Origin of the sequence: Streptomyces sp. NPDC090106 (assembly GCF_044747265.1) — a bacterium.
Taxonomy (GTDB): domain Bacteria; phylum Actinomycetota; class Actinomycetes; order Streptomycetales; family Streptomycetaceae; genus Streptomyces.
Genome location: NZ_JBIVDS010000006.1, coordinates 401,920 through 459,590 on the forward strand (window position 1 = coordinate 401,920; position 57,671 = coordinate 459,590).

Genomic DNA, 57,671 nt, shown 5'->3' on the forward strand with positions numbered 1-57,671 from the left:
GGTCGCGCTCGCCGCGATGCCCGCCCAGTGGGCCGCGCCGAACAGCACCGGATGCCCGCGCACCCCGTCGTACGCCGCCGAGGCGAGCGAGGTCTCGTCCGTGTAGGCGGCCAGCACGCGCGCGTACGCCGGCGCCCCGATCCCGGGCTGGTCGACGAGCGAGACCAGCGCCGCCCGGGCCCCCGTACCGGAGAGCGAGTCGAGACCCGCTCGAAGGGAGGAGCCCATGCCGTCCGCCCAGCCGGGGTTGACCACGACCACGCAGCCCTCCAGCGCGGCCCGCTCCCGTACGGCGTCGGCGGCGGCCCCCAGGACCACGTGCACCCGTGAGCAGCCCGCCGCCCGCAGGGCGCCCACCGCGTGCTCCACGAGCGGCCTGCCGCGGTGTTCCAGCAGCGCCTTGGGGCGTCCTCCGAGCCGGCGGCCCCCGCCCGCGGCGAGGAGGAGCCCGGTGACCTGCTCTGTGCTGTGCGTCATGGCTCCTGCATACCGGACGCGTGCGCGAGGGGCCGGTTTCCATCGGCTGAATTTCGGTCGGCACGGTGGCGCGCGGTGGCGCGGCGGGGGTTTACTGACCCGCGTCCCCGCGCGTCCGACCGACGTCCGCGGGGGCGTACGACGGCGCGCACGGGGGGAGAGCTGTGTTGCGGAGCTTGGGGCAGAGGCGGCCAGTGACCGGCAGCGACGAGGACCCGAGAGTGGCGGGACTGCGGGCCGCCGTGTCCAGGCTGCGCCGTGAACTCGCCGCGCATCCGGCGGAGTTCCCCGACCGGGTCATCGCCGAGGACGAACTGGCGTCCCTGGCCGCGATGACCCTCGACGGCACCCCCGAAGTCCCGCGCCTGCGCCGCTCGTTACTGCTCATCGCGGGCGCGATCGGCTCGGTGAGCGCGCTGTCCCGCGGCCTGACGGACGTACGGGACGCGGTCGACCGGTTCAGCGAGCCGGGCCGGGGCTGAGGCTCAGCGGGCGCGGGCCGTCACGCGGGGTTCTGTGTGGCGAGGGCCTCGGAGAGTTCCTGCGCGATCTGCTGGAGCACCGGCACGATCTTGTCCGTGGCCGCCTCGGTCACCCGGCCCGCCGGGCCGGAGATGGAGATGGCGGCGGCGGTGGGGGAGTCCGGTACGGACACCGCGAGGCAGCGGACGCCGATCTCCTGCTCGTTGTCGTCGACCGCGTACCCGAGCCGGCGCACGTCCTCCAGGGCGGCGAGGAAGCCGTCCGGGGTGGTGATCGTCCGCTCCGTCGCCGCGGGCATGCCGGTGCGCGAGAGCAGGGCGCGGATCTCGGCGTCCGGGGTGTTCGCGAGGAGGGCCTTGCCGACGCCCGTGGAGTGCGGCAGCACGCGCCGGCCGACCTCGGTGAACATCCGCATCGAGTGCTTGGACGGCACCTGCGCGACATAGACGATCTCGTCGCCGTCCAGGAGTGCCATGTTCGCCGTCTCGCCGGTCTCCTCGACCAGCCGGGCGAGGTAAGGGCGGGCCCAGGTGCCCAGCAGCCGGGACGCGGACTCGCCGAGGCGGATCAGGCGGGGGCCGAGGGCGTAGCGCCGGTTGGGCTGCTGACGGACGTAACCGCAGACGACCAGGGTGCGCATCAGGCGGTGGATCGTCGGCAGCGGCAGCCCGCTGCTCGCGGACAGTTCGCTGAGGCCGACCTCGCCGCCCGCGTCCGCCATCCGCTCCAGCAGATCGAAGGCGCGCTCTAGGGACTGGACCCCGCCGCCGGACTTGGCGGAGTCGGTGGTGCTGGCGCGGGACGTCGGCACGGCGCGTTCCTTTCGGGACCTGGCGGGAAGGGCAGAAGCCTACCCGGCGGTCGGTCGACTCCCCGGTGGTGCGTAGCTACGTTCTGCCTGTCGGAATTCTAATTCCGTCTAGTGGAAACGTCCAGAGTGTGGGCGTGAGGGGTTCCGCGAGGAAGTGTGCCCTTGACGGCGCGGGAGCGGGAGTGAAGACTCCTTCAACAGAAAGTTGAATTCCGTTACGCGGAAGTAAACCGGCCGGAGTCGGCCGGTGACGGAAGTGGAGCGGTGACGGAGAGGGGTCCGGGTGTCCGACGCTGAACTGGTGCTGCGCTCGACGCGCGTCATCACGCCGGAAGGGACGCGCGCCGCCGCGATCGCCGTCTCCGGCGGCACGATCACCGCCGTCCTGCCGTACGACGCGCCCGTCCCGGCGGGCGCCCGCCTCGAGGACGTCGGCGACCACGTCGTCCTGCCCGGCCTCGTCGACACCCACGTGCACGTCAACGACCCCGGCCGCACCGAGTGGGAGGGCTTCTGGACCGCCACGCGCGCGGCGGCGGCCGGCGGCATCACGACCCTCGTCGACATGCCCCTCAACTCCCTCCCGCCGACCACCACGGTCGACAACCTCCGCACCAAGCGGGACGTCGCCGCGGACAAGGCGCACATCGACGTCGGCTTCTGGGGCGGCGCCCTGCCCGACAACGTCAAGGACCTGCGCCCGCTGCACGAGTCCGGCGTCTTCGGCTTCAAGGCCTTCCTGTCCCCGTCCGGCGTCGACGAGTTCCCGCACCTCGGGCAGGACCAACTCGCCCAGTCTCTCGCCGAGATCGCCTCCTTCGGCGGCCTCCTCATCGTGCACGCCGAGGACCCGCACCACCTGGAGGCCGCCCCGCAGCAGGGCGGCCCCAAGTACGCCGACTTCCTCGCCTCCCGGCCGCGCGACGCCGAGGACACGGCCATCGCCCAGCTCATCGCCCAGGCCAAACGGCTGGACGCGCGCGTGCACGTGCTCCATCTGTCCTCCTCCGACGCGCTGCCGCTGATCGCCGCCGCCAAGGCCGAGGGCGTCCGCGTCACCGTCGAGACCTGCCCGCACTATCTGACCCTGACCGCCGAGGAAGTCCCCGACGGCGCCAGCGAGTTCAAGTGCTGCCCGCCGATCCGCGAGGCCGCCAACCAGGACCTGCTGTGGCAGGCCCTCGCGGACGGCACCATCGACTGCGTGGTCACCGACCACTCGCCGTCGACCGCCGACCTCAAGACGGACGACTTCGCCACCGCGTGGGGCGGCATCTCCGGCCTCCAGCTCAGCCTCGCCGCGGTGTGGACCGAGGCCCGCAGGCGCGGCCACGGCCTGGAGGACGTCGTCCGCTGGATGTCCGCGCGGACCTCCGAACTCGTCGGACTCACCCGCAAGGGCGCCATCGAGGCGGGCCGGGACGCCGACTTCGCGATCCTCGCCCCCGACGAGACCTTCCGCGTCGACCCGGCCGGACTCCAGCACCGCAACCGGGTCACCGCGTACGCGGGCAAGACCCTCCACGGCGTCGTGAAGTCCACCTGGCTGCGCGGCGAACGCATCGTCGCGGACGGCGAGTTCACCGACCCGAAGGGCCAACTGCTGACCCGCACCCCCTGATCCAGACCTCCGCACCCGCAGCGGCCGACTCCAGAAAGGCACTTATCCCGTGACGGCGCAGCCCGAACTCCCGCAGGCTCGTTTCACCGGCGACGCGAACCCGTACGGCGGAGGTGATCCGTACGCCGACTACCGCACCGCCGACCTCCCCTTCACCCGGTACGCCGACCTCGCCGCCCGGCAGCTCGGCGCCGGAGTCGTCGCCGCCAACGACGAGTTCTTCGCCCAGCGCGAGAACCTGCTGATCCCCGAGCGCGCCGAGTTCGACCCCGAGCACTTCGGCCACAAGGGCAAGATCATGGACGGCTGGGAGACCAGGCGCCGCCGCGGCACCTCCGCCGGCCACCCCTGGCCGACGGCCGACGACCACGACTGGGCGCTGATCCGCCTCGGCGCGCCCGGAGTGATCCGCGGGATCGTCGTCGACACCGCCCACTTCCGCGGCAACTACCCGCAGGCGGTCTCGATCGAGGCCACGTCGGTGCCGGGCTCCCCGTCCCCCGAGGAACTCCTCGGCGACGACGTGAAGTGGACGGTCCTCGTCCCGCGCACGGCGGTCGGCGGCCACGCGGCCAACGGCTTCGAGATCTCCGTCGAGCAGCGCTTCACCCACCTGCGGATCAACCAGCACCCCGACGGCGGCATCGCCCGGCTGCGCGTGCACGGCGAGGTCGTCCCGGACCCGCAGTGGCTCTCCGTCCTCGGCACCTTCGACGTGGTCGCCCTGGAGAACGGCGGCCGGGCCGAGGACGCCTCCAACCTCTTCTACTCCCCGGCGTCCAACACCATCCAGCCGGGCCGCTCCCGCAAGATGGACGACGGCTGGGAGACCCGCCGCCGCCGCGACCAGGGCAACGACTGGATCGGCTACCGCCTGGTGTCCCAGGCGCAGATCCGCGCCATCGAGATCGACACGGCCTATCTGAAGGGCAACAGCGCCGGCTGGGCCTCCGTGTCCGTACGCGACGGCGAGAACGGCGACTGGCACGAGATCCTCCCGCGCACCCGCCTCCAGCCCGACACCAACCACCGCTTCGTCCTGCCGACCCCGGCCGTCGGCACCCACGCGCGCGTGGACATCTACCCCGACGGCGGCATCTCCCGGCTGCGCCTGTTCGGCTCCCTGACGGAGTCCGGCGCGGCGGCGCTCACCGCCCGCCACCAGGAGCTGGGCGGCTGACCCGCCCGCCCGCGCGCGGGGGCGCACCGGGGCCCGACAGCCCAGGTGCGCCCCACGCGCGGGTCAGGCCGCGTGGCCCCCGTCCACCGCGAACTCCGCGCCGGTGACGTAGCCGGCGCCCGCGAGATGGGCCACCGCCGACGCGACCTCCTCGGCCGTCCCGAACCGCCCCAGCGCGGTCAGCGCCGCCTGCGGGGCCGCGTACGGGCCGTCCGCCGGGTTCATGTCCGTGTCGGTGGGCCCCGGGTGCACGATGTTCGCCGTGATCCCGCGCGGCCCCAGCTCCCGCGCGAGGGCCTTGGTCAGGCCGACGAGCGCCGACTCGCTCATCGCGTGGAGCGTGCCCCCGGGACCCGGCACCCGCTGGGTCATGCACGTCCCGACGGTGATGATCCGCCCGCCCGCGCCCCTCCGCGAGGCCGCCGCCCGGGACGCCAGGAACACGCCGCGCACGTTCACCGCGCGCACCCGGTCGACGTCCCCGGGCGACAGCTCCTCCAGCGGGCCCGGCACCCCCACCCCCACGTCGTTCACGAGCACGTCCAGCCCGCCCAGCGCCCGCGCCGGACCACCTCCGTGGCCGCCTCCTCCCCGCTCGGACAGGTCACGGCCACGTCCGCGCCGGCACGGGCGAGCCGCAGGGCCGTCGCGGCGCCGATGCCGCGGCTGCCGCCGGTCACCAGGGCCGCCTTGCCGTTCAGTGTCGTCGTCATGGCTCCGTCCCAGCGGCGCGCGGGCCCGGCCGCCGGCGGCGAACGGACACCGAGGCCGGCGCGCGACACAGGGACCGGGACCGGACCGATGAATTGCGGGCGCCGCCGGGGTCTGCACTGATGACAACGGACCAGGGCTCCACTCACCGGAAAGCAGGCACCCGTCATGGGCAAGCTCGTCTCCCAGATCTTCGTCAGCCTCGACGGCGTCTACCAGGCCCCCGGCGGCCCGGAGGAGGACCCCGGCGGGGGCTTCGACCAGGGCGGCTGGACCGTCCCCTACTTCTCGGCGGAGGAGGGCGGCCGGTTCATCGACGAGGTCTTCGGCGCCGTCGGCGCGTTCCTGCTCGGCCGGCACACCTACGACATCTTCGCCGGGTACTGGCCCAAGGTCACCGACCCCGGCAACCCCGTCGCGGTCAAGCTCAACTCCCTTCCCAAGTACGTCCCCTCGTCGACCCTCACCGACCCCGCGTGGGCCCACACGACCGTGCTCGGCGGCGACCTGGCCAAGGAGGTCACCGACCTGAAGGAGAGCGTCGACGGCGAGCTCCAGGTCCACGGCAGCGGCGCCCTGCTGCGTTCGCTGCTCGCCCTCGACCTCGTCGACACGATCCACCTGTTCACCTTCCCCGTCCTGCTCGGCGCGGGCCGCCGTCTCTTCGCCGAGGGCGGCCTGCCCACCGCCTTCACCCGCCGCTCCGGCCTCGTCACCTCCCAGGGCGTCTCCATCCAGACGTACGACTGGGCGGGCCGACCCGCGTACGGCTCCTTCTAGGCCGAAGAAACGCCTGGTCCGCGCCCGGACCGGGCCGGTACGGTGATCGCTCCCCGTGCGAGCCGCCGCCGTCTCCACGTCACCCTCGGAGACCGGGAGAGCCGCCCGTATGTCCTCGATCGCCGTACGGGGCGCCCTCGCGCCCCGCCGCACCTGGTCGACCGACCTGCCCGTCCTGCTCGTCGCCGTCGTCTGGGGCGCGAGCTATCTCGCCGCGAAGGACATCACCACCGCCCGCACCGTCATCGCGGTGCTCGTGCTGCGCTTCGCGCTCGCGCTGCCCGTCCTCGTCGTCACCGGCCGCCGGGCCCTCGCCGCCCTGACCGCCGCCCAGTGGCGCGGCGCCGGACTGCTCGGGCTGATCCTGAGCGGGATCTTCCTGCTGGAGACGTACGGCGTCGTCCACACCTCGGCGACGAACGCCGGCCTGATCATCAGCCTCACGATGGTCTTCACGCCGCTCGCCGAGTCCGCCGTCACCCGCACCCGCCTCTCGCGGGCGTTCCTCGGTGCCGCGGCCCTGTCCGTGCTCGGGGTCGTCCTGCTCACCCAGGGCGCCGGCTTCACCCGGCCCTCCCTCGGCGACCTGCTGATGCTGCTCGCCGCCGTCGCCCGGACCGTGCACGTCCTCGTCATGGCCCGCGTGAGGTCGCTGCGGGACGCCGCCGCGCTGCCCGTGACCACCGTCCAGCTCGGCACGGCCGTCCTGGTGTTCGCCCTCCTCGCCACCGGCGCCGAGGCCACCCCGTGGGAGACGGCCGAGGCCTTCGGGGCACGGGAGTGGGCCGGACTGCTCTTCCTGTCCGCGTTCTGCACGCTGTTCGCGTTCTTCGTGCAGATGTGGGCCGTCCGCCGGACCTCCCCCTCCCGGGTCAGCCTGCTCCTGGGCACCGAGCCCCTGTGGGCCGCCCTCGCGGGGATCGCGCTCGGCGGCGAACGGCTCGGCGCGATCGGCCTGGCGGGCGGCGCGCTGGTTCTCGTGGGGACCGCGTGGGGGCGCCGGGCGGCAGGTTAACTCCGCGAAAATTCATCGGACGCGACGGGAAAATCACCGGAGTTGTCATTGACATGCCACTGTCTACGCGCGTCATCATGGAGCCATGAGATTCCCCCCACGCATCACCCGCATCGGCGCGGCGGCCGCCGTCCTCTCCGCCCTCCTGGTGGGCGGAACGGTCGCGGCCACTCCGGCCTCCGCCGCCGTCGGCAGCATCTGCTACAGCGACCTGCCCTCGCAGGCGTACGACACGCTGGAGCTGATCGAGGCCGGCGGGCCGTACCCGTACTCGCAGGACGGCAGCGTCTTCCAGAACCGCGAAGGCATCCTGCCGAGCCAGTCCACCGGCTACTACCACGAGTACACGGTCATCACGCCCGGCTCGTCCACGCGCGGTGCGCGCCGCGTCGTGACGGGTCAGGACTACGAGGAGGACTACTACACCTCCGACCACTACGCGTCGTTCGACCTGATCGACTACGACTGCTGAGTCGAGGTCCCTCAGGCCGCTTCCCCACCGACGCCCCGAGGAACGGTGAGACCGGCCGGAAGCCGGGCCCGCGTTCGGCCCGGCTTCCGGCTCCCGTGCGACACAGCTGAACACGCAGTACGCACACGCTCGCCCCGCGGACCCCCCACCCCCCCCACAGGCCGCGGGGCGAGCCATGTCACCGCCCTCGCCCCCTCAGCCCGGCTTGCGGCTCTCCGCCGCCGCGAACAGGGCGATCGCCAGGACCACCAGCGCGAGGCTCGCGTAGAGCTCGTGGCCGTCGAGGAAGCCCACCCGCTGCACCAGCCCCCAGTGCCAGTCGGTGAACACGCCGGCCAGACCGACCACGCCCTGCACCAGTGCGAGAAAGCCGATCAGTTCGAGGAAATGCTTCATGGGGCAAGGGTCACCCGGCGCGGCGGACCTCCGCGTCGGCCAGGGGTCGGTGCCCGGGCGACGGAAGTCCCCGCGCGCGGGGCCGGGGTGCGCCGAAAGTCGCCGGGGCCGCGACTTTGGTCGGTGATCGGGCCCGTACGCGGCCACGGGGCGCTTGCCGTGCGTAGATTTGTCGACCGTGAGTGGTGACAAACAGGCTGTGGTGAGCCCGGCCTTCACGGAAGCGCGCTGGCTGCTTCCCTCCGCCGTGCTCAAGGACCTCGACCCGGACGCCGAACGCCCCGGGCGGCGGCCCCGGCGCACCGCCCGGGACTGGGTCGTCGACTTCTGCTGCTTCGCCGTCGCCGTCTTCATCGGCATCGTCGGCGCGGAGTCGGTGTCCGACAACCCCCACGTCTCCCAGACCGTCGCCGAACTCGACCAGCTCATCGGCGCCGTCGCCTGCGCCGCGGTCTGGCTGCGGCGCCGCTGGCCGCTCGGGCTCGCCGTCGCGACCGTGCCCGTCGGGGTCTTCTCCGACACCGCGGGCGGCGCCTGCATGATCGCCCTGTTCACGCTCGCCGTGCACCGGCCCTTCCGGTACGTGGCCTGGGTGGGCGGCGCGAGCATCGCCCTGACCCCGCTCGGCTTCTGGCTGCGCCCCGACCCCGACCTGCCCTATCTCGCCGAGGTCCTGATCGGTGTCCTGATGACCGCCGTGGTGATCGCCTGGGGCATGGTCGTACGGTCCAAGCGGCAGCTCATGCTGAGCCTGCGGGACCGCGCCCGGCGCGCCGAGACCGAGGCCCGGCTCCGCGCCGAACAGGCGCAGCGGCTGGCCCGCGAGGCCATCGCCCGCGAGATGCACGACGTGCTCGCCCACCGGCTGACCCTCCTCAGCGTGCACGCGGGCGCCCTGGAGTTCCGGCCCGACGCACCCCGGGCCGAGGTCGTCCGGGCCGCCGGCGTCATCCGGGAGAGCGCCCACGAGGCCCTCCAGGACCTGCGCGAGATCATCGGCGTCCTGCGGGCCGGCGACGACCACGACGCGGGCCGACCCCAGCCGACCCTGGTCGCCCTCGACGCGCTCGTCGCCGAGTCCCGAGAGGCCGGGATGAAGGTCACCCTCGCGAGCCGTGTCACCGACCCGGCCGCCGTCCCCGCCTCCGTCGGCCGCACCGCCTACCGCATCGCCCAGGAGGGCCTGACCAACGCCCGCAAGCACGCGCCCGGCACCGAGGTCACCGTCACCGTCGAGGGCGCCCCGGGCGACGGCCTCACCGTCACCGTCCGCAACCCCGCCCCCGACGGCGAGGTGACCCCCGTACCCGGCTCGGGACAGGGACTGATCGGCCTCACCGAACGGGCCACCCTGGCCGGGGGACGACTGGAGCACGGCCCCGCGACGGCCGGCGGCTTCGAGGTCCGGGCCTGGCTGCCCTGGGGCTGACCGCCCGGCCCTCGCTAACGTGGTTGCCGCGCACGGCCGTTGAGGCCGTGACGGACGCGCGCGACGAGGGAGACGTGGTGACGGCACCGTACGACCTGACCGCGCTGCTCTGGGAGGTGCGGCAGACCACCGGAGGCGTGGTCGAGACGCACGACCTCGGCCGGCTGTCCGCCCTGGTCCTGGACCGGCTCGGCTGCACGACGGCGGCCCAGGCCTACGACCGGCTGTACGCGGACTGGGCGGCACTCCCCGCCGGCGGAACGGCCTCCGGCATGCGGGCCGGACAAGTGCTCGCCGTTCTGCCGATGCTCCGCCTCGGCCAGCCCCTCGTCGACCGGGCCCGCGAGGAGGAACTCCTGCGCGCGGCACGGGAACACGGCCCGGCCGACGAACGCTGGCAGGCCGACGTCCTCGCCGTGAACGGCCTGTTCGGGGTCCAGCACCTCAGAGAACCCCACGAGATGGAGGAGGCCGTCCGCCGCATCGAGGACGCCCTCGCGGCGCACCCCGACGGCCCGGTCCGGGACCAGCTGCTCATCACCCGCGCCGCCGTCCGCGCCCAGCTGGCCCAACTGGGCGGTGGCCAGGACGACTTCGACGCCGCCGTCGCCGAACTGGCCCGGCTCGCCGAACGGCCCGGCCAGGACGAGGAGACCCGCCGCATGATGGCGGGCCAGGTCGCCCTCTTCCGGGTCCACCAGGCGATGCGCCGCCACGACGAACCGATGCTCGCCGACCAGATCCGGGTCCTGGAGGACACACTCGCCCACCTGCCCGACGGCCACATGGACCGACTGGCCTTCGAGGCCGACATCGAAGCCGCACGTGGGTACTTGACGGTTCTGCGGGCCCGGCGCACCGGACGCCTGGAGCCCGTCCCCGAGGGCGACCGGGACGTCGTACCTGCGGCCGAGGTACGACGGCGGATCGCCGAACTGCCCCTGAACGTCCAGGCCGACAAGCTCGGGGAGGCCGCCTTCGCCCAGGGTGTGCGGGCCATGATCGCCCGGGACCACCAGGGGTTCCTGGAGTCGCTGGAACTGCGCGAGGCCGCCCTCGACCTCCTCGAACCCGACGACGACCGCTGGATCCGCACCACGGGCTCCCTCGGCGTCGGCCACTGCGCGCTGGCCGACGCCGGCATCGCGCCCCCGCACCTGCGCGGTCCCCATCTGGACCAGGGCGTCTCCTGGCTGCGCCACACCCTGCGCCTGACCGGCGGACCCCACCACCCGCTGTGGGGCAACACGGCGATGTCCCTGGCCCGCGGCCACCGCGCCCGCGGCGACCTCGACGCGCGCGTCCGCCGCGCCCACCACGACGAGGCCCGCCGCCTCGGCCTGGAGTCGCTGCGGGCCGCCGCCTGGACCGTCCTGCTCCAGTCCGGCACCGGGCACGCCGCCGAGACCGCCCGGCGCGCGGGCGAGCAGGCCGCCGAGGTGGCCCGCTGGTGCCTGGCCGACGGGGCCACCGCCGACGCGGTGCGCGCCCTCGACGCGGGACGCGGCCTGGTGCTGCACGCGGCGACCGTCGCGACCACGGTGCCCGCCCTGCTCGGCGGCCTGGGCCGCGCCGACCTCGCCGACGAGTGGCGTGCCGCGGGCGGCGCGGTCCCCGCACCGGACGAGGAGGCCCTGCTCACCGGCCTGCCCACGACGGCCGGCGGCCCCACCAGCCGGTTGCGCCGCCGCGTCCTGGAAGCCCTCGCCGCGTCCCCCGCGCGCGCACGCCTCCTCGACACGCCCGCCCCCGACGCCATCGGCCAGGCCCTACGCGCCCTCGGCGCCACCGCCCTCGTCTACCTCGTCCCCGGCGAGGAGTCCGGCCCCGGAGCCGCACTCGTCGTCACCGCCGACGCCGCCGTCCGCACCGTCGCCCTGCCCGGACTCGCCCTCGACGCACCCGAGCTGACCGCCTACCGCGCCGCGGGCGCCGCGGGACGCGACGCCGGAGGCCCGCCCACCGCCGTCCCGCCGCCCCGCCCGGCCACCGACGGCGCCGCCCTCGCGAGACTGTGCGACTGGGCCGGTACGACGGTCATGGGGCCGCTTCTCGCCACGCTCCCGCGCGGGTTCGGCCGGGTGCCGTCCGTCGTGCTGGTGCCGATGGCGGACCTCGGCGTCGTGCCCTGGCACGCGGCCCGCGTCCGGCGGCGGCACGCCTGCCAGGACGCCGCGATCTCCTACACGCCCTCGGCCCGGCTGCTCTGCGAGATCGCCTCCCGCCCCGCCACCGGCCCCCGCCAGGCCCTCGTCGTCGGCGACCCGACCCGCGACCTGCACCACGCGGGCGTGGAGGCCGCCGCCATCCACGGCGCGTTCCACGCCGACGGCGAACTCCTCGGCCCCGGCGAGGCCACCCCCGCCGCCGTCACCGGCTGGCTGGCACGGCAGCGCGGCGGCCTGCTGCACCTCGCCTGCCACGGCGAGGTCCGGACCGGCGGACGGCACAGCGCCCAACTCCTGCTGTCCGGCGGCACGTTGGCCGCAGAGGAGCTGACCGAGGGTGCCGACCGCTACGACGGCCTGGACCTGGTGGTGCTCGCGGCCTGCCGGACGAACGTCTCCGGGCGCGGCCACGACGAGGCGTACAGCCTGGCCACCGCGTTCCTCGTCGCGGGCGCCCGCTCGGTCGTCGGCTCGCTGTGGCCGGTGCCCGACGAGGCGACCTCGCTGCTGATGTACCTGACCCACCACCATCTCGTCCGGGACGGACTGACGCCCGGACAGGCCCTGCGCAGAGCCCAGCTGTGGATGCTCGACGACCACCGCCGCCCGCCGCCCGGGATGCCGGCCGAGCTCCGGGAACGGGTGGCGCGGATCAGGGCCGACGACCTGACGTCCTGGGCCGGGTTCACCCACCTCGGCCGGTGAACCGGCTCAGGTCACCTCGGTGCGCACCGCGACCTGGACGGTGCCCCAGCGGCCCACGGAGGGGCCGGTGCGGCCGATGTCCCGGGCGGTGGCGGGGGCGGTGAGACGCAAGGGGGCCAGGGCGGAGACCCTGTCGCGGGTGGTGCCGGGGCCGGTGGGCCAGGCGGGGAGCCCGAAGGGCGCCGGGTTCAGCTCGTGCTCCGTCACGATCAGCTTCAGCCAGTCCCGGGCGGACGCCCCGCGCACCAGGGCCCGTCCGGGCGGCAGCCGCAGCCACACGGGCGCGCCGCCCCGCGCGGTCCCGGACCGGCCCGGACCGACGAACTCGCCCTCGCAGAGCTCCGGCGAGCAGGCGTAGCCGTCCGTCAGATCCAGCAGCACGCACCACAACCGGCGCCCCGAGTCGTTGTGCAGGCGCACCGTCACCTGGGGTTCACGGCCGTCCCGCGTGTACCCGCACACCACCTCGCCGTCCGGGGTGCGCCGCAGAGCGCCCACCCCGGTCGGCTCGACGCTCACCCGGACCCGGGACGACAACCACGGGTCGGGGTTGGAGAGCTGGAGGAGGCGATGCCAACGCGCCAGGTGCACCAGGCAGTCGACGACCCGGGCGGCATCGGCGGCCGACCGCAGCGGCAGCTCGGGCACCGGATGCCCCGCCCCGCCCGACACCCTGGCCCGGTCGGCGCCCACGTCGACCCGCAGCAGAGGCCCGTCGCCGTCCCCGTCGGCCGGCGCGAGACCGGCCACTCCCGCCACCGCCTCCCGCAGCGCTTGAACGGCCCCCGGCTCACCGGTGACCGCCACGGCCGTCGGGGCGAAGGCGAGGGCGGAGGGCGTCACCTCGAACACCGACTCCCGCTCCACCGGCGTCGGTTGCCAGTCCACCGGCTCCACCAGCGCCGACTCGGCCCGCAGCCGCCGCACGGCGACCGTGCGCGGGGCGCCTTCGCCGAGCACGGTGAACTCGGCGCCCGGCGCCCGCAGCCCGTGCGCCTTCCCGCAGTCGACCTCCCAGCCCGCCCGCGTGTGCCGCAGCAGGAACGCGGAGTCCGTACGGTCGTCACCGCCCAGGAAGCGGGCGGAGCCGGTGCCGTGGAGTTCGGGACGCTGCCGCGGGGCGAGGGCGCCGTGCGCGGACGCGTGCAGCTTGCCGCAGGTCGTCGTGGGACCCAGCCGGTCCAGGGCGTTCAGCAGCGCGTGGCTGAAGTCCCCGCGCACCAGCCCCTCGACGTCGCTCTCGTGGGCGCGTTCGTCCGGACGGCACGCGGCGAGCAGCGTGTGACGCCGAGGCCCGGGCCGCACCGCGCGCGTGCCCGCCTCCGGACACCACCAGGGCCGCCACTCCGTGCCGCGGACGCCCTCGCGGGTCGCGCCGCCCGCGTGGCAGCAGTCCAGGACGGCGACGACATGTGTCCCGCGCGCCGCGATCCCATCGAGCAGCGCGCCGAGTTCGCCGTCCCGGAGCAGGGGCTGCCCGCCCGGGAGAGGGCTGTCGTGGCACACCAGCGCCTCCGACCAGCCGGACGCCGAGCGCGGATCGCCGTCAGGGCGCCGGGTGCCGTGACCGCAGAACCAGAACAACGCCGTGTCACCCGCCCCCGCGCGCCCCAAGTGCCCCCGCAGCCCCTCCAGTACGGCCTCCCGGGTGGCCTGACCGTCGTACAGGGTCCGTACGTCGACCGGAGGGACGGAGCGGGAGCGGAGCCAACGCCGCACGGCCCGGATGTCGTTGACGCAGCCGCGCAGGGCTCCTCGCGGGTAGTCGTCGATGCCCACGAGAAGCGCGTACACGGTCCGCATCCCCGGATCATGCCAGTGCCTGCGGGTACCGGCTGGGCGATTCCCGGGCGTGTGCGGGTCGTTCCCGTGTTCTGCCCGGATTCTTCGCAGTGAACGGAGTTGACTGGAGTGAACGGATCGGCTGATGTATGAGCGGCCGTGGCACCACCAGCACCGAAGGGAACAGCAGCGTGAGTTTCGGGGGACCTGGAAATCCGTACCAGCCGCAGTGGCCGCCCAACGGGGGACCGTATCCGCCCCAGCAGCCACCGCCACCGGGCAACGGGCCGTACGTACCGCCCCAGCCGAACCCGTACCCGGATCCGTACCCGAATCCCTATCCGTACGTCCCGCCGCAGCCCCGGCCCGCGGGGCTGTTCGCCACGTTCCGGCACGGTGAATGGCCGCCCCTGCGGGTCCTGTTGCGCGGCGGACGGGACCGGATCGCCCCGACCACCTGGGCGTTGCTGCTGCTGCCCTGCTTCTGGATGGTGGTCTACCCGCTGATGATCACCTATGTGTTCGCCCGTTCGGCCCGCAGCCGGGCGCACCGCGTCTTCCCGCCGCGTCTGCGGCGCCGCTACGACGACCCGGCCGTCGTCCGCATCCAGAAGGCGCGGGCCTGGAGCGCGCTCGCCATGTCCGGACTGCTCCTCGCCGTGTACGGCAAGCCGGAGGACATCGGCCAGGCCCAGGAGCAGTTCACGATGCGGCTCTTCGTCACCCCCGTGCTGCTCCTGCTGAGCACACCCGTGGTGATCTGGCTGCTGTACCGCTGGGCCTCCTCCGACCTGCGCACCCACATGCGCCGCCATGTGCGCGCCGCCGTGCGGTCGACGCTGTGGTTCCTCGGCGCGGTGGCCGCGGTGGGGCTCACCGGCTGGGGCGCCATCGCCTTCGGCCAGGACCCGGCCGCGCCGACACCGGAGTCCGCGGCCGACCTGCCCTGGCTCTCGCTGGCGTTCATCGCGCCCTTCCTGTGGCTGCTGTGCTTCCTGGCCTTCGCCGTCGGCCCCGCCGTCCGCACCGGGTTCAACACCGCCGAGGTGCACGGGGCGCTGCCCGCGCTGCTCACCTGCGTCCTGGTGTGGGAGTTCGCGCTGCTCAGCCTCCCCCTCGGCATGCCGCCGGGCCCGCCCGCCGTCTCCGTCCTGGCCTTCCTCGGCGGCCCCCTCTCGGTGACGGCCGTGGCCTGGTGGGAGATGCGGCGGCTGCGCGACCGGTTCGGGGTACGGCTACGGGGCTGAGGGCGGGCTTCGCGGACGCCGGGGCGCCGAACCGTGATTACGTGTGGCCCATGACCGCGATCAGAGTGCTCCTCGTCGACGACGACCCGCTGGTCCGGGCCGGCCTGTCCCTGATGATCGGCGGGGCCGACGGCATCGAGATCGTCGGCGAGGCGGCCGACGGCGCGGACGTGGACGCGCTCGTCGACCGCGCCCGCCCCGACGTCGTCCTGATGGACATCCGGATGCCCGGCACGGACGGCCTGACCGCCACAGAACGGCTGCGCGCCCTGCCCGAGGCCCCGCAGGTCGTCGTGCTGACCACCTTCCACGCGGACGACCAGGTCCTGCGCGCCCTGCGCGCGGGCGCCGCCGGGTTCGTCCTCAAGGACACGCCGCCCGCCGAGATCGTCGACGCGGTGCGGCGCGTCGCGGCCGGCGACCCCGTCCTGTCGCCCACCGTCACCCGCCAGTTGATGCGGCACGCGGCCGGTACCGCCGCCGACACCCGCCGGACGCGCGCCCGCGCGCGCGTCGCCGGTCTCAACGACCGCGAACGCGAGGTGGCCGTCACGGTCGGCCGGGGCCTGTCCAACGCGGAGATCTCCGCCGAGCTGTTCATGAGCGTCGCCACCGTCAAGACCCATGTCTCCCGCATCCTCGCCAAGCTCGGCCTCAACAACCGGGTGCAGATCGCCCTGCTCGCCCACGACGCCGGACTTCTGGACGACGAGGACGGGCACTAGTCGCCGCCGCCGTCCGTTGGAAGGGGCGGGGGACGGGGGAGAGGTGTCGTATGACTGCCGTGGTGGATCTGGACGAGTACGGCGAGGGGTTCCGCGAGGACCCGCATCCCGTGTACGCGCTCCTGCGCGAGCGCGGGCCGGTGCACCGGGTGCGGCTGCCGCGGCCCGACGCGCATCACGAGAGCTGGCTCGTCGTCGGTCATGAGGAGGCGCGCGCGGCGCTCGCCGATCCGCGGCTCACCAAGGACGGCCGCACGATCGGCATGACCTTCCTCGACGAGGAGCTGATCGGCCGTCATCTGCTGGTGACCGACCCGCCGCAGCACACCCGGCTGCGCTCCCTGGTCTCACGGGCCTTCACCATGCGGCGGGTGGAGGAGCTGCGGCCCAGGATCCAGCGGATCACCGACGACCTCCTCGACGCGATGCTCCCGCACGGCCGCGCCGACCTCGTCGGGTCCCTGGCCTGTCCGCTGCCCCTGACGGTCATCTGCGAACTCCTGGGCGTCCCCGAGATGGACCGGACGGAGTTCCGGAAGATCTCCGGCGAGGCCGTCGCCCCCACCAGCGCCGAGAGCGAGTACGACGCGTTCGTACGGCTCGCCGAGTACCTCACGGAGCTGATCGAGGACAAGCGGTGCGCGGGCCCGGGCGACGACCTCCTCGGCGACCTCATCCGCACCACCGCCGAGGACGGCGACCGGCTCTCCCCGCAGGAACTGCGCGGCATGGCCTTCCTCCTGCTGATCGCCGGCCACGAGACCACGGTCAACCTCATCGCCAACGGCGTCCTCGCCCTGCTCACCCACCCCGGCCAGCTGGCCGCCCTGCGCGCCGACATGAGCCTGGTCGACGGCGCCGTCGAGGAGACGCTGCGCTGGGAGGGACCGGTGGAGAACGCCACGTTCCGCTTCGCCGCCGAGCCCCTGGAGATCGCCGGCACGTCCATCGCGCGCGGCGACGCCGTCCTCATCGGCCTCACCGCCGCCGACCGGGACATCGCCCGCTACCCGGCCCCCGACCGCTTCGACATCCGCCGCGACACCCGGGGCCACCTCGCCTTCGGCCATGGCATCCACTACTGCCTGGGCGCGCCCCTGGCCCGCCTGGAGGGCCGCATCGCCCTGCGCACACTGCTGGAACGGGCCCCGGACCTCGCCCTGGACGGACCCCACGGGCCGTGGCTGCCGGGGATGCTGATGCGGGGGATGCGGCGCCTGCCGGTGCGCTGGTGAGCGCGGCTGCGGGGAGCGGCCGGCGGGGTGCTCAGCCGGGCAGCTCCGCCAGGTGCACCGGGCGTCTGTCGCGCCGGGACACCTCGCAGGCCTCCGCGATCCGCAGCGCCTGGAGGGCCTCGCGGCCGTCGCACGGGTTGGGGCGCTCGCCCCGGACGACCTCGACGAACGTGGTGAGCTCGTTCTCGTAGGCGGGCCCGAAGCGTTCCAGGAAGCCCATCCACGGCTTGTCCGCGGCGGGTGGTCCGGTGGGCTCGGTGGAGGCGATGGGGGTGCGGTCGTCCAGGCCGACCACGACCTGGTCCAGCTCCCCGGCCAGCTCCATGCGGACGTCGTACCCGGCGCCGTTCAGCCGCGTCGCCGTCGCCGTGGCCAGCGTGCCGTCGTCCAGGGTGAGGACCGCGGCGGCCGTGTCGACGTCGCCCGCCTGACGGAACATGGCGGGACCGGCGTCGGACCCGGCGGCGTACACGTCGACCACCTCGCGCCCGGTCACCCAGCGCAGCATGTCGAAGTCGTGGATCAGGGTGTCGCGGTACAGGCCACCGGAGACCGGCAGCCACTCCGGGGGCGGTGGCGCCTGGTCGGAGGTGAGCGCCCGGACGGTGTGCAGCCGACCGAGCCGGCCCGACCGCACGGCCTCGCGGGCGCCCGCGTACCCGGCGTCGAAGCGGCGCTGGAACCCCATCTGAAGGACCGTGCCCGCCGTCTCCACCTCCTCGATGGCCTGGAGGGTGCCCGGCAGGTCGAGGGCGATCGGCTTCTCGCAGAACACCGGCAGCCCCGAGCGCGCGGCCCGGCCGATCAGCTCCGCGTGCGCCGAGGTGGCGGTGGTGATCACCACCGCGTCCACGCCCCACCGGAAGATCTCGTCCACCCCCGGCGCCGCCGTCTCCCCGAGCCGGTGGGCCAGGTCCTGGGCCCGTGAGAAGTTCGCGTCCGTGAGGATCAAGGACCCCACGTCGCGATGGCGGCTCAATGTGTTCGCGTGGATGGTGCCGATGCGGCCCGTACCGATGACCCCGATGCGCATGTGAACAAAGTGTGGCCGTGGGCGCCCCGCTGTCAATGCGTATGTCCGGACAATCTGACTACACAACTTCCCGTCAACCGGTCGCCGGGCTACGCTCGGGCCGTGCCGAAACCAGAAGTGGACCCGACCGTCACACTCGACCTCAGCGTGGACCGGAGCAGCCCGGTGCCCCTGTACTTCCAGCTCTCCCAGCAGCTGGAGGCCGCGATCGAGCACGGAAGCCTCACACCCGGCAGCCTCCTGGGCAACGAGATCGAGCTCGCCGCCCGACTCGGCCTGTCCCGGCCCACCGTCCGCCAGGCCATCCAGTCGCTCGTCGACAAGGGCCTCCTCGTGCGCCGCCGCGGTGTCGGCACCCAGGTCGTGCACAGCCAGGTCAAGCGCCCCCTGGAGCTCAGCAGCCTCTACGACGACCTGGAGGCCGCGGGGCAGCGCCCGGCCACCAAGGTCATCGTCAACACCGTCGTCCCCGCGACCGCCGAGGTCGCGGCGGCGCTCGGCGTGGCCGAGGACAGCGACGTGCACCGCGTCGAACGCCTCCGCCTCGCGCACGGCGAGCCCATGGCGTACCTGTGCAACTACCTCCCGCAGGGACTGCTCGACCTGGACACCGGGCAGCTGGAGGCCACCGGCCTGTACCGGATGATGCGCACCGCCGGGATCACCCTGCACAGCGCCCGCCAGTCCATCGGCGCCCGCGCCGCCACCGCCGCCGAGGCCGAGCGGCTCGCCGAGAAGGAGGGCGCCCCGCTGCTCACCATGCAGCGCGTCACCTTCGACGACACCGGCCGCGCGGTCGAGTTCGGCACGCACACCTACCGGCCGACGCGCTACTCGTTCGAGTTCCAGTTGCTCGTCCGCCCCTGACGGCCGCTCGTGCCGCGCTCGACGCCCGCTCCGGCGCGGCTTCGGCCTGCCGTCGGCCGGACCGGCACCGGGGTGGATTGGTCGCAATGTCAGGACAATGTGCCCGACGGGCGCGCGCCCCTTGTGTTTCCCCGTACAGCACCCGTACGGACGGTGAGGCAGAATCGAGCCCGATGAGCACCTACCGTGACTTCAGCGCCCCCATCGGCTCCCGCCGGGCCCCGGTCCTGCGTACCGTCGGCACCCGTGAGCGCCGCTCGCACCTGACCGCACCCCGGGTGCCGACGGTCGGCATCGACATCGGCGGCACCAAGGTCATGGCGGGCGTCGTCGACGCCGACGGCAACATCCTGGAGAAGCTCCGCACGGAGACCCCGGACAAGTCCAAGAGCCCCAAGGTCGTCGAGGACACCATCGTCGAACTGGTCCTGGACCTCTCCGACCGGCACGACGTGCACGCGGTGGGCATCGGCGCGGCCGGCTGGGTCGACGCCGACCGCAACCGGGTCCTGTTCGCCCCCCACCTGTCCTGGCGCAACGAACCGCTGCGCGACCGCATCAGCAGCCGCCTGTCCGTCCCCGTGCTCGTCGACAACGACGCCAACACCGCCGCCTGGGCGGAGTGGCGCTTCGGCGCCGGACGCGACGAGGACCACCTGGTCATGATCACCCTGGGCACCGGCATCGGCGGCGCCATACTGGAGGACGGCCAGGTCAAGCGCGGCAAGTACGGCGTCGCCGGCGAGTTCGGCCATATGCAGGTCGTGCCCGGCGGCCACCGCTGCCCGTGCGGCAACCGCGGCTGCTGGGAGCAGTACAGCTCCGGCAACGCGCTGGTCCGCGAGGCCAAGGAACTGGCGGCGGCCGACTCCCCGGTGGCGTACGGGATCATCGAGCACGTCAAGGGGCAGATCGGCGACATCACCGGCCCGATGATCACGGAGCTGGCCCGTGACGGCGACGCGATGTGCATCGAACTGCTCCAGGACATCGGCCAGTGGCTCGGCGTCGGCATCGCCAACCTCGCCGCCGCCCTCGACCCGTCCTGCTTCGTCATCGGCGGCGGCGTCTCGGCCGCCGACGAACTGCTGATCGCCCCCGCGCGCGACGCCTTCAAACGCCAGCTCACCGGCCGCGGCTACCGCCCCGAGGCCCGCATCACCCGCGCCCAGCTCGGCCCCGAGGCCGGCATGGTCGGCGCCGCCGACCTGGCCCGCCTCGTCGCCCGCCGCTTCCGCCGCGCCAACCGCCGCCGCGTCGAGCGCCACGAGCGCTACCAGCGCTTCACCGAGGCCCGCCGCACCTACCGGGAGTCCCCGTGACGGCATCGCTGCCGCGCCAGGCGACGGCCTCCCCGGACGAGCCGCCGCGCCCGCCCGAGGACCGCCGCCACCGCAACCGCCGCCGGGCCCTCACCCTGCTGATCATCGTGCTGCTCATCGGCGTCCCGGCCGGCTATCTGGTGATCTCCGCCAACCAGAGCCGCGACAGCGGCAAGGACAAGGAGGAGAAGTACTCGGCGACCGGCCTCAGCGAGGGCTGGCCCTCCAAGGTGCAGCGCCGTCTCTACCAGGTGCCCGTCCCGCACCCCGCCGACCAGGTCGCCTACTACGAGACCAACAACTGGCGCACCAGCCGCCTCTACGTCCAGTTCCGCACCACCTCCGCGGGCCTGGACGCCTTCCTCGCGGGCGTCGGCGTCGGCCGCGACGACCTGGTCGCCGACGACATCACGATCAGCGCCCGCGACCAGAAGGTCACCGGCTGGAGGTTCACCGGCCCCGGCTCCTGGTCCGGCCTCGTCCACCAGCAGAAGGACCCGGCACCCACCCAGGACATCGTCGTGAACACCGCGGACCCGAACTACCCGATGGTGTACGTCGTCTCCCGCACGGTTCCGTAGGCCCGCCCCCGCGCGCAGTCCCGTGAACACCCGGCCCCGGCCGGTCGCCGGGGCCGATTGTCAGAGCCCGCCCGTAGAGTCGTAGACGTTCGATCCGGCACACGGGACGGGAGGGGGCAGGACGTATGGACGGCAGCGCCGACGGCACCGCATCCGTCTCCGCGCGCCTCGCGGCGGTCTTCCTGCCCGCGCCGCTGCCCCGCGAGGGCCGGATCGCCTTCTGGTCCCCGGACGGCGAACCCCTCCCGGACGACTCCCCGGACCTCACCGAGCTGACCGTCGTACGACGGCACGGCGCCGGTGTCCGCCGCCGCACCGCCCCCGCGCGCACCCTGGCCGTCGCCGACGCCCTGCCCCTGCTCGTCCGGGCCCGCCGCGACCCCGCCGCCCATCCCGCCACCGCCTGCTGGGGCGCGACCGCCCTGCACGCCCTGCGGCTCGTCGCGCGCGGCCGGCTCCTGCCCGGACTGACTCCCACCGGCCACGACGCCTGGCGCGCCGGCCCTCTGGACCAGGAGGACATCGCCCACCTGCGCGCCATCGCCGCCGCCCTGCCCCCCGAGGGCCACGCGGTGCCGCTGCCCGGCCCGGGCCCGCTGCGGCTGCCCACCCCTGAGTCGCTCATGCGCTCCTTCCTCGACGCCGTCGCCGACACCCTCCCGCGCACGCCCGCCGCCCCCCTCGCCTCGGGCCGTCCCTTCGCCGACCGCAGGCCCCAGCGGCTGCCCGGCGCCCAGGACTGGGCCGCCGAGGTCGCCGCCGGGATGGACGCGGGCGTACGGATCTCGCTCCGCCTCGACCTGTCCGCCTACGAGCTGTTCGACTCCGGCGACCCGGTGCGCAGCGCCGGTGCGGCGATCGTCCAGGTGCACAGCCTCGCCGACCCCACCCTCGTCGCCGACGCCGCCGCCCTCTGGTCCGGCGAGGCCGACACCGTGTTCGGCCCCCGCGCGCGCGTGGACGCCGCCCTGGCGGTGCGCCGGGCCGCCCGGGTGTGGCCGCCCCTGGACCGGCTCGGCGAGCAGGACGTGCCCGACGTGCTCGCCCTGACCGAGGGCGAGCTCGGCGACCTCCTCGGGGTCGCCGCGACCCGCCTCGCGGCGGCCGGCGTCGCCGTCCACTGGCCGCGGGACCTCGCCCAGGACCTCACCGCCGCCGCGATCGTCCGGCCCGCGCCCGGCTCGGCGACCGACGGCACGGGCTTCTTCGAGAGCGAGGAACTCCTCCAGTTCCGCTGGCAGTTGGCCCTCGGCGGCGACCTCCTCAGCGAGGCCGAGATGGACACCCTCGCCGAGGCCCACCGGCCCGTCGTCCGGCTGCGGGACCGCTGGGTGCTGGTCGACCCGGCGCTCGTCCGCAAGGCCCGCAAACGCGAACTGGGCCTGCTCGACCCGGTCGACGCCCTGTCCGCCGCGCTCACCGGCACCGCCGAGGTCGACGGCGAGACGGTCGAGGCGGTGCCCGTCGGCGCGCTGGCCGCCCTGCGCGACCGCCTCACGACAGGGGTACGCCCGGCCGAGCCGCCCCCCGGTCTGCGCGCCACCCTGCGCGACTACCAGCTCAGGGGCCTGGCCTGGCTGGACCTCATGACCTCCCTCGGCCTCGGCGGCTGCCTCGCCGACGACATGGGCCTCGGCAAGACGATCACGCTCATCGCCCTGCACCTCCAGCGCGACCGGCCCGCACCGACCCTCGTGGTCTGCCCCGCCTCGCTGCTCGGCAACTGGCAGCGGGAGATCGCCAGGTTCGCCCCCGGCGTCCCCGTCCGCCGCTACCACGGCGCCGACCGCACCCTGGACGGCCTCGACGGCGGCTTCGTCCTGACCACGTACGGCACCATGCGGTCGGCCGCGCCCCTCCTCGCCCAGCAGACCTGGGGCATGGTCGTCGCCGACGAGGCACAGCACGTCAAGAACCCCTACTCGGCGACCGCGAAGGCCCTGCGCACGATCCCGTCGCCCGCGCGCGTGGCCCTCACCGGCACCCCCGTCGAGAACAACCTCTCCGAACTGTGGGCCCTGCTCGACTGGACCACCCCCGGCCTCCTCGGCCCCCTCAAGTCCTTCCGCGCCCGGCACGCGCGTGCCGTGGAGAACGGTGAGGACCAGGAGGCGGTGGAGCGGCTGGCCCGCCTGGTGCGCCCCTTCCTCCTGCGCCGCAAGAAGTCCGACCCCGGCATCGTCCCCGAACTGCCGCCCAAGACCGAGACCGACCACCCCGTCCCGCTCACCCGCGAACAGGCCTCGCTCTACGAGGCGGTCGTCCGCGAGTCGATGCACGTCATCGAGACGGCCGACGGGATCGCCCGCCGGGGCCTGGTGCTGAAACTGCTCGGCGCGCTCAAGCAGATCTGCGACCACCCCGCGCTGTACCTGAAGGAGGACGCCGGGACGGGAGCCGACCGGCTGGCGCTGCGCTCCGGCAAACTCGCCCTGCTGGACGAGCTGTTGGACACCGTGCTGGCCGAGGACGGCTCCGCGCTCGTCTTCACGCAGTACGTCGGCATGGCCAGACTCATCACCTCCCACCTTCAGGCCCGCGCTGTCCCGGTGGACCTGCTGCACGGCGGCACACCGATCCCGGAGCGGGAACGCATGGTGGACCGTTTCCAGGACGGCGCCACCCCGGTCCTGGTGCTGTCCCTCAAGGCCGCGGGCACCGGTCTGAACCTCACCCGCGCGGGCCATGTCGTCCACTTCGACCGCTGGTGGAACCCGGCCGTCGAGGAGCAGGCCACCGACCGCGCCTACCGCATCGGGCAGACGCAGCCCGTCCAGGTCCACCGCCTCATCACCGAGGGCACGGTGGAGGACCGCATCGCCGAGATGCTCGCATCCAAGCGGGCGCTGGCCGACGCGATCCTCGGCTCCGGCGAGTCCGCCCTCACCGAACTGAGCGACCGCGACCTCTCCGCCCTCGTCTCCCTGCGGAGGCCGTCATGACGCCGCCCCGCCCGGCCGACGAGGCCCGCAAGGCGCTGCGCGAGGCGCTGGAACGCCGGGCCGCCGAGCAGGCGAGGTCCACCGGGGACGGAACAGCCCCGGCCCCCGCGGAGGCCCGCCCCGGCGACGCCGCCCGCGCCGCTCTGCGCCGAGCGGTCGCGGAACGACGAGAAGCCACCCGCCCCCCGACCCCGCAACGCCCCCACCCCGACGCGACACCGGGGGAGGGGGACCCGACGGAGCGTCCGGACGACCCGCGACACCCGAAGGACCCCTCCGAACGGGGCGCCGCCGGTGGAACCCCAGCCGCGCCGCCCTCGGCCGTCCTGGACCCAACCGCCGCCGGGGAGTCGGCTGCCGCGGAGGCGACGGGCCCGGCTGGGGCGTCCACCGCTGCGGGGGAATCGGCTGCCGCCGAGTCGGCTGGCGCTGCTGGGCGCCCTGTCGTCGGAAGGTCCGCTGCCGCGCGGGAGTCGGCCGCCACCTGGGGCACCCCCGGCCCTGAGTCGGGCGGCGCTGCCGGAAGGGCCGCTGTCGGTAAGTCTGCTGACGCCGATGCGGCTGGCGCCGATGTGGCCGGCGTCGATGCGGCCGGCGCCGCCGGGAAGTCCGCCGTCGTCGGCAGGGCGGCTGACGCCGGGGTGGCTTCCGCTGCCGGGGTATCCGCCGCCGGGATTCCCACCGGCACGCGGGAGTTGGCTTCGGCCGACGAGCCGGCCGATACCGAGTCGGCCGACGCTGCCGGCGAACCCGGTGACGCTGAGGCGGGCACCACCCCTGGGCGGTCCACCGCCGGGATGTCCGCTGCCGCGCGGGAGTTGGCCGCCACCTGGGGCACCCTCGGCCCTGAGTCGGGCGGCGCTGCCGGAAAGTCCGCCACCGGCAAGCCCGCCGACGCCGAGGCAGCGGCCGTTGCCCTGCGAACCGCAGCCGGGATGTCCGCTACCGCGCGGGAGTCGGCCGCCACCTGGGATGCCCCGGACCCCGAGCCAACCGGTGCTGCTGGGAAGCCCGCCGAGGCCGCCGAGCCCGCCGAGGCTGCTGAGCCTGCCGACGCCGACAAGTCCGCCGACCCCGAGTCGGCCACGGCCGCCGTGGAGTCTGCCGCCGGAACGCCCACCGCCGCCGAGCAGCCCACCGGCGCCGAGGCGGCTACCGCCACAGGCGCGCCCGCCGTCACCGGCAAGCCCGCCGACCGTGTGCGTGAGGCCCTGCGGGCCGCTCGTGCCCAGGCGAGGCCGGCACGGGAGGGCGGGGCGGTCCAGGGGGCCGGGGAGGCAGGGCGCGGCGGCGGGGGAGAGCGCAGGCGGTCGCGCCGTCCGGACCCCTCGCCCCGAGGCCGCCCGCAGGGGCGAGCCGCCGACGAACGGGCGCGTGACGTACGGGAGTTCCTCGCCACCGCCTTCGTCATGCCCCGCGACGAGGACGCCTCCGCGGACGAGGCCGTTCCCGGTCCGGCCGCCCCGGCCCCTGCCCTGGCGCCTGAGCCCGCCTCTGAATCCGACCCGTCGCCCGACCGGGGCACGGCCCCCGTCACCCCTCGCCCCTCCATGGCCGCTCCCGGCCGGGACGGCGAACTGCGGCGTACCTTCCCCGCGTTCGCGCCCTCCGCCGCGCCGGAAGGCGGCTTCGCCGAGACCTGGTGGGGCAACGCGTGGGTGGACGCGCTGGAAGAGGGCGCGCTCGATCCCAAGCGGCTGGCCCGCGGGCGCGGTTACGCGGAGCAGGGGCATGTCGACGCCATCACCGTGACGCCGGGGCTGGTGCTCGCCTACGTACAGGGCAGCCGCCCGCGCCCCTACCGCGTACAGGTCCGGCTGCGGACGTTCGACGACGAGACGTGGGCCCGGTTCCTGGACCTAGCCGCCGAGCGCCCCGGCCGTATCGCGGCCCTCCTCGACAAGGAGATGCCCCAGTCGCTCGCCGAGAACGGCGGGGTGCGCCTGCTGCCAGGCCCCGGCGATCTCGCCCCGCAGTGCAGCTGCCCCGACCACGGCCACCCCTGCAAGCACGCCGCGGCCCTCTGCTACCAGACGGCCAGGCTGCTCGACGCGGACCCCTTCGTGCTGCTCCTGCTGCGCGGCCGGGGCGAACGCCAACTGCTCGACGCGCTCTCCCGGTTGAGCGCCGCCCGCGCGGCCCGCGCCGCCCGCGAGCACACCCCGGCGGCCCTGCCCGGCGTCCGCGCCACGGAGGCCCTCGCCCCCCGGCGGCTCCCGCCCCTGCCCGCACCGTCACCCGTCCCCGCGCACCCCGAGCAGCCCCCGGCCTACCCGGCGGCCCCGGGCGGCCCGGACCCCCTCGCCCTGGACCAGCTCGCGACCGACGCCGCCGCGCGTGCCCACGCGCTGCTGGCCACCGGCCGGGACCCGGTCGCCGAACTGACGCTGTGGCAGGACGCGGTACGGATCGCGGCGGCCCGCCCGGGCTCCGGGCTCACCGCGGCCACCCGCGCGCTCTACGCCTCCCTCGCCTCGGCCGCCGGCCGCACCCCGGCCGACCTGGCGCGCGCGGTCGCCGCCTGGCGGCAGGGCGGCTTCGAAGGGCTCGCCGTCCTGGAGGAGCCCTGGGACCCGCCGGCCGGCCGCTTCGACCGGGCCCGGCCACTGCTGCTCGCCGCCGACCTCCCGGCGTTCCGCCCCTGGCGCAACCGCCTCACCCACCCGCGCGGCCACCTCCAGCTCCGCCTCGGCCGGGACGGCCTCTGGTACGCCTACGAGTCCGACCCCGGTGCGGACCCCGGCTCCGACGACTGGTGGCCCCGCGGCACCCCCGACCTCGACCCCGTCGGCGCCCTCACGGGCCTCGGCGGCACCTCCGAGGACCCGGTTAATCCATCGTATTGACAAACGCGGCGGGCGGTTCGTACGTTCGCGGGGCAGGCGACCCGTCCCCTCCAACTCCCCTTTCTGTTCCTTGCGTCGACCAAGAGCCAGGGAGTGTGCAGTCACTTGGGCAGCGACACACGGCGGGCGCTCGTCGTCCGCGGCGGCTGGGACGGGCATCTGCCCGTCACGATCACCGACACCTTCGTCCCCTTCCTCAAGGAGCGGGGATTCGCCGTCGAGACCGCCGACGACCTCGCGGTGTACGACGACGCCGAACGGCTCACCGCGACCGACCTGATCGTGCAGTGCTGGACGATGGGGACCATCACGCAGGACCAGGTCGCCCGTCTCACCGCCGCCGTCCGCGCGGGCACCGGATTCGCCGGCTGGCACGGCGGCATCGTCGACTCCTTCCACGACCACGGCTACCACCTGCTGACCGGCGGCAAGTTCGTGATGCACCCGCCCGGATTCCTCGACCACACCTACGAGTTCTCGCCCGAGCACGCCGACCACCCGGTCATCGCGGGCCTGGCCGACTTCCGCGTGCACTCCGAGCGGTACTGGGTCCTCACCGACCCGCACATCGACGTCCTCGCCACCACCACCTTCCCGCCCGACGAACTGCGCGACCGGCCCGCCGTCATGCCCGCCGTGTGGACCAGGACCTGGGGCGCGGGCCGGGTGTTCGTGTCGACCATCGGGCACAAGCCCGACGACTTCGACGTGCCCGAGGTCCGCGCGCTGACGGAGCGGGGGCTGCTGTGGGCGAGCCGCTGAGGGTCGGTCTGATCGGCGCGGGGAAGATCAGCGGGGCCTACCTCGCGACCTTCGAGAACCTCGCCTCCCTGCGGCTGACGGCCGTCACCGACCTCGACCCGCACCGCGCGCGGGCCGTCGCCGAGCGGACCGGGGCGTCGCCCGCGCCCACCGTCGCCGCCCTGGTGAGCAGGGACGACGTGGACGCCGTCCTCAATCTGACGATCCCCGCCGCCCACGCCGAGGTGGCACTCGCGGCCCTCGGCGCGGGCAAGCACGTGTACGGGGAGAAGCCGCTGACCGCGCACCGCGAGGAGACCGAGACGCTCCTGGCGGCGGCACGGGCGGCGGAGCTTCGGGTCGGGTGCGCGCCCGACACCGTGCTCGGCACCGGCACCCAGACCGCGCGCAAGGCGGTCGACGACGGGCTGATCGGCACACCGGTCGCGGCCACCGCCTTCATGACCACCGCCGGACACGAGGCCTGGCACCCGGACCCCGAGTTCTACTACCAGACCGGCGGCGGCCCCCTGTTCGACATGGGCCCCTACTACCTCTCGGCCCTGGTCCACCTCCTCGGCCCGGTCGTCAGGGTCGTCGGCGCCTCCTCCCGGCCCCGCCCGCGCCGCACCGTCGGCAGCGGCCCCCGCGCCGGGCACACCTTCCCCGTCGAGGTCGACACCCATGTCACCGGCGTCCTGGAGCACGCGGGCGGTGCCCTGTCCACGCTGGTGATGAGCTTCGACGTCCGGGCCGCCCGGCTGCCGCGCATCGAGGTGCACGGCACCGACGCCTCCCTGTCGCTGCCCGACCCGAACGGCTTCGACGGCGCGGTGGAGCTCAACCGGGGCGACGGCTGGCACACGCTGCCGGTGTCCGCCGGGTACCGGGACGCGGGCCGGGGCGTCGGTCTCGCCGACCTCGCCGAGGCGCTCGCCGCCGGGCGCCCGCACCGGGCGTCGGCCGAACTCGCCGCGCACGTCCTGGACATCATGCTCACCCTCACGGACGCGGCGGACCAAGGCCGCTCCCTGACGGTGACCAGCACCTGCGAACGCCCGTCCCCCGTACCCCACTTCGGTCCCTGATCGCCGCGGCCCGCGGCCCGAACGGCGTGACCTTCCTGACCGGTACCCCACTTCGCCCACCGGGCGACCGACCGACCCCAGGAGACCCCCGTGCACGACGACCGGCTTCTGGTCGAGGCCCGGCCGGACACCAGCTGGTTCGAGGTCACCGGACCCGTCCCCGCCGCGCGGGCGGGCAGGTCACCCCGCGCTTCCCGAAGGCGTGAGGCGTGAAAGCCGCGGAGGAGGGCGCCGAACCTCCCGCGATCCGGCGCGGCACCAACCTGCCGCGCATGGGCGACTTCAACGAGTCGGTCGTCCTCGACGCCATCCGCCGCCATCCGGGCGGCCTGAGCCGGGTGGAACTCGCCCACGCCACCGGCCTGTCCGCGCAGACCGTCTCCAACATCACCCGCCGGCTCCTGGACCGGGGCCTGGCCCGGGAGTCCGGCAAGCGCAACATCGGCAGCGGGAAGCCGCGCACCCTCCTGGAGACCGTCCCGACCTCGCGGTACGCGGTGGGCATCCACCTCGACCCGGCCGTGATCACCTGCGTACTGGTCGACCTGCTGGGCACGGTCGTCGCCCACCGCGGCCGGCGTACCCCCAGCGGCGGGGACACGGACGGCACCGTCGCCGGCATGGCCGCCACCGTGAACGGCCTGGTCGAGGAGTCCGGCGTCGACGCGGCCCGGGTCCTCGGCCTCGGCATCGCCGCGCCGGGACCCGTCGACACGGCGGCGGGCCGGGTCGTGGACCCGCCCGAACTGCACGGCTGGGGCCGCTATCCGCTGCGGGACCGGCTCGGCGCGGCGACCGGTCTCCCGGCGCTGCTCGACAAGGACGTCACCGCCGCGGTCGTCGCGGAACGCTGGGCCGGGACCGCCGCCGACAGCCGCAACCTCCTGTTCTGCTACCTCGGCACCGGCGCCGGAATGGGCCTGGTCGTCGAGGACACCGTGGTGCGCGGGGTGTCCGGCAACGCGGGGGAGATCGGCGGACTCGTCGAGGCCTGCTCCACCCGTGTCCTCGTAGACGAGGCGCTCTCCCTGGGCGTCCTCGGCCCCGAGTACGCCGTCGCCGATCCGGCCGACGCCCAGCCCGGCGTGGCACGGCTCGCCGCGCTCGCCGCCGCCGGCGACTCCGTGGCCGACGGCGTCGTCGAGCGCCTCGGACAGCGCGTGGGCCGGGGCGTGTGCGCCGCGGCGACCCTCCTCGACGTCGACACGATCGTCTTCGGCGGGCCCGTCTGGCAGATCCTCGCCGGGCGGCTGCGCACCACGATCGAACCCATGGTCGCCCGCTCCCCGTTCGTCCGGGCGACCCACCCCACGGCCGTCCTGTCCACCGCCCTCGGCGAGAACGTGGCCGCGATCGGCGCGGCCTCTCTCGTCCTGGACCGGGCCCTGTCCGCGCAGCCCCGATCCCTGCTCCTGGCGTGAACCGGACGTGAAGGTTCTCCCCGACCTCATCACAACCTGGGACGCCCTGCACGGGGTTGCGCCCCACTCGCGTGCGATTCCGCGAGATGTGAGAGCGTGCAGGGCGTGAGCGAGACACCCGCGAAGACCCTGCAATACCGCTTTGACGGACCGGAGGACGCACCTGTCCTGATCCTCGGACCGTCCCTCGGCACGACCTGGCACATGTGGGACCGGCAGATCCCCGAACTGGTCAAGCAGTGGCGGGTCTTCCGGTTCGACCTCCCCGGCCACGGCGGCGCCCCCGCCCATCCGACCGGGTCGGTCACCGAACTCACCCTGCGGCTGCTCGCCACCCTCGACGGGCTCGGTGTGCAGCGCTTCGGCTACGCGGGCTGCGCTCTGGGCGGCGCGATCGGCCTGCACCTGGCGCTGCACCACCCGGAGCGGGTCGCGTCGCTCGCGCTGATCGCCACCTCGCCCCGGTTCGGCACCCCGGACGAGTTCCGTCAGCGGGGCGTGATCGTGCGCACCAACGGGCTCGACCCCATCGCCCGCACCTCGCCCGACCGCTGGTTCTCCACCGGGTTCGCCGCCGCACAGCCCGCGATCACCGAGTGGGCCGTGCAGATGGTCCGCACCACCGACCCCGGCTGCTACATCGCCGCGTGCGAGGCGCTCGCCGCCTTCGACGTACGGGCCGACCTCGGCCAGGTGGGCGTGCCGACGCTGGTGCTGGTCGGGTCCGACGACCAGGTGACCGGTCCGGCGGAGGCCCGCACCCTCGTCGCCGGCATCCCGGACGCGCGGCTCGCCGTCGTCCCGGGCGCCTCCCATCTCGTCCCCGTCGAGCAGCCCGCCGCCGTCACCGAACTGCTCATCCGGCACTTCGCGACCGCCTGGCAGCCCGCCTACGACTCGACGACCGGCCAGATGGCGATCCCCGCGGCGCCCGCCAAGCAGGTCCTGACGCCCGCCGGGACCCCCGTACCGGCCGTGCCCGTCGCGCCCACGCAGACGCCTCAGGTCGCGCCCATCGCCGAGATCGCCCCGTTCGTCCAGGAACCGCAGACCTTCGGGCGCCCCGACCCGTACGACGCCGGGATCAAGGTGCGCCGCGAGGTCCTCGGCGACGCGCACGTGGACCGGGCGCTGGCCCAGGCCGACGAGTTCTCCGGCGACTTCCAGGAGTTCATCACCCGCTACGCGTGGGGCGAGATCTGGGACCGGCCCGGCCTCGACCGCCGCTCCCGCAGCTGCGTCACCCTCACCGCGCTCGTCGCGGGCGGACACCTGGACGAGCTCGCCTTCCACGTCCGGGCCGCCCTGCGCAACGGCCTGACCCCGGCCGAGATCAAGGAGGTCCTCCTCCAGGCGGCCGTGTACTGCGGCGTGCCCGCGGCGAACAGCGCCTTCAAGGTGGCCCAGCAGGTCATCCGCGAGGAGACGACCCCCGACGTGTGAACGCGCCGCGCGGGCGGGCGCGGCAGGATGGGCCCATGAAGCTCACGAAGAAGTCCCACGCGTGCGTGCGGCTCGAGAAGGACGGCCGCACCCTCGTCCTGGACCCCGGCGGGTTCACCGAACAGGACGCCGCGATCGGCGCGGACGCGATCCTCGTCACCCACGAGCATCCCGACCACTTCGACGAGGGGCGCCTGCGCGCCGCCATGGAGGCCGACCCGGCCACCGAGATCTGGACCCTGCGCTCCGTCGCGGAGCAGATCTCGGCGGCCTTCCCGGGCCGCGTCCACACCGTCGGCCACGGCGACACCTTCACCGCCGCGGGCTTCGACGTCCAGGTCCACGGGGAACTCCACGCGGTCATCCACCCGGACATCCCGCGCGTCACCAACGTCGGCTACCTCGTCGACGACGGCAAGGTCTTCCACCCCGGCGACGCCCTCACCGTCCCCGGCCGCGCCGTCGAGACGCTGATGCTGCCCGTCATGGCGCCCTGGAACAAGATCTCCGAGGTGATCGACTACGTCCGCGAGGTCAAGCCGCAGCGCGCCTACGACATCCACGACGCGCTGCTCACCGACCTCGCCCGCCCGGTCTACGACCGGCAGATCGGCGGCCTCGGCGGCGCCGAGCACCTGCGGCTGGCGTCCGGCGAGGCGGCCGTCCTCTGACTGTCGGTGCGGGCGGGTAGGTTGTCAGGCATGCGCATCGCGACCTGGAACGTGAACTCGATCACCGCCCGCCTGCCGAGGCTCCTGGCCTGGCTGGAGAGCAGCGACACGGACGTGCTCTGCCTCCAGGAGGCCAAGCTCGCCGAGGAGCAGTTCCCGTTCGACGCGCTCCGCGAGGCGGGCTACGAGGCGGCGGTCAACGCCACCGGCCGGTGGAACGGCGTGGCGCTGCTCTCCCGCGTCGGCCTCGACGACGTCGTCAAGGGCTTGCCCGGCGACCCCGGCTACGACGGCGCCGAGGAGCCCCGCGCCATCTCCGCGACCTGCGGCCCGGTGCGCGTCTGGTCGGTGTACGTGCCCAACGGCCGCGAGGTCGAGCACGCGCACTACGCCTACAAGCTCCAGTGGTTCGAGGCCCTCAGGGCGGCCGTCGAGGGCGACGCCCAGGGCAGCCGTCCCTTCGCCGTCCTCGGTGACTACAACGTCGCCCCGACCGACGACGACGTCTACGACGTGGCCGCCTTCGAGGGCCTCACCCATGTCACCCCGGCCGAGCGCGCCGCCCTCACCGCGCTGCGCGGCACGGGCCTGTCCGACGTGGTCCCGCGCCCCCTGAAGTACGACCACCCGTACACGTACTGGGACTACCGCCAGCTCGCCTTCCCCAAGAACCGCGGCATGCGCATCGACCTCGTCTACGGCAACGAGCCCTTCGCCAAGGCCGTCACCGACGCCTACGTGGACCGCGAGGAACGCAAGGGGAAGGGCGCCTCGGACCACGCGCCGGTCGTCGTCGACCTGGACGTCTAGGGCACGAGCAGCCCGAGGTCCACGGCGTCGGCGAGCGCCGCAAGCCCCGTGTCCCCGGGATGCAGATGGTCCCCGCTGTCATAGGCGGGGAGCAGCCGTGCCGGGTGCGCGGGGTCCCGCAAGGCCGCGTCGAGGTCGAGGACGCCGTCGAACACCCCGGCGTCCCGGATCCACGCGTTGACGGCGGCCCGCTCGGCGTCCACGGCGGCCGTGCACCGCGCCTCGCCCTCGCACGGCAGGATCGTCGCGGCCAGCATCCGCAGCCCGTGCGCCCGGCCCCGCCCGGCCAGTTCGGCGAGCCCGGCGACGACCTCGCCGGCCGTCGCACCCCACCGCAGGTCGTTGACGCCCGCGAGGACGACCGCGGTGCGCGCCGAGGTCTGCGCGAGGACGTCCCGGTCGAGGCGGTGCAGGGCGCTCACCCCGCCGGTGTCGGCGGACACCCCGTCGCCGGGGTAGCGGTCGGTCAGGACACGGTTCGCGGAGATCCCCTGGTTGAGCACGCCGTAGCGCGGGACGGTGTGCTGCGCGGCCAGCCGGTCGGCCAGCACGTCCGGCCAGCGCCGGTTCGCGTCCGCCGTCGACCGCTCCCCGTCGGTGATCGAGTCCCCGAGCACCACCACCGACCCCGGCCCGCCGCCCACGTCCACCCCGGTCAGCAGCGGCCAGCCGGTCAGGACACCCGTGTACGGCGTCCCCGAGCCGTCCGCCGTGTGGTCACCCGTCTCGCTGACGTACGACCGCTGCCGCGCGAGCCGGTGCAGGGGTGCCGCCGTGACCGTCCCCGGCAGATGGAAGCTCACCAGCAGATCGGCGTCCGGGGGCACCTCGAAGGCGAGCGGATCGCTGAACGCCTGCGCCCCCGCGGGCACCTCGACCCCGGCCGCGCCCTCGAAGGACACCGCCACCGGCGTCTCCCGCGCCGCCGCGCCCTCGGCCCGTGCGGCCACCGTGGCGCTCCCGATCCGTACCGGCGCCGCCGCGAAGGTGTTGTCGAACCGCAGCCGCACCCGGGGCCCGCCGGCCGAGGTGTGCACGACCAGCCGCAGCGTCCGGTCGCTCCACGGCCCCACCGCCGCGTACCCGGACGTCGACGCGGCCCAACTCCCGCTCCAGCCCGCCGCCGTGGGCCGTACCGACAGCGCGAAGACGTGCAGGTCGGGCGAGTCGGGCAGCCGCACCGAGGCGACCGTCCGCCCGCGCACGATCGGCACCGTGACGACGTACAGCCGTGCCCGCTCGGCGAGTTGGCGCTCGGGGGTGTTGATGTGCGGCAGCGCCACGGCCTTGGTCGCGAGGGGGCCGGTGCGCCAGTCGGGAGCGGTGAGGCGGTAGGGGGAGCCGCTGCCGTCGGTGTACGTGACCGTGCCGGTGCCGCTCGCGTCGGAGCCGCCCGTGCCCGCCACCAGGAACGCGAGCGCGTCGCCCCGCCCGCCGGCCCGCACCCGCTGCCCGGCCGCGCGCACGTTGTCCGGCCGGCCCGGCGTCGCACGGGGCCAGGTCAGCCGGGTCCCCTGCATGGTCAGCGCCCGGCCGGGCGTCCAGCCGGCCGCCGTCAGGTCCCGCGCGGACAGCGAGGCGCCCGAGCCGTCGAAGTCGGCCTCGCCCGGCCGGTCGTCGTCGCTGACCGCCACGTTGTCGAACAGGGCGTCCAGCGAGGGGAGTTCGGCTCCGGTCGACGAGGACGCGGCGGGTGCGGGGGTGGTCGCGCGGACCTGGACGGCCGGCACGAGTGCCGTGAACAGGGCCAGAGCGACCGCGGGGATCCATAGGGGTTGGCGCACGCCGGCCGAAGCTAGGCGGACGCGGGAGAGGCGTCAACGCGCCATGCCCGGAAGCGGCGTGAAGTCACCCGCGATCGAGGGCCCGCGCGCCTGTGGTGCGCGGACAGGTACGGATGTCAGGCTGGGCGTATGAAGATCCCTTTTCTGGGGAACCGGCGCAACGACACCGAGGCGCGCGACGCCGAGGGCATCGCCGAACTCCTCTCCGAGTGTGAGCTGCTGCGCCACCAGGCGGCGCGAGCGGGTGTCCAACTCGACGACACCGTGGCCTCGTTGGAGGCGCTGGACCAGGTGGTCCCGGGCTGGCGGGACGACGAGGAGGTGCTGGAGTGGCTCGGCAACGACGCCGGGCTGTACCTGGGGACCGTGATCGTGCGGACCGTGCCCGGATCGGCGTGGGGCATCCGCGCCGACGGACAGCCGGTCATCCGGCTGGAATCGGGACGTGAGTTCGACGTCGTCGCCGACGGGCACGAGTGGGCGGCGAGCGGAGTCCCCGAACTCTCCCAGCTCTACGCCGAAGTGGCCGAGGCGTGACCAGGATGTAAGCAAGGCTTAAATACGGCTAATGCCCGAAAAGTGCGTGTCGTGCGCTCGCGCCACTCTTGTCTGGATAGTTTGCGGCGACCGCGACACAGCTGAGAGTGGGTAGGGCTGGGCATGGCCGTCGATCCGTTGATCGAGCTGCGTGACGTCAACAAGTACTACGGGGAGCTGCATGTCCTGCGGGACATCAACCTGACCGTCGGCAAGGGGGAGGTGGTCGTGGTCATCGGCCCGTCCGGGTCGGGAAAGTCGACACTGTGCAGGACGATCAACCGCCTGGAGACGATCCGGTCCGGGCGGATCCTGCTCGACGGACAGCCGCTGCCGGAGGAGGGCCAGGCCCTCGCGCGGCTCCGCGCCGAGGTCGGCATGGTGTTCCAGTCCTTCAACCTCTTCGCCCACAAGACGGTCCTGCAGAACATCTCCCTCGCTCAGATCAAGGTCCGCAAGCGCAAGAAGGACGAGGCCGACCAGCGCTCCCGTCGGCTCCTGGACCGGGTCGGGCTCGCCTCCCAGGCCGACAAGTACCCGGCGCAGCTCTCCGGCGGCCAGCAGCAGCGCGTGGCCATCGCCCGCGCCCTCGCCATGGAACCCAAGGCCCTCCTCTTCGACGAGCCGACCTCCGCGCTCGACCCGGAGATGATCAACGAGGTCCTGGAGGTCATGCGGCAACTCGCCCGGGACGGCATGACGATGGTCGTCGTCACCCACGAGATGGGCTTCGCCCGCTCGGCCGCCAACCGCGTGGTGTTCATGGCGGACGGCGCCGTCGTCGAGGACCGCGCACCCGACGACTTCTTCACCCGACCCGAGAGCGACCGTGCCAAGGACTTCCTCTCCAAGATCCTCAAGCACTGACCGGGGGGCGCGCCCCGTGGTCCGCGCCACGCGTGGGTGCGTCACCGCCTCGACTACGATGTGCCGTTCGTCCCTGTGGTGCCGGTGACCTCGCCGTTCCGCGTCGGGACGCTGCCGCCGGGTGGGGGTCCCCCCACGGCCCCTGGACCGTAGGGGGCGGCAGTTCACAGAGCCATACCCGCCCGGCGCCGGCCGGAGATCACTGCTCGCGCAGCGGAACCGACACGTACGACGGGTCGTTCGACGGCGAGGAGAAGGTCAGCCGAGCGCCGGTCGGGTTGTGCTCGATGTAGAGCGGGTCGACCGTGTCGACGACCAGAGCGAGCCGGTGCCCCGCCGGGACGTCGTAGGCCGTGGAGTTGAGCTCCAGGTCGAGACGGAACGCTGTGCCGGGGGTCTGCCCGTGGAAGGTGTACGGCGCGTTGCTGACCAGCTTGCCGAGGCCGAGAGGGCCCACGTCGTACAGATAGGCGACGAGGGTGCCGCTCTCCGCGGTGGGGGTGACCGTGGTGTGCAACTCGGCCGTGCCGCGCACCTGTTGGGCCGTCGTGTACTTCTCCGACTGCCAGACGGCCGCCCAGCGGCGGGGGAGCAGGGGGATCGAGGCCGTCGGGGGCAGCCGGACCAGCTGGTCGAGGATGCTGGAGAGGAAGACGATCCCGCCGTCCGCGCCGGAGTCCACGTTGGTGTGGATGGTCGTCGTCCCGGACAGGTCGATCCTCCGGGTCGTCGCGCCCACCGACTTCCAGTCCGGGTAGCCCTCATAGCCGCCGGAGGAACGGGACTTGAGCCGCACGGGCTGTTCGCCGTCGATGCCGTTGTCCGTGCCCTTGAGGTAGTGGTCGAACCAGCGCTCGGTGTCGCTCCACACGTCGTTGGGCAGCCCGAACAGGCCCGTCAGCTCGGCGGTGGCGTGGTCGCCGGGGCGGAACTCCAGGCGCTTGGGGACGGTCAGCTTCTCGTAGAAGTCGGCGTACTGGTTGGGCGGGAAGATCGAGTCGCCCCAGGCGTTGGCCAGCATGACCGCCGCGCCGTTTTTGTTGATCTGGTCCACGTATGTAGTGGCTGAACGTTTCTTCCCCCAATCGATCATGTCCTGTTCCCTGGACAGGTCGGAGGCGTAGAACGAGTCGAAGATCTGCCGGAGTTCGGCGCTCTGCCGTCCCGTGACGAGGCTCGCGCCGTCGAGGAGCGCGGAGGCCTGGACGTGCTGGGTGCGGCCCGAGTAGATCGAGTCGATGAGGTCGGCCCAGCCGCTCAGCGAGGCGACGGCCTTGATCCGCTTGTCCTGCGCGGCGGCGAGCAGGCTGATCCCGGCGCCGTACGACACCCCGCCCATGCCGATGTGCGCCGCGTCGGCCGGGGTGTTGGCGAGTGCCCAGTCGATGACCCTGGACGCGTCGGCTATGTCGGGTGGCCCGGCGACCTCTATCTCGCCGCCCGACTGCCAGAAGCCGCGGACGTTGTAACTGACCACGACGTAGCCCGAGTTCGCGAGCTTCTGCGCCTGGGCCAGATACTCGACCTGGGGCAGGCCCCAGCTCGTGGGGAACACCAGCAGCGGCAGGCGGCGCGAGGGGTCCGCGTCCGCCGGGGTGATGACGTTCGCCTTGAGCACGGTGCCCCCGTCGCCGGCGATGTCGACGAAGCGGATGCCGCCGCCGGCCGCCTGGGCGGCAGGGGCGAGCCCGAGGACGCTTCCGGCGACCAGGGCCGCCGAGACGACGCCGACGGCGGTCGTGCGCAGAGCCTTGCTTTCGTGTCCCACGGGCCACTCCTCACTCGTGTAAGTGCAAAGTGACCAGACGGTAACCTCGGCTCCTTACCTGAGGTAACCCGTCGGTAAGTTACGCAGGAGTAACGATTGTTGTCCCGTGAATGAATTTGGTCGTCCGTGCGGGTGCTCAGGAGGCGCGGTGCGTGTTCCGGGCCGGTGCGGGGGTCGGCAGGGGCGCCTGGGCCGCCCGGGTCACGTCCGCGACGAGCTCGGCCACATCCGGGCCGTACGCCTGGGAGTTGACCACCTTCAGCAGCAGGACGAACGTGCTGTTTCCGTGCTTGCGGGCCAGCCGCTCGTGGTTGCGCGCGAGATAGCGGGTCGCCGCCTGATTGGTGATCGCGGTCTGGCCGCAGAACAGGAACACCGGCCGGGCCGTCTCGGGCTGCCCCGCCGTGAGCCGGGCCAGCAGCACGTACTCGCTCTGCCCCTTCTCCATCCGGTACCGCTCGCTGCCGATCTGGAACGCCAGCTTGTCCGGCCCCGGTTCGGGGTCCAGGTTGACGCGCACCCCGGGCAGCATGGCGTTCATGTGCGCCGCCATGCGCCGGTTGGACCCCGGTCCGCCGACACAGAACTCCGTGCGCTCCCCGAAACCCTGCCGGGCCGTGTCCTGGGTGATGACATCGGCGTGGGCCCCGCAGTCCTTGATGAGCGCGGAGAGTTCGAGCAGGGCGAAGACGTCGTAGCGGTGCACCGCCAGATCGGCGCTGCCCGCGTCCCGGTTGACGACGAGCAGCGACTCGGAGTTGTCGGGCAGCCCGAAGAACGCCTGCTTGCGCCGGAGTCTGCGCCGCCAGAGGTAGGTCCGGGCCAGCCAGCCGAGCGCCGCGCTGATGCCGGCGGCGACCACGCCCAGAACGATGTTGCGCACGTCGTCAGTCATGGGCGCGCATGCTAGCGGCCCCGCATGACAAGGGCGTACCCGTGTTCGAAGTGTGGCCATCTCATGACGGCTGCCCTGAATGGGCCTGTCGGGGTACGGGTGTTGTGGTTACGCTGCGCGGACGTCCTGGCCTGGAGGTGCGCATGCGTCGCCCTGTCGCGCGGCAACTGTCGGTTCTGGCGGTCTCGGCCGCCGTGGTGTCGGTGGGGGCCGCTCCCCCGTCCCCGGCGTCCACCACCCCCGAGAAGGTACCCGTCGCCGTCGGCTACGGCGGCGCCGTGGCCAGCGTCGACGCGGACGCCTCGGCCGCCGGGATCGAGGTGCTGCGCAAGGGCGGCAACGCGGTCGACGCGGCCGTCGCCACCGCCGCCGCCCTCGGTGTCACCGAGCCCTACTCGTCCGGCATCGGCGGAGGCGGCTACTTCGTCTACTACGACGCGAGATCCCGCAGCGTGCACACCATCGACGGCCGTGAGACGGCCCCGCTGAGCGCCGACGAGAACCTCTTCGTCGAGAACGGTCAGCCGCTCGCCTTCGCGGACGCCGTCACCAGCGGGCTCGGCGTCGGCACCCCGGGCACGCCCGCCACCTGGGCCACCGCGCTCGGCAAGTGGGGCACCAGAGGGCTCGGCACGGTCCTCAAGCCCGCCGAGAGGATCGCCCGCGAGGGCTTCACCGTCGACGCCACCTTCCGCGCGCAGACCGCCCTCAACGAGACCCGCTTCCGTTACTTCCCCGACACCGCCGAGCTGTTCCTCCCCGGCGGCGCCCTCCCGGTCGTCGGCTCGACCTTCAAGAACCCCGATCTCGCCCGCACTTACGCCGAGTTGGGGAAGAAGGGCACCGCCGCGCTCTACCACGGCGACCTCGGCGACGACATCCTCGACACCGTCAACGACCCGCCCGTGGACCCGGCGTCCGGCTGGAACGCCCGCCCCGGCGACCTGACGGCCAAGGACCTCGCGGCCTACCGCGCCAAGCTCCAGGCACCCACCAGGACCACCTACCGGGGCCTGGGCGTCTACTCCATCGCACCCTCCTCCTCCGGCGGCACGACCGTCGGCGAGGCCCTCAACATCCTGGAGAACACCGACCTGTCCAAGGCGAGCGAGACGCAGTACCTGCACCGCTACATCGAGGCCAGCCGGATCGCGTTCGCCGACCGGGGACGCTGGGTCGGCGACCCCGCCTTCGAGGACGTCCCCACCCAGGGCCTGCTGTCCCAGTCCTACGCCGACGAGCGGGCCGCGCTCATCAAGGACGACGCGGTCCTCACCAGCCCGGTCGCCCCCGGTGACCCGAACGCCCCGGGCTCGACGGGGACGCCCGCGCCGACGACGTACGAGGGCGAGAACACCACCCACCTCACGGTCGCCGACAAGTGGGGCAATGTCGTCTCCTACACGCTGACCATCGAGCAGACCGGCGGCAGCGGCATCACCGTGCCCGGGCGCGGGTTCCTCCTCAACAACGAGCTGACCGACTTCTCCTTCGCCCCGGCCAACCCGGCCGTCCACGACCCGAACCTGCCCGGCCCCGGCAAGCGGCCCCGCTCCTCCATCTCGCCGACGATCGTCCTCGACCGGCACGGCCGGCCGGTGGTGGCGCTCGGTTCACCCGGCGGCGCGACCATCATCACGACCGTCCTCCAGACGCTGACCCAGTTCCTGGACCAGCGCACCCCGCTCGTCGACGCGATCGCCGCCCCCCGCGCCAGCCAGCGCAACCAGACCACCACCGAACTGGAACCGGCCCTCTACGACAGCGACTTGAGGACACGGCTGGAGGCGCTCGGGCACGGCTTCCGGCTCAACGCCGAGATCGGCGCCGCGACCGGCGTGCAACGCCTCCCGAACGGCGAGTGGCTGGCCGCCGCCGAGACCGTACGGCGCGGCGGCGGCTCGGCGATGGTCGTCTACCCCTCCTCGCGCTGATCCGGCGCGGCGAAGGTCAGTTCGCCCTCCCGCGCGTCCACCGTCACCCGGCCCCCCTTCTCGACCTTGCCGTCGAGAAGGAGCCGGGACAGCCGGTTGTCCACCTCGCGCTGGATGGTGCGCCGCAGCGGACGGGCACCGTACTCCGGCTGGTGGCCGCGCCGGGCGAGCCAGTCGACGGCGGCGTCGGTGAACTCGACCGTGACGTCCTGCGCGTGCAGCAGCCGGCGCGTCTTGTCGAGCAACAGATTGGTGATCTGCCGTAGTTGGTCCTCGGTGAGCCGACGGAAGACCACGATCTCGTCGATCCGGTTGAGGAACTCCGGCCGGAAGTGCTCGCGCAGCGGACGCAGGATCTGCTCGCGCCGCGCCTCCTCGTCGGCCTCCGCGCCGCCCGCACCGAAGCCGATCCCCGCGCCCCGGCGGGTGATCGCCTCGGAGCCCAGGTTGCTGGTCATCACCACGACCGTGTGGGTGAAGTCGACCGTGCGGCCCTGGGAGTCGGTGAGGCGGCCGTCGTCGAGGACCTGGAGCAGGATGTTGAAGACGTCCGGGTGCGCCTTCTCCACCTCGTCGAGCAGCAGCAGCGAGTACGGGTGCCGGCGCACGACCTCCGTGAGCTGGCCCGCCTCCTCGTGCCCCACGTATCCGGGCGGCGCGCCCACCAGGCGGCTGACCGTGTGCCGTTCCTGGTACTCGCTCATGTCGAGCCGGACCATCCGCTCCTCGCTGCCGAACAGCGCCTCGGCCAGCGCCCGCGCCAGTTCGGTCTTGCCGACGCCGGTGGGGCCGAGGAAGAGGAAGCTGCCGATGGGGCGGTCCGGGCTGGCGAGTCCGGCCCGCGAGCGCAGCACGGCGTCCGCGACGACCCGCACCGCCTCGTCCTGCCCGACGACCCGCTCGTGCAGATGCTCCTCCAGGCCCAGCAGCCGGTCCTTCTCCTCCTGGGTGAGACTCGCGACGGGGATGCCGGTCCGCCGGGAGACGACCTCGGCGATCGCCTCCGCCGTGACCTCCAGGTGCTGGCCCTCGTCCGCCTCCGGGGCACCGGTGGTGTCGGCGATCCGCTGTTTCAGCTCCGTGATGCGGTCCCGCAGGTGCAGCGCCTGCTCGTACTGCTCGTCCGCGACCGCCTGGTCCTTGTCCCGCGAGAGCCGGTCCATCTCCTGCTCCAGCGCCCGCACGTCGGTGCCCTTGGTGCGGGACCGCAGCCGGACCCGGGCGCCCGCCTGGTCGATGAGGTCGATCGCCTTGTCGGGCAGCCTGCGGTCGGTGAGATGGCGGTCGGACAGCTCCACGGCCGCCATCAGCGCCTCGTCGGTGTAGCGGACCTGGTGATGCGCCTCGTAGCGGTCCCTGAGGCCGCGCAGGATCTCCAGGGCGTCCGCGGCCGTCGGTTCGGGCACCAGGATCGGCTGGAAGCGCCGGGCGAGCGCCGCGTCCTTCTCGATCCGGCGGAACTCCTCCAGCGTCGTCGCGCCGACGATGTGCAACTCGCCCCGTGCCAGCGCGGGTTTGAGGATGTTGCCCGCGTCCATGGAGCCGCCCTCGCCGCCCCCGCCCGCCCCGACGACGGTGTGCAGCTCGTCGATGAAGACGATCAACTCGTCGGAGTGGGACCGGATCTCGGACACGATCGCGTTGAGCCGCTCCTCGAAGTCGCCCCGGTAGCGGGTCCCCGCGACCACGCCCGTCAGGTCCAGGGACACCACCCGTCGGTCGGCGAGCACATCGGGCACGTCCCCGTCCGCGATCCGCTGCGCCAGCCCCTCCACGATGGCCGTCTTGCCGACCCCCGCGTCACCGATCAGCACCGGGTTGTTCTTGCCGCGCCGCGACAGCACCTCGATGGTCTGCTCGATCTCCTCGTCCCGCCCGATGACCGGGTCGACGCGGCCCTGCCGGGCCATCTCGGTCAGATCGTGGCTGTACTTGTCGAGGGTGGGGGTGCCGGTGGGGCGCTGCGGCTCGCCGTGCGCCGCTCCCGGTTCCGGGACGACGGGCTCGGGCGGCAGACCGGTGGGCGCGAAGTGCGCCGAGTTCAGGATGTGCCCGGCCGCCGAGTCGGGGTTGGCGGCGAGCGCGCTCAGCACGTGCTCGGGCCCGATGTACCCGGCGCCGCGCGCCCGCGCCAGGTCGTGCGCGTCCAGCAGGGCCCGCTTGGCGGCCGGGGTCAGGGACAGCGAGGTCGGCGGCGGCGCCTCGCCCGGCGGGTGCAGCACCGGGCCCGACCGCTCGTCGATCTCCGTCGCCAGCTCGTCGGGGTCCGCGCCCGCCCGGCTCAGCAGACCGCGGGTCGGCTCCGCGGACAGCGCCGCCCGCAGCAGATGCTGGGTGTCCAGGTCCCGGCTGCCGTGCTCGCTCGCGTACTGCGCCGCGCCCCGCACCAGCTCTCTGGCCGGGCGGCTCAGCAGCCGGCCGATGTTGATCTGCCGGGGGCCGGGGTGGGGCCCTCCGAAGAACCGGGCGAGGAACTCGCCGAACTGGTCGTACCCCTCGGGACCGCTGAAGCCGCTGGTCATGGCCGTTCCCATCCGGCGTCCCCGCGCGGCCCGGGACGCCTCGCTGATCGACATGCCGGAGCCGGGTAACCCGGTCCTGGGCCGGTCACACCTGTGACCCCTCCTCGGCCCGACGGCCGGGTGCACGCGGCCTCGTCCACCACGAGGCCCGGGGGCCTGCCGCGGCGGACGCCCGGTCGTACGCGGGCCGCCTCGGCACTCGTACAACACGATCGCACGATCGCCGCCCCGCAGCACCTCCGGGAGAACGCCCCGCCGGGTGCGCCCGGGGCGGGCCCGGCGGGGCGCGGACGCCGTCCCGAACCCCGTCCCCGGCCCGTCCGGCCGGGGGCGGGAGGCAGCCGACGTGGAACCGTTCCCGGTCACTCCTGCCGCACGGGGAGGCAGTGGACGCGGAACAGCTCGCCGTCACTCCTGCGGCACCGGGAGGCGGCCGACGCGGAACAGCTCCCCGTCACTCCTGCGGCACGGGGAGGCGGCCGACGCGGACCTGGCTGTCCGCCGCGAGACGCAGGTGTGCGAACCCGCGCAGCTCACCGCCCGCCGCCTGGCGCGCCGCTCCTCGCCGACGGGCCGCCCACCGCCCCGGCGCCCGCCTGGCGCGGTCAGTCCGCGCGGGCCGTCAGGACGCGTGGTCCCTCGTCCGTGATCGCCACCGTGTGCTCCGCGTGGGCCGCGCGGGAGCCGTCGTCGGTGCGCAGCGTCCAGCCGTCGACGTCCGCGTGGTAGCCGTCCGTGCCGCCGCCGATGAGCATGGGCTCGATGGCGAGGACCATGCCGTGGCGCAGCTTCATGCCCCGTCCCGGCCGGCCCTCGTTGGGCACGCCCGGGTCCTCGTGCATCTGGCGGCCGATGCCGTGGCCGCCGAAGCCGTCCGGGATGCCGTACCCGGCGCCGCGGCACACCGTGCCGATGGCGTGGGCGATGTCGCCGATGCGGTTGCCGACGACGGCCGCCCCGACACCGGCCGCGAGGGCCCGCTCGGCCGTCTCGATCAGCCGGACGTCCGCCGGGCGCGCGGTGCCGACCGTGAAGCTGATCGCGGAGTCGCCCGCCCAGCCGCCGAGCTGGGCGCCGAAGTCGATGGAGACGAGGTCGCCGTCCCGCAGCCGGTAGCGGGTCGGGATGCCGTGCACGATCGCGTCGTTCACCGAGGCGCAGATGACCGCCGGGAACGCCGTCGGCGCGAACGAGGGCCGGTAGCCGAGGAACGGCGAGGTCGCCCCCGCCTCCCGCAGTACGTCGTGCGCCAGCTCGTCCAGCTCCAGCAGGGAAACGCCCACGTCGGCGGCCTTGCGCACGGCGGTCAGGGCGCGCCCGACCACCTGCCCCGCCTCGTACATGGCATCGATCGATGAGTTCGTCTTCAGCTCCACCATGCCAATTACTATACCGGTATTAGAATGGTGTCATGGTGCGCACCCCACTGACCCCCGAAGAGCGCGAACGCGGCGAACGGCTCGGCCGCCTCCTGCGCGAGTCCCGAGGCCGCCGCAGCATGGCCGACGTCGCGGCGGGCGCGGGCATCTCCGCCGAGACCCTGCGCAAGATCGAGACCGGACGGGCCCCGACCCCTGCCTTCTTCACCGTCGCCGCGCTGGCGCGGACGCTCGGACTGTCCATGGACGATCTCGTGGAGCAGTGCGCGCTGCTCCCCGCGTGACCGCTTTCCGGCGGTGTGCGTCACGCTCCGGGGGTGCGGGCGCACTCCGCGTCCACTCCGAAAACATTCCGTAGCGCGTTCGTAACACGGCTCGTGTTTTCTTACGGACCGAAGTGCTCCGGCTGGGCGGGAGTTGAACGATGGCCGTGGATCAACTCCCGGGCCGGGTACGGGAGTTCGTGAACTACTTGGACGCACTGCTGGCGCGCCTCGACCAGGGCGGCGGCTGGTGCGCCGTGTTCTGGCAGCGCGACCCCGAGGGCATGCGGGCCTGCCTCGCGGGGCGTGAGGTGCCGCCCTGGGACGTCGTGGAGGCCCTGCTGCACGACCTGGCCACCGAGTACGGTCCCGACGTCGCCGCCCCCGAGGCCGATCGCGCCCGCGCCCTGCACACCGAGGCCCTCGCCGCCTACGACGCCCGGCCCGGCGGCCGGGACGCCCTCGGCGACCGGCTCGACGTGATGCTCCGCGAACAGCGCTGGTCCGCCGAACGCCAGGCGGAACTGGGCCACCTGCTCGCCGAGGCCACCACCCAGGAGGCCGCCGAGGCCCTCCGCCTCGACCTCGCCTGGGCCCACGACGACCACGAGCGCGCCACCGCCCGGTGCGCCGAACTCCGCTCCCGGATGAGCGACTTGGACCGGCGCTCGACGTACGGCCAGGCCCAGGCGATCCGCCGTGACCGGACGGCGGACGAGCCCGTCTTCCCCGCCGAACGGAGCGAGCGGCCCGAGCGGCGCGAGTACGCCGACCCGGTCGCCGGCCCCCAGCTCTCCGACCCCGTCGTCGTGGCACGGGACGCGGAGAGCCCCGCCGGGTCCGCCGCCTTCGACCCGGAAGCGGCCCGCGTCCCCAAGCAGCGCAAGCGGCGCCGGGGCAGCGCCCGCTTCGCCGGGATGACCGAGGAGGAGGCCGCCCCCGTCGCCGTACCGCCCGCGGCCGAACCGGTGACACCGGCACCCGCCGCGAAGGCCCGGCGGGTTCCGCGGGGCGCCCGGTTCGCCGGGGCCGCGGCCGAGCCGGTGGCCGAAGAGCGGCCGGAACCGCGTCCGGCGCCCCCGTCGCCGGGCACGGACGACGCGCGGCAGGTCGCCGGTACTGTGGAGGGCCTGGTGCGGCTCCGGCGCGAGCGGCGCAGCGGAGAGGCCCACGCCCTCCTCGTCGACGCCGCCCACGGACCCGCCGCCCGGTTCCCGCTGCTCGCCGCGGAACTCCAGCGGGCCGGGCTCGGGGCCGACTGGGCGACCCTGCTGTGGGAGGCGGCCTCGCTGCCCGCCGACCGCCTGGTCGCGGCGGCCGACGCGCTGGCCGGCGCCGGGCGCGGCCCGGACGCCGAGCAGATCCTGCGGCAGGGCGTCGTGCGGCCCGCCGAGGAGATCGGCGGGGCCGTGCTCGGGCTCGTCGGCGAGGGGCGGCGCCGCGAGGTACGGGCGCTGCTCGACGCGTACGTCCGGGTCCGCACCCCCGAGGAGGCCGCGCGCAGTGCCGCCCCCGGCCCGCGGACCCTCGTACCGCTGCTGCTGGAGGCCGCGCGGGGGATCTCGGAGGAGCGGCGCTGGGATCTCGCCCACGCGCTGCGGGTGGCCGGGTTCCCCGCCTGACCCGATCACCCGTTTCACCCGCCCGGGTGTGAAACGTGATCGACTCAGCGGGTTAACGACGATGGTCTTGGCAAGGCTGCCGGGGAGGCTTACTTTCGACCCTCTACGGCCTTCGTCTACGGGCGTAGAGGCTCTGACGTCCCGTCGAAGGAGCAGCTCATGGCCAACGTCGTACGTGCCGCACTGGTCCAGGCCACCTGGACAGGCGACACCGAGTCCATGGTGGCGAAACACGAGGAGCACGCCCGGGAGGCGGCCCGGCAGGGCGCGAGGATCATCGGGTTCCAGGAAGTGTTCAACGCCCCCTACTTCTGCCAGGTGCAGGAGCCCGAGCACTACCGCTGGGCCGAACCGGTGCCCGACGGCCCGACCGTGACCCGGATGCGGGAGCTGGCCCGCGAGACCGGCATGGTCGTCGTCGTCCCGGTGTTCGAGGTCGAGCAGTCCGGCTTCTACTACAACACCGCCGCCGTGATCGACGCCGACGGGACCTACCTCGGCAAGTACCGCAAGCACCACATCCCCCAGGTCAAGGGATTCTGGGAGAAGTACTACTTCCGGCCCGGCAACGCGGGCTGGCCGGTCTTCGACACCGCCGTGGGCCGCGTCGGCGTCTACATCTGCTACGACCGCCACTTCCCCGAGGGCTGGCGGCAACTGGGCCTCGAAGGCGCACAGTTGGTCTACAACCCCTCGGCCACCTCACGCGGTCTGTCCGCCCACCTGTGGCAGCTGGAGCAGCCCGCGGCGGCCGTCGCCAACGAGTACTTCGTCGCGGCGATCAACCGCGTCGGCCAGGAGGAGTACGGCGACAACGACTTCTACGGCACGTCGTACTTCGTCGACCCGCGCGGACAGTTCGTGGGCGAGCGGGCGAGCGACAAGAACGAGGAACTCCTCGTCCGGGACCTCGACTTCGACCTCATCGAGGAAGTACGCCGGCAGTGGGCGTTCTACCGAGACCGCCGACCCGACGCCTACGAAGGACTGGTGCAGCCGTGACCGACAAGGACCTCCTGGCACGGCACAAGGCCGTGCTGCCCGACTGGCTCGCCCTCTACTACCAGGACCCGCTGGAGATCACCCACGGCGAGGGCCGCCACGTCTGGGACGCCGAGGGCAACCGCTACCTCGACTTCTTCGGCGGCATCCTCACCACGATGACCGCCCACGCCCTGCCCGAGGTCACCAAGGCGGTGAGCGAGCAGGCCGGGCGGATCATCCATTCGTCCACGCTCTACCTCAACCGGCCGATGGTCGAACTCGCCGAACGCATCGCCCAGTTGAGCGGTATCCCGGACGCCCGCGTCTTCTTCACCACCTCCGGCACCGAGGCCAACGACACCGCGCTGCTGCTCGCCACCACCCACCGGCGCAGCAACACGGTCCTGGCGATGCGCAACAGCTACCACGGCCGCTCCTTCAGCGCCGTCGGCATCACCGGCAACCGCGGCTGGTCCCCGACCTCCCTCTCCCCGCTCCAGACGCTGTACGTCCACGGCGGCGTGCGCACCCGCGGCCCCTACGCGGCCCTGAGCGACGACGAGTTCATCGAGGCCTGCGTCGACGACCTCACCGACCTGCTCGGCCACACCCGCCCGCCCGCCGCGCTGATCGCCGAACCCGTCCAGGGCGTCGGCGGCTTCACCGCGCCCCCCGACGGGCTCTACGCCAGGTTCCGCGAGGTGCTGAGCGAGCGCGGCATCCTGTGGATCGCCGACGAGGTGCAGACCGGCTGGGGCCGCACCGGCGACCACTTCTGGGGCTGGCAGGCGCACGCGCAGTCCGGTCCGCCGGACATCGTCACCTTCGCCAAGGGCATCGGCAACGGCTCCTCCATCGGCGGAGTCATCGCCCGCGCCGAGATCATGAACTGCCTCGACTCCCACAGCATCTCGACGTTCGGCGGCACCCAGGTCACCATGGCCGCGGGCCTCGCCAACCTGTCGTACCTGCTGGAGCACGACCTCCAGGGCAACGCCCGGCGGGTCGGCGGGCTGCTCATCGAACGGCTGCGGGCCGTCGCCGCGCAGGTCCCCGCCGTACGGGAGGTCCGCGGACGGGGACTGATGATCGGCGTGGAACTCGCCCGGCCCGGCACCGACGAGGCCGATCCGGACGCCGCGAGCGCCGTCCTGGAGGCGTGCCGCGCGGGCGGGCTGCTCATCGGCAAGGGCGGCGGCCACAACACCAGCGTCCTCAGGATCGCCCCGCCGCTGTCCCTCACGGTCGCCGAGGCCGAGGAGGGCGCCGCGGTCCTCGAACGGGCCCTGAGGTCCCTCCCGTAGCACCCGTGGGCGCGGTGGGCGCCGAGGTCCCTGCGGCAGCACCCGCGGTCCACCGGTCGCCCCCCCGTGGCCCGTCCAGCAGCACCCGTCCACCGGTCGACCCGTTCTCCGGTCCAGCAAGGGAACACGCGCCATGGCCACCACCCTGGAGCCCATGCTCTCCGTCCGTCAGGTCCTCGCCCTGGAGCGGGTCCTCGCCGGGGAGCCCGAGGTGGTGGCCGGCGCGGCCCAGCTCGACCGCGCCGTGCGCTGGGTGCACGTCGCCGAGGCGCCCGACGTCGGCGTCATGCTCACCGGCGGCGAGATGGTCCTCACCACCGGGGTGCTGCTCGCCGGGGACGAGGGCGCGCAGGCCGAGTACATCCAGTCCCTGCACCGCGCGGAGGCCTCCGCGGTCGTCCTCGGGCTCGGGCGGGCCTTCCCCGCGCCGCCGGACGTGATGCGGCGGGCCGCCGAACGGTGCGGGCTGCCCCTGGTGGTCCTCCACCGGCCTTCCCCCTTCGCCGAGCTGACGGAGGAGGTGCAGTCCCGGCTGGTGCGCCGCAAGTTCGCCGCGGTGAGCCTGTCGGAGGCCGTGCGCACCTCCCTCACCGGCCTCATCACCGCCGGTGCCCCGCTCCAGCGGCTCCTCGACGAGGTCGCCCAGCACACCGCCTGCCCCGTCGTCGTCACCAACCTCGCCCACCGCGTCCTCGCCACGGCGGGGGAGCGGTCCGCCGTGGACGACGTGCTGCGCGACTGGGAACGCATCGCCCGGCAGGCCGGCGGCAGCGAGGGCGACGGCTGGATCCGCGCCGAACTCGGCGGACGCGGCGAACGCTGGGGTCAGATCCTGCTGTGCGGGTACCGCGGCGACACCGCCGCCGGACGGCTGCTCGCCGACCGCGCCGCCGAGGCCCTCGTCCTGCACCGCATGCTCGCCGGCAACGGTGTCCACTCCTGGGAGGAGCAGTCCGCCCAGGGCCTGCTGACCGACCTCGTCAGCGGCGTCGTCCCGGCCCGGCAGCTGCTGCCGAGGGCGCGGGCCGCCGGACTGCCCGTCAACCGGCGCACCTTCGTGCCGCTGGTCGTCCGGGACGCGGAGTCCGACCGGCTCGACCGGGTGCTCAGGCTGCTCGGGCTGCCCGGGGTCGTCGCCGAGCTCGCCGAGGGCGCGGTGGCCGTGCTGCTGAGCCTCGCCCGGGACCAGGACGCCGCCGTGCTCGTCGCCAACCTCGCGGCCCGGGTGCGCTCCGAGACCCCGGGGACGGTCGTGGCCGCCGCCGACCCCCGCACCGCCTGGGACGACGTGCCCGCCGGGCTGCGTGAGGCACAGCATGTCGCCGACGCCGTCGCCGACTCCTCCGCCGCCCTCGAACTGCCCGACGTCGTCCGCCTCAAGGACGTCCATCTGCGCGGCCTGATCCGGCTCCTGCGCGACGACCCGCAGGTGCAGTCCTTCGCGGAGCGGGAGCTGGACGGACTGCTGTGCGGGCCCGCCGGCGACGACCTGATCACCGTGCTGCGCACCTATCTGGCCACCGGACGCAACAAGTCCCGCACCGCGCAGCTCCACCATGTCTCACGGCCCGCGCTCTACCGGCGACTTGAGGCGATACAGCTCCGGCTCGGCGTCGACCTCGACGACTTCGAGCAGGCCGCGTCCGTGCACATCGCGCTCCTCGCGCACGACGCGCAGCAGGGGTGACACAGGGCGGCCCGAACAGGCCGCGAAACGGCTGGGAAACACGTGACGACCTGCGGAAACGGCGGTGAGACATGGGATCGGGCAAGAGTGACACCGTGGCACGCCGCGCCCGCGCAGACGTGACACCGTGCAACTCAAAGCCCGCTTCCGGACTTCCTAGATTGCTCGCACACCGAGCGACCGGAGGTCCCGATGAGCAGAGTGATCCGCGCCGCCCTCTTCCAGACCGCGTGGACGGGCGACAAGGAATCGATGATCCAGGTCCACGAGCAAGCGGCCCGCGACGCCGCCGCGCAGGGCGCTCAGGTCCTGTGCTTCCAGGAGCTGTTCTACGGACCGTACTTCTGCCAGGTCCAGGACAAGGCGTTCTACGAGTACGCCGAGGCGATCCCGGACGGCCCCATCGTCCAGCGGTTCCAGGCGCTGGCACGGGAGCTGGGCCTCGTCCTGATCCTGCCGATGTACGAGGAGGAGCAGCCCGGCGTCCTCTACAACACCGCCGCCGTGCTCGACGCGGACGGCACCTACCTCGGCAAGTACCGCAAGCACCACATCCCCCAAGTGCCCGGATTCTGGGAGAAGTTCTACTTCCGGCCCGGCAACTCCGGCTGGCCCGTCTTCGACACGGCCGTCGGGAGGATCGGCGTGTACATCTGCTACGACCGCCACTTCCCCGAGGGCTGGCGGGCGTTGGGCCTGGGCGGCGCCGAGATCGTCTTCAACCCCTCGGCCACCTCCCGCGGTCTGTCCTCCTACCTGTGGCAGCTGGAGCAGCCCGCGGCGGCCGTCGCCAACGAGTACTTCGTCGGCGCGATCAACCGGGTCGGCGTCGAGGAGCTCGGCGACAACGACTTCTACGGCACGACGTACTTCGTCGACCCCGAAGCCCAGTTCGTCGGCGAGGTGGCCTCCGACAAGGAGACCGAACTCATCGTCCGCGACCTGGACCTCGCCAAGCTCCGCGAGGTCCGCGACCGCTGGCAGTTCTTCCGGGACCGCCGCCCGGACGCCTACGCCCCGCTGACGGCACCGTAACCGTCCTGGACCGCCGCCGGTCCGGGGCACGAGGTCCGGGCCGGCGGCACCGATCGACTCGTACGACACCAGGAGAGGGAACATGAGCAGCCGTACCGTCATCCGCGGTGGACTCGTCATCACCGCGTCCGACGAGATCCACGCCGACGTGCTGATCGAGGACGGCCGCGTCGCCGCCCTCGCCGCCTCCGGCACTCCGGCCGCCGAGGCCTGGAGCGCCGAGCGGACCCTCGACGCCACCGGGAAGTACGTCATCCCGGGCGGCGTCGACGTCCACACCCACATGGAGCTGCCGTTCGGCGGCACCTTCGCCTCCGACACCTTCGAGACCGGCACCCGGGCCGCCGCCTGGGGCGGCACGACGACCATCGTCGACTTCGCCGTGCAGAGCGTCGGCCACTCCCTGCGCGAGGGCCTGGACACCTGGCACGCCAAGGCCGAGGGCAACTGCGCGATCGACTACGGCTTCCACATGATCGTCTCCGATGTGAACCAGGAGACGCTCAAGGAGATGGACCTCCTCGTCGAGGAAGGCGTCACCTCCTTCAAGCAGTTCATGGCCTACCCCGGCGTCTTCTACTCCGACGACGGCCAGATCCTGCGCGCCATGCAGCGCTCCGCCGAGAACGGCGGCCTGATCATGATGCACGCCGAGAACGGCATCGCGATCGACGTGCTCGTCGAACAGGCCCTGGCCCGCGGCGAGACCGACCCGCGCTACCACGGCGAGGTGCGCAAGGCGCTGCTGGAGGCGGAGGCCACCCACCGCGCCATCAAGCTGGCCCAGGTCGCGGGCGCCCCGCTGTACGTCGTGCACGTCTCGGCGATGGAGGCGGTCGCCGAGCTGGCGCGGGCGCGCGACGAGGGACTCAACGTCTTCGGCGAGACCTGTCCGCAGTACCTGTTCCTGTCGACGGACAACCTCGCCGAGCCGGACTTCGAGGGCTCCAAGTACGTGTGCAGCACACCGCTCCGGCCCAAGGAGCACCAGGCGAAGCTGTGGCAGGGGCTGCGGACCAACGACCTCCAGGTCGTCTCCACCGACCACTGCCCGTTCTGCTTCACCGGCCAGAAGGAGCTCGGCCGCGGCGATTTCTCCAAGATCCCCAACGGGCTCCCGGGCGTGGAGAACCGGATGGACCTGCTGCACCAGGCCGTCGTCGACGGGCACATCTCGCGCCGCCGCTGGATCGAGATCGCCTGCGCCACCCCGGCCCGGATGTTCGGCATGTACCCCAAGAAGGGCACCATCGCGCCGGGCGCCGACGCCGACGTCGTCATCTACGACCCGCACGCGGAGCAGACCGTCTCCGCCGCGACCCACCACATGAACGTCGACTACTCGGCGTACGAGGGCAAGCGCCTCACGGGCCGGGTCGAGACGGTCCTGTCGCGCGGCGAGCCCGTCATCACCGAGCGGGAGTACACCGGGCACGCCGGGCACGGCGTCTACACCCCCCGCTCCACCTGTCAGTACCTCAACTAGGAGTGGTGCCCATGGACTTCGGACTCGTCCTGCAGACCGACCCGCCCGCCTCGAAGGTCGTCAGCCTGATGAAGCGGGCCGAACGCAACGGCTTCACCTACGGCTGGACCTTCGACTCCGCCGTGCTGTGGCAGGAACCGTTCGTGATCTACAGCCAGATCCTGGCCAACACCTCGAAGCTGAAGGTCGGGCCCATGGTCACCAACCCGGGCACCCGTACCTGGGAGGTCACCGCCTCCACCTTCGCCACCCTCAACGACATGTTCGGCAACCGCACGGTGTGCGGCATCGGCCGCGGCGACTCCGCGATGCGCGTCGCGGGCCGCACCCCCAACACGCTGGCCCGGATCAGCGAGGCCATGAAGGTCATCCGCGCCCTCGGCTCGGGCCAGGAGGCCGACCTCGGCGGCACCGTCATCCGCTTCCCCTGGATCAAGGAGGACGCCGAACTCCCCGTGTGGATGGCCGCGTACGGGCCCAAGGCGCTGAAGATGACCGGTGAGGAGGCCGACGGGTTCATCCTCCAGCTCGCCGACCTCTACCTCACCGAGTACATGGTGAAGGCGGTCAAGGCCGCGGCGGTCGCCGCCGGACGCGACCCCTCGGAGGTGAGGATCTGCGTCGCCGCCCCCGCCTACGTCACCGAGGACGACTCGCCCGAGGCCCTCGCCCACGCCCGTGAGCAGTGCCGCTGGTTCGGCGGGATGGTCGGCAACCACGTCGCCGACCTGGTGTCCAAGTACGGCGAGCACTCCTCCCAGGTCCCCGAGGAACTCACCGACTACATCAAGGCCCGCCAGGGGTACGACTATTCACACCACGGGCGCGCCGACAACCCCGACACCGCGTTCGTGCCCGACGAGATCGTCGACCGGTTCTGCCTCATCGGCCCGGTCGAGAAGCACATCGAGAAGCTGAACGCCCTGCGCGAGCTGGGCGTCGACCAGTTCGCCGTCTACGACATGCACGACGCGCAGGAGGCGACCATCGACGCGTACGGCACGAAGGTCATCCCCGCCGTCAACGCCTGAACCCCCCTCACCCACCGGCCCGTTCACCCACCGCCCCGACGCCCCCCACACCTTGTCCCCCCTCCTTGCCGCCGTCCCGGTGAGGAGGGGCCCAAGGCCCCCGCACGGCCTCTCCCGTTCCCGTCCTGATCGATTGGCCTGCCCATGACCGAAACAGTCCCCACGGGGTCGCCGATACCGCAGTCCGCCGGCTCCGACGGCCGCGTCGAACTCAGCCCCGAGGCCTTTCCCGCCGACAGCCCCTTCGCCAACGAGGACCTGCGCCCCGTACCGGTCTCCGAACGCAAGTGGACGACGTACAACTTCGCGGCGCTGTGGATCTCCATGGCCCACTGCATCCCCAGCTGGACCCTGGCCTCCGGCCTGGTCGCGCTCGGGATGGACTGGAAGCAGGCGGTGTTCACCATCGCCCTCGCCAACGTCATCGTGCTGCTGCCGATGCTGGCCACCGGGCACGCCGGACCCAAGTACGGCATCCCCTTCCCGGTCCTGGCCCGCGCCTCCTTCGGACTGCGCGGCGCGAACATCCCGGCGATGATCCGGGCGGCCGTGGCCTGCGGCTGGTTCGGCATCCAGACCTGGATCGGCGGCAGCGGGATCTTCGCGCTGGGCTCCAAACTCACCGGCGGGCACTGGGAGAACGCCGGGCAGATCGCCGGCAACCCCTGGCCGCTGTGGCTCTGCTTCGTCCTGTTCTGGGCGCTCCAGATCGCCATCATCTACCGGGGCATGGACTTCCTGCGCCACTTCGAGAACTGGGCCGCGCCGTTCGTGATCGTGGGCGCGCTGGTGCTGCTGGTGTGGATCGCGGTCAAGGCCGACGGGTTCGGCGCGCTGCTGGACCAGCCGTCCAAGCTGGGCTGGGGCCCGGACTTCTGGCCCGTCTTCTTCCCCTCCCTCATGGGCATGATCGGCTTCTGGGCCACGCTCTCGCTGAACATCCCCGACTTCACCCGCTTCGGCGCCAGCCAGAAGGCGCAGACCTGGGGGCAGAGCCTCGGTCTGCCCACGACCATGACCTTGTTCGCGATCCTCGCCGTGCTGGTCACCTCCGGCTCCGAGGCCGTCTACGGGGAGGCCATCTGGGACCCGGTCACGCTGGCCGCCAAGACCGACAGCGCCTTCGGTCTGCTGTTCGCGCTGGTCGTCGTCCTCGTCGCGACCGTCTCCGTGAACATCGCGGCGAACGTGGTCTCACCCGCGTACGACCTCGCGAACCTCGCGCCGAAACTCATCAACTTCCGTACGGGCGCGCTGATCACGGGCGTCGTCGGGGTGCTGATCTTCCCGTGGAAGCTGATCTCCACGCCCGAGTTCTACATCTTCACCTGGCTCGGCGTGGTCGGCGGACTGCTCGGCACGGTCGCGGGCATCCTCATCGCCGACTACTGGATCGTGCGGCGCACGGTGCTGCACCTCGCCGACCTGTACACGCCCGGCGGGCGCTACTGGTACAGCAACGGCTGGAACTGGCGGGCGATCGCGGCCTTCGTGGTCGGCGGACTGCTCGCGGTGGGCGGCTCGTACTCCGCCGTCGGCGCCGACGGGTCCAGCAGCGGACCCTTCCCGGCCGACGGACTCGTCCCGTTCCTCAAGCCGCTGGCCGACTACGGCTGGGCCGTGGGCCTGGGGACGTCCCTGGTGCTGTACGTGGCGCTGATGCTGCCGCTGGGCCGGGAGCAGGAGAAGGAGGCGCCGTCCGAGGTGGCGTGACACCCCGTCAGGAGGGCGGCCGTCAGCTCTTGGCGCCGCCCTCCAGCGCGGCCACCGCGTCCTTCGCCGCCTTGATGGCGCCCTTGTTGACGACGTCCGTGCTCGGCGCCTTCTTCGACTCGAAGTCGCTGCCGTTGTAGGTGATGACCACGAGCGCGTTGGAGACCTGGACGTACACCTCGCCCTCGCGGGTCTGCTGCTTGTCCTCGGTGGTGAGGTTCACGACGGAGTAGGCCTGGTCGCCGAGGCCCGGCACGTCACCGCCGCCGCTCTTCTGCTCCAGCCGGTTCTTGTACGCCTTCTCCGCGTCCTCGTCCGTGTCCGTGATCTCGTACGACACGTCGAGCCAGCGGTAGTCGTACCCCTTCAGGGCGTTCCAGGAGCAGGTGCGGCGCAGTTCCGTGTCCGTGGACGGGATCTCCTTGCCCGCCGTCTTCGCGCCGGGCACCAGCGACTTGACGGTGGCCGTGGCGACGCCCTCGCAGGGCGCGGGGGAGGCCGTGTACGTCTTCGACGCCGCGGCCGTCGCGGGAGCCGACGCGGACTGCGTGGCGCCCTTGGCCGCGGGCTCGTCGCCGGCGGTCGGACCGGGGTCGGACGTCAGCGTCCAGCCCGCGACGGCGAGCACGACGACCGGGGACAGACGCGCGGTCAGGGTGAGCGGCAGAGGAAGGGAACGCACAGGCGCACTTCTCGTGGGGGATGGTGCGGAGCGAGTCCGCACTGCGGACGGGGACGACAGTGTCACACGAGTCCCTGTGGTGGGGAAGTGCCAACTCGCTCCGTACATGGGCGGTGACGGAGCCCCGCGACCGGAGCGGCCTGTGTCCCGTTATGTCCGAACGGAAATGCGGCTGAACGCCGATTCGATCCGGTCCACGGCCAGAAACGACCCGTACGCGACGAGACGCACCAGTTCGTCGTCGGTGCGCCCCGGACGCCGCCACGCGGCCACGTCCTCGTCCGTCACCCGGTACGGCGCGAGGGCCGCCAGCAGCGCCAGCCGCGCCCCCGGCCGCTCACGCCGGTCCGGCACCCCCGGCAGGGCGAGCGGCGGATGCCCGCCGTCCCAGTCCTGCACGACCTCCTCGACGAGCTCCTGGTCGTCCGTGCCGAGCAGCTCCGCACCCGTCATCGCCGACCTGAGCAGCGCCGCGTAGGCGACCCCGGCCGGCGTGCCGTCCGCCCACGCGGGCGCCTCGCCGGGCTCGGGCCGGTCGAGCAGGGCGAGGCTCTCGCCCGGCAGCGCGGGGCGGCGCACGGTCCGGGCGAGCGCGCGGCCCGCGAGACTGCGCACCGCGCGGAACCGCTGCGCGCCGCCCGGCAGCAGGTCCTCCTCAAGGAGCGCCGACGCGATCCGGTTGATGAAGTGGAAGGCGAGCGCGGTCCCCAGATAGCCGGGAGCGTCCTCGCGCGCGAAGGGGTACGGCCGCGAGGACGCACCCGGGACGCGGGTGAGCCTGCCCCACTCCAGCACGCGCGCGTGCTCCTCGTCGGCGGGGCGCCGCCCTCGGGCGACGCGCTCGGCGACGGCGTGGTCGCCGGTGGCGTGCAGCAGCACCGTGTGCGCGTCCACGCAGAACGGGCACCGGTTGGCGAGCGACACCCCGAGCGCCGCCAGCTCCTTACCGGTCCGGCCACCGGGGCCCGCGATCAGCGACTCGCGCGTCAACGCCCAGGTGGCGGCCAGGAGTTCGGGCGAGGAGGAGAGGACCAGGAACGTGGAGGGGCCGTCGATCCCGAAGTCACGGGCGATCTGCCGGTGGACCTCGGCGACCCGGCCGCCCGCCGCCTCGGGCGAGGGCGGCTCGGTGTAGCGGAATGGTGTGGACATGCGGCCAGCGTGCGCCGCCCGCCC

The 57,671-nt window shown here is 73.4% G+C and carries 46 protein-coding genes and 1 pseudogene (1 of these 47 running past the window's edge); 34 read left to right on the forward strand and 13 right to left on the reverse strand.

All coding sequences use genetic code 11. From position 1 onward, the window contains the following. Positions 1–477: the 5' portion of an NTP transferase domain-containing protein gene (locus ACIPSE_RS21910; protein ID WP_401664787.1), read on the reverse strand. It extends 123 nt beyond the left edge of the window; only the first 477 of its 600 coding nucleotides appear in the window; the start codon lies at positions 475–477; the stop codon falls past the left edge of the window. Positions 478–671: 194 nt separating this feature from the next. On the opposite strand from ACIPSE_RS21910, the gene ACIPSE_RS21915 reads away from it, so the two are divergent. Further along, entirely contained in the window at positions 672–959 is a 288-nt protein-coding gene (locus ACIPSE_RS21915; protein ID WP_401664789.1) for a DUF5955 family protein, read from the forward strand. 20 nt (positions 960–979) lie between these two features. Here ACIPSE_RS21915 and ACIPSE_RS21920 read toward each other — a convergent pair whose 3' ends face one another. Continuing rightward, positions 980–1,771, reverse strand: coding sequence for an IclR family transcriptional regulator (locus ACIPSE_RS21920; protein WP_401664791.1), 792 nt, complete (start codon positions 1,769–1,771; stop codon positions 980–982). 283 nt (positions 1,772–2,054) lie between these two features. Between ACIPSE_RS21920 and allB the strand changes: the two genes are divergently transcribed. Further along, positions 2,055–3,392, forward strand: a complete 1,338-nt coding sequence (gene allB, locus ACIPSE_RS21925) for an allantoinase AllB (RefSeq protein ID WP_401664792.1) — start codon at positions 2,055–2,057, stop codon at positions 3,390–3,392. A 49-nt stretch (positions 3,393–3,441) separates the two neighbouring features. Beyond that, positions 3,442–4,572, forward strand: coding sequence for an allantoicase (gene alc / locus ACIPSE_RS21930; RefSeq protein WP_401664793.1), 1,131 nt, complete (start codon positions 3,442–3,444; stop codon positions 4,570–4,572). Positions 4,573–4,635: 63 nt separating this feature from the next. Here alc and ACIPSE_RS21935 read toward each other — a convergent pair. Beyond that, a pseudogene (locus tag ACIPSE_RS21935) lies at positions 4,636–5,285 on the reverse strand (SDR family oxidoreductase). Positions 5,286–5,451: 166 nt separating this feature from the next. Between ACIPSE_RS21935 and ACIPSE_RS21940 the strand changes: the two are divergent. The 3 genes from ACIPSE_RS21940 (at position 5,452) to ACIPSE_RS21950 (ending at position 7,550) form a co-directional block, all read left to right on the forward strand. After that, complete coding sequence (locus ACIPSE_RS21940; RefSeq protein WP_401664795.1) at positions 5,452–6,063, forward strand: dihydrofolate reductase family protein; 612 nt, start codon at positions 5,452–5,454, stop codon at positions 6,061–6,063. A gap of 109 nt (positions 6,064–6,172) precedes the next feature. Beyond that, positions 6,173–7,078, forward strand: a complete 906-nt coding sequence (locus ACIPSE_RS21945; protein WP_401664797.1) for a DMT family transporter — start codon at positions 6,173–6,175, stop codon at positions 7,076–7,078. Between the two features lie 85 nt (positions 7,079–7,163). Then, positions 7,164–7,550, forward strand: a complete 387-nt coding sequence (locus tag ACIPSE_RS21950) for a ribonuclease domain-containing protein (RefSeq protein WP_401664798.1) — start codon at positions 7,164–7,166, stop codon at positions 7,548–7,550. Positions 7,551–7,745: 195 nt separating this feature from the next. Here ACIPSE_RS21950 and ACIPSE_RS21955 read toward each other — a convergent pair whose 3' ends face one another. After that, positions 7,746–7,946 (reverse strand): hypothetical protein, encoded by a 201-nt coding sequence (locus tag ACIPSE_RS21955; RefSeq protein ID WP_401664799.1) that lies wholly within the window; start codon positions 7,944–7,946, stop codon positions 7,746–7,748. A gap of 169 nt (positions 7,947–8,115) precedes the next feature. On the opposite strand from ACIPSE_RS21955, the gene ACIPSE_RS21960 reads away from it, so the two are divergent. Both ACIPSE_RS21960 and ACIPSE_RS21965 read left to right on the forward strand, forming a co-directional pair. Beyond that, positions 8,116–9,375, forward strand: a complete 1,260-nt coding sequence (locus tag ACIPSE_RS21960) for a sensor histidine kinase (protein WP_401664801.1) — start codon at positions 8,116–8,118, stop codon at positions 9,373–9,375. Positions 9,376–9,452: 77 nt separating this feature from the next. After that, complete coding sequence (locus ACIPSE_RS21965; RefSeq protein ID WP_401664802.1) at positions 9,453–12,248, forward strand: CHAT domain-containing protein; 2,796 nt, start codon at positions 9,453–9,455, stop codon at positions 12,246–12,248. A gap of 6 nt (positions 12,249–12,254) precedes the next feature. On the opposite strand, the gene ACIPSE_RS21970 is transcribed toward ACIPSE_RS21965, so the two are convergent. After that, positions 12,255–14,051, reverse strand: a complete 1,797-nt coding sequence (locus tag ACIPSE_RS21970) for a caspase domain-containing protein (protein WP_401664803.1) — start codon at positions 14,049–14,051, stop codon at positions 12,255–12,257. A gap of 170 nt (positions 14,052–14,221) precedes the next feature. Here ACIPSE_RS21970 and ACIPSE_RS21975 point away from each other — a divergent pair, with 170 nt between their 5' ends. From ACIPSE_RS21975 to ACIPSE_RS21985, 3 genes are read left to right on the forward strand one after another with little or no spacing between them, the layout of a single operon-like run. Then, positions 14,222–15,277, forward strand: coding sequence for a hypothetical protein (locus ACIPSE_RS21975; RefSeq protein WP_401664804.1), 1,056 nt, complete (start codon positions 14,222–14,224; stop codon positions 15,275–15,277). A 50-nt stretch (positions 15,278–15,327) separates the two neighbouring features. After that, complete coding sequence (locus ACIPSE_RS21980; protein WP_401664806.1) at positions 15,328–16,002, forward strand: response regulator; 675 nt, start codon at positions 15,328–15,330, stop codon at positions 16,000–16,002. A gap of 50 nt (positions 16,003–16,052) precedes the next feature. Then, the gene (locus ACIPSE_RS21985) at positions 16,053–17,237 is read left to right on the forward strand and encodes a cytochrome P450 (RefSeq protein WP_401664808.1); all 1,185 of its coding nucleotides are present in this window, start codon (positions 16,053–16,055) and stop codon (positions 17,235–17,237) included. 31 nt (positions 17,238–17,268) lie between these two features. Here ACIPSE_RS21985 and ACIPSE_RS21990 read toward each other — a convergent pair whose 3' ends face one another. Then, positions 17,269–18,270, reverse strand: coding sequence for a Gfo/Idh/MocA family oxidoreductase (locus ACIPSE_RS21990; protein WP_401664809.1), 1,002 nt, complete (start codon positions 18,268–18,270; stop codon positions 17,269–17,271). Between the two features lie 117 nt (positions 18,271–18,387). Here ACIPSE_RS21990 and ACIPSE_RS21995 point away from each other — a divergent pair, with 117 nt between their 5' ends. The 11 genes from ACIPSE_RS21995 (at position 18,388) to ACIPSE_RS22045 (ending at position 33,002) form a co-directional block, all read left to right on the forward strand. Further along, positions 18,388–19,137, forward strand: coding sequence for a GntR family transcriptional regulator (locus tag ACIPSE_RS21995; RefSeq protein ID WP_401665047.1), 750 nt, complete (start codon positions 18,388–18,390; stop codon positions 19,135–19,137). A gap of 173 nt (positions 19,138–19,310) precedes the next feature. Next, the gene (locus tag ACIPSE_RS22000) at positions 19,311–20,459 is read left to right on the forward strand and encodes an ROK family glucokinase (RefSeq protein ID WP_401664811.1); all 1,149 of its coding nucleotides are present in this window, start codon (positions 19,311–19,313) and stop codon (positions 20,457–20,459) included. Beyond that, the gene (locus ACIPSE_RS22005) at positions 20,456–21,040 is read left to right on the forward strand and encodes a sugar kinase (RefSeq protein WP_401664813.1); all 585 of its coding nucleotides are present in this window, start codon (positions 20,456–20,458) and stop codon (positions 21,038–21,040) included. The genes ACIPSE_RS22000 and ACIPSE_RS22005 overlap by 4 nt, the downstream gene beginning before the upstream one ends. Positions 21,041–21,165: 125 nt before the next feature. Further along, positions 21,166–23,982, forward strand: a complete 2,817-nt coding sequence (locus tag ACIPSE_RS22010; protein ID WP_401664815.1) for an SNF2-related protein — start codon at positions 21,166–21,168, stop codon at positions 23,980–23,982. Between the two features lie 797 nt (positions 23,983–24,779). After that, positions 24,780–26,828 (forward strand): SWIM zinc finger family protein, encoded by a 2,049-nt coding sequence (locus tag ACIPSE_RS22015; RefSeq protein WP_401664817.1) that lies wholly within the window; start codon positions 24,780–24,782, stop codon positions 26,826–26,828. A gap of 105 nt (positions 26,829–26,933) precedes the next feature. Further along, positions 26,934–27,590, forward strand: coding sequence for a ThuA domain-containing protein (locus tag ACIPSE_RS22020; RefSeq protein ID WP_401664819.1), 657 nt, complete (start codon positions 26,934–26,936; stop codon positions 27,588–27,590). Then, complete coding sequence (locus tag ACIPSE_RS22025; protein WP_401664820.1) at positions 27,575–28,657, forward strand: Gfo/Idh/MocA family protein; 1,083 nt, start codon at positions 27,575–27,577, stop codon at positions 28,655–28,657. Before ACIPSE_RS22020 ends, ACIPSE_RS22025 begins: the two co-directional genes overlap by 16 nt. A gap of 209 nt (positions 28,658–28,866) precedes the next feature. Further along, complete coding sequence (locus ACIPSE_RS22030) at positions 28,867–30,078, forward strand: ROK family protein (RefSeq protein WP_401664822.1); 1,212 nt, start codon at positions 28,867–28,869, stop codon at positions 30,076–30,078. Positions 30,079–30,183: 105 nt separating this feature from the next. Continuing rightward, complete coding sequence (gene pcaC, locus ACIPSE_RS22035) at positions 30,184–31,521, forward strand: 4-carboxymuconolactone decarboxylase (RefSeq protein ID WP_401664824.1); 1,338 nt, start codon at positions 30,184–30,186, stop codon at positions 31,519–31,521. Between the two features lie 35 nt (positions 31,522–31,556). Further along, positions 31,557–32,192, forward strand: coding sequence for an MBL fold metallo-hydrolase (locus ACIPSE_RS22040; protein ID WP_401664826.1), 636 nt, complete (start codon positions 31,557–31,559; stop codon positions 32,190–32,192). Between the two features lie 30 nt (positions 32,193–32,222). Beyond that, positions 32,223–33,002 (forward strand): exodeoxyribonuclease III, encoded by a 780-nt coding sequence (locus ACIPSE_RS22045; RefSeq protein ID WP_401664827.1) that lies wholly within the window; start codon positions 32,223–32,225, stop codon positions 33,000–33,002. On the opposite strand, the gene ACIPSE_RS22050 is transcribed toward ACIPSE_RS22045, so the two are convergent. Then, positions 32,999–34,786, reverse strand: coding sequence for an SGNH/GDSL hydrolase family protein (locus ACIPSE_RS22050; protein ID WP_401664828.1), 1,788 nt, complete (start codon positions 34,784–34,786; stop codon positions 32,999–33,001). The two genes, ACIPSE_RS22045 and ACIPSE_RS22050, sit on opposite strands and share 4 nt — an antisense overlap. Before the next feature lie 129 nt (positions 34,787–34,915). Here ACIPSE_RS22050 and ACIPSE_RS22055 point away from each other — a divergent pair, with 129 nt between their 5' ends. Together ACIPSE_RS22055 and ACIPSE_RS22060 are read left to right on the forward strand one after the other, a co-directional pair. Further along, positions 34,916–35,323 carry a DUF6278 family protein gene (locus ACIPSE_RS22055; protein WP_401664830.1) on the forward strand — a complete coding sequence of 136 codons (408 nt, stop codon included), beginning with the start codon at positions 34,916–34,918 and terminating at the stop codon, positions 35,321–35,323. Positions 35,324–35,446: 123 nt separating this feature from the next. Then, entirely contained in the window at positions 35,447–36,190 is a 744-nt protein-coding gene (locus tag ACIPSE_RS22060) for an amino acid ABC transporter ATP-binding protein (protein ID WP_401664831.1), read from the forward strand. Between the two features lie 199 nt (positions 36,191–36,389). Here the strand turns inward: ACIPSE_RS22060 and ACIPSE_RS22065 are convergent, their stop codons facing one another. Together ACIPSE_RS22065 and ACIPSE_RS22070 are read right to left on the reverse strand one after the other, a co-directional pair. Further along, on the reverse strand, positions 36,390–37,958 hold the full coding sequence (locus ACIPSE_RS22065) for a CocE/NonD family hydrolase (protein WP_401664832.1): 1,569 nt from the start codon (positions 37,956–37,958) through the stop codon (positions 36,390–36,392). A 136-nt stretch (positions 37,959–38,094) separates the two neighbouring features. Beyond that, positions 38,095–38,853, reverse strand: coding sequence for a hypothetical protein (locus ACIPSE_RS22070; RefSeq protein WP_401664834.1), 759 nt, complete (start codon positions 38,851–38,853; stop codon positions 38,095–38,097). Positions 38,854–38,996: 143 nt separating this feature from the next. Here ACIPSE_RS22070 and ggt point away from each other — a divergent pair, with 143 nt between their 5' ends. After that, complete coding sequence (ggt, locus tag ACIPSE_RS22075; protein ID WP_401664836.1) at positions 38,997–40,787, forward strand: gamma-glutamyltransferase; 1,791 nt, start codon at positions 38,997–38,999, stop codon at positions 40,785–40,787. On the opposite strand, the gene ACIPSE_RS22080 is transcribed toward ggt, so the two are convergent. Further along, on the reverse strand, positions 40,769–43,309 hold the full coding sequence (locus ACIPSE_RS22080) for an ATP-dependent Clp protease ATP-binding subunit (protein ID WP_401665049.1): 2,541 nt from the start codon (positions 43,307–43,309) through the stop codon (positions 40,769–40,771). The two genes, ggt and ACIPSE_RS22080, sit on opposite strands and share 19 nt — an antisense overlap. Before the next feature lie 605 nt (positions 43,310–43,914). Continuing rightward, on the reverse strand, positions 43,915–44,688 hold the full coding sequence (gene map, locus ACIPSE_RS22085) for a type I methionyl aminopeptidase (RefSeq protein WP_401664838.1): 774 nt from the start codon (positions 44,686–44,688) through the stop codon (positions 43,915–43,917). A 32-nt stretch (positions 44,689–44,720) separates the two neighbouring features. Here map and ACIPSE_RS22090 point away from each other — a divergent pair, with 32 nt between their 5' ends. The 9 genes from ACIPSE_RS22090 to ACIPSE_RS22130 all read left to right on the forward strand — a co-directional run bounded on the left by ACIPSE_RS22090 (position 44,721) and on the right by ACIPSE_RS22130 (position 55,813). After that, complete coding sequence (locus tag ACIPSE_RS22090) at positions 44,721–44,972, forward strand: helix-turn-helix domain-containing protein (RefSeq protein ID WP_401664840.1); 252 nt, start codon at positions 44,721–44,723, stop codon at positions 44,970–44,972. Between the two features lie 140 nt (positions 44,973–45,112). Then, positions 45,113–46,573 (forward strand): hypothetical protein, encoded by a 1,461-nt coding sequence (locus ACIPSE_RS22095; protein ID WP_401664841.1) that lies wholly within the window; start codon positions 45,113–45,115, stop codon positions 46,571–46,573. A gap of 159 nt (positions 46,574–46,732) precedes the next feature. Further along, a complete protein-coding gene (locus ACIPSE_RS22100; protein ID WP_401664843.1) occupies positions 46,733–47,575 on the forward strand; it encodes a nitrilase-related carbon-nitrogen hydrolase in 843 nt (280 codons plus the stop codon). Continuing rightward, positions 47,572–48,861 (forward strand): aspartate aminotransferase family protein, encoded by a 1,290-nt coding sequence (locus tag ACIPSE_RS22105; RefSeq protein ID WP_401664844.1) that lies wholly within the window; start codon positions 47,572–47,574, stop codon positions 48,859–48,861. The genes ACIPSE_RS22100 and ACIPSE_RS22105 overlap by 4 nt, the downstream gene beginning before the upstream one ends. A 133-nt stretch (positions 48,862–48,994) precedes the next feature. Beyond that, a complete protein-coding gene (locus ACIPSE_RS22110) occupies positions 48,995–50,548 on the forward strand; it encodes a PucR family transcriptional regulator (protein ID WP_401664845.1) in 1,554 nt (517 codons plus the stop codon). Between the two features lie 192 nt (positions 50,549–50,740). Next, positions 50,741–51,583 (forward strand): nitrilase-related carbon-nitrogen hydrolase, encoded by an 843-nt coding sequence (locus ACIPSE_RS22115; protein ID WP_401664846.1) that lies wholly within the window; start codon positions 50,741–50,743, stop codon positions 51,581–51,583. A gap of 82 nt (positions 51,584–51,665) precedes the next feature. Beyond that, positions 51,666–53,069 carry a dihydropyrimidinase gene (gene hydA, locus ACIPSE_RS22120; RefSeq protein ID WP_401664847.1) on the forward strand — a complete coding sequence of 468 codons (1,404 nt, stop codon included), beginning with the start codon at positions 51,666–51,668 and terminating at the stop codon, positions 53,067–53,069. Positions 53,070–53,080: 11 nt separating this feature from the next. Then, positions 53,081–54,100 (forward strand): TIGR03842 family LLM class F420-dependent oxidoreductase, encoded by a 1,020-nt coding sequence (locus ACIPSE_RS22125; RefSeq protein ID WP_401664848.1) that lies wholly within the window; start codon positions 53,081–53,083, stop codon positions 54,098–54,100. A 144-nt stretch (positions 54,101–54,244) separates the two neighbouring features. Beyond that, positions 54,245–55,813 carry an NCS1 family nucleobase:cation symporter-1 gene (locus ACIPSE_RS22130; protein WP_401664849.1) on the forward strand — a complete coding sequence of 523 codons (1,569 nt, stop codon included), beginning with the start codon at positions 54,245–54,247 and terminating at the stop codon, positions 55,811–55,813. Between the two features lie 22 nt (positions 55,814–55,835). On the opposite strand, the gene ACIPSE_RS22135 is transcribed toward ACIPSE_RS22130, so the two are convergent. After that, positions 55,836–56,495 (reverse strand): hypothetical protein, encoded by a 660-nt coding sequence (locus ACIPSE_RS22135; protein ID WP_401664851.1) that lies wholly within the window; start codon positions 56,493–56,495, stop codon positions 55,836–55,838. Positions 56,496–56,645: 150 nt separating this feature from the next. Further along, entirely contained in the window at positions 56,646–57,647 is a 1,002-nt protein-coding gene (locus ACIPSE_RS22140) for a carboxymuconolactone decarboxylase family protein (RefSeq protein WP_401664852.1), read from the reverse strand. Positions 57,648–57,671 lie beyond the last annotated feature (24 nt).

Coding starts and splice junctions, on each gene's coding strand:
- ACIPSE_RS21940 (WP_401664795.1), top strand. CDS start 5,452: ATGGGCAAGCTCGTCTCCCAGATCTTCGTCAGCCTCGACGGCGTCTAC.
- ACIPSE_RS21945 (WP_401664797.1), top strand. CDS start 6,173: ATGTCCTCGATCGCCGTACGGGGCGCCCTCGCGCCCCGCCGCACCTGG.
- ACIPSE_RS21950 (WP_401664798.1), top strand. CDS start 7,164: ATGAGATTCCCCCCACGCATCACCCGCATCGGCGCGGCGGCCGCCGTC.
- ACIPSE_RS21955 (WP_401664799.1), bottom strand. CDS start 7,946: ATGAAGCATTTCCTCGAACTGATCGGCTTTCTCGCACTGGTGCAGGGC.
- ACIPSE_RS21970 (WP_401664803.1), bottom strand. CDS start 14,051: ATGCGGACCGTGTACGCGCTTCTCGTGGGCATCGACGACTACCCGCGA.
- ACIPSE_RS21980 (WP_401664806.1), top strand. CDS start 15,328: ATGACCGCGATCAGAGTGCTCCTCGTCGACGACGACCCGCTGGTCCGG.
- ACIPSE_RS21985 (WP_401664808.1), top strand. CDS start 16,053: ATGACTGCCGTGGTGGATCTGGACGAGTACGGCGAGGGGTTCCGCGAG.
- ACIPSE_RS21990 (WP_401664809.1), bottom strand. CDS start 18,270: ATGCGCATCGGGGTCATCGGTACGGGCCGCATCGGCACCATCCACGCG.
- ACIPSE_RS22000 (WP_401664811.1), top strand. CDS start 19,311: ATGAGCACCTACCGTGACTTCAGCGCCCCCATCGGCTCCCGCCGGGCC.
- ACIPSE_RS22010 (WP_401664815.1), top strand. CDS start 21,166: ATGGACGGCAGCGCCGACGGCACCGCATCCGTCTCCGCGCGCCTCGCG.
- ACIPSE_RS22015 (WP_401664817.1), top strand. CDS start 24,780: ATGTCCGCTGCCGCGCGGGAGTTGGCCGCCACCTGGGGCACCCTCGGC.
- ACIPSE_RS22040 (WP_401664826.1), top strand. CDS start 31,557: ATGAAGCTCACGAAGAAGTCCCACGCGTGCGTGCGGCTCGAGAAGGAC.
- ACIPSE_RS22045 (WP_401664827.1), top strand. CDS start 32,223: ATGCGCATCGCGACCTGGAACGTGAACTCGATCACCGCCCGCCTGCCG.
- ACIPSE_RS22055 (WP_401664830.1), top strand. CDS start 34,916: ATGAAGATCCCTTTTCTGGGGAACCGGCGCAACGACACCGAGGCGCGC.
- ACIPSE_RS22060 (WP_401664831.1), top strand. CDS start 35,447: ATGGCCGTCGATCCGTTGATCGAGCTGCGTGACGTCAACAAGTACTAC.
- ACIPSE_RS22070 (WP_401664834.1), bottom strand. CDS start 38,853: ATGACTGACGACGTGCGCAACATCGTTCTGGGCGTGGTCGCCGCCGGC.
- ggt (WP_401664836.1), top strand. CDS start 38,997: ATGCGTCGCCCTGTCGCGCGGCAACTGTCGGTTCTGGCGGTCTCGGCC.
- ACIPSE_RS22080 (WP_401665049.1), bottom strand. CDS start 43,309: ATGACCAGCGGCTTCAGCGGTCCCGAGGGGTACGACCAGTTCGGCGAG.
- map (WP_401664838.1), bottom strand. CDS start 44,688: ATGGTGGAGCTGAAGACGAACTCATCGATCGATGCCATGTACGAGGCG.
- ACIPSE_RS22090 (WP_401664840.1), top strand. CDS start 44,721: ATGGTGCGCACCCCACTGACCCCCGAAGAGCGCGAACGCGGCGAACGG.
- ACIPSE_RS22095 (WP_401664841.1), top strand. CDS start 45,113: ATGGCCGTGGATCAACTCCCGGGCCGGGTACGGGAGTTCGTGAACTAC.
- ACIPSE_RS22100 (WP_401664843.1), top strand. CDS start 46,733: ATGGCCAACGTCGTACGTGCCGCACTGGTCCAGGCCACCTGGACAGGC.
- ACIPSE_RS22110 (WP_401664845.1), top strand. CDS start 48,995: ATGGCCACCACCCTGGAGCCCATGCTCTCCGTCCGTCAGGTCCTCGCC.
- ACIPSE_RS22115 (WP_401664846.1), top strand. CDS start 50,741: ATGAGCAGAGTGATCCGCGCCGCCCTCTTCCAGACCGCGTGGACGGGC.
- hydA (WP_401664847.1), top strand. CDS start 51,666: ATGAGCAGCCGTACCGTCATCCGCGGTGGACTCGTCATCACCGCGTCC.
- ACIPSE_RS22125 (WP_401664848.1), top strand. CDS start 53,081: ATGGACTTCGGACTCGTCCTGCAGACCGACCCGCCCGCCTCGAAGGTC.
- ACIPSE_RS22130 (WP_401664849.1), top strand. CDS start 54,245: ATGACCGAAACAGTCCCCACGGGGTCGCCGATACCGCAGTCCGCCGGC.
- ACIPSE_RS22140 (WP_401664852.1), bottom strand. CDS start 57,647: ATGTCCACACCATTCCGCTACACCGAGCCGCCCTCGCCCGAGGCGGCG.